Here is a 57,671-nt window from a genome sequence, read left to right as displayed (position 1 = left end):
CTGGTAAAAAACGCCGTGATGGCGGCCTCTTCGACCTCTTCATCGATTTCCCGCTTGGACACGAAGATCCGCTTCAGTGGCAGCACGCGCTGCACCACCTGGTGGAACACGATGAAAACGACACAAAAAACACCCATGAAAACCCACATGTTGCTGGACCCCGCCCACAGCATGCCGCCCAGCAGATAAGTCAGGAGAATCGACACCGGCAGCGCCAGAAACACGCCCCCCAGGATGTCTGCCAGGGGGTAGTGGTAGCTCGCCGGAACCACCATGGGAACGATCTCTCCGGCGGTCTTCTTTTCAGCCTCCCCCACCGCTTCCTCGATGCGTCCACGCTCCTCGGCCGACAAAAATTTTTCAGCTACACTTTTCATGACATACGTTTAGTACCTATTTGTCCAAATCCCATCATGGTTGCGAAAGGTTTTGGTTTCGGGTCATTTAAAATTGTCTAGCGTTTAGATATTCGATAGTGGAGTTTCCAGTTTATCCGGGTTGGGTCTTACCATCCTCCGGAAGCGCCGCCGCCGCCGAATCCGCCGCCGCCACCACTGAAACCGCCGAACCCGCCCGAGGAAAAGCCACCGCCCGACCCGCCGAGCCAGAATCCGCCGCCCCGCCGCCGATGGCCGACGGCACCCGCTGTCCCCATGGCCGAACCAAACAGGGAGAGCACGAAGCCCGCCAGGAGTCCGGCAGGCACGAGCAGCAGGGTGATCAAGCCAAAAGGAAGGATCATGCTCCCGAATACCGGCAACAGCAAGCCGCCGGCAAGCACCCCCAGCCCCCGTCGGACCCTGCCCAGTTGCATAATCAGAAAGATAAACACGATCAGGGGGATGAAGTTTGCCGAGGAGCCGCTCCCCTTGGGAAGCCTTTTTTGAGGCTGCGCCTGGTACTCACCCTTGACGGCCGCCATCATGGCCGCCACCCCGTTGGCAACCCCCTGATCGAAATTGCCGGCCTTGAAAGACGGCACGATGACGTCGCGGATAATCCGGCCGCTCAGCATGTCCGTCAGGCGCCCTTCCAGTCCGTACCCCACTTCAATGCGGACTTTTCTCTCCTTTTTGGCAATCAGCAGAATGGCGCCGTTGTCCAGATCCTTCTGCCCCACTTTCCAGGCCTCGGCCACCTGCATGGAAAACCCTTCCAGGGACTCCCCCTGCAGCGAGTTTACCGTGAGAACCACGATCTGGGTTGACTGTGACTTCTCAAACTCCATAAGGGCCTGCTCGAGCCTGCTCACGGTGGAAGGTGCCAAAAGATGCGCATAATCGTTCACCCGCGCCTTCAGTGCCGGTACGTCAGCGGCTGCCGCCAGGTACGGTCGGGTGAATAGTACGGCCAGAACCATGCCGGCGGCCAGAAGCGTCCCCAACAACACACGTCGCATAGGTAACCAATTCATTTGGTAATTAAAACTCCACCTTGGGCGCTTGTTCGGCACCGGCTTCGGCCTTGAAATACGCCTTGCGTTCGAGCTTCAGCAGCAGGCTGTTGGTCAGGCTGTAAGGAAATTTGCGAATGGCGGCATTGAAGGTTTCCACGGCCCGGTTATAGCGCTGCCGGGCGACGTTGATCCGATTCTCGGTTCCTTCCAGCTGGTTCTGGAGATCCAGGAAAGCCTGATTGGCTTTCAGGTCGGGATAGCGTTCCACCACCACCATGAGCCGCGAAAGAGCGCCGGACAATGCCCCCTGGGCGTCTGCCATCTGCTGCATGGCCTGGGCATTGGCGAGGTCGCCGGTGCTCAGGGTGATGCTGGTCGCCTTCGAGCGGGCTTCCACCACCGCCTGGAGCGTTTCCTTCTCATGCGCGGCATAGCCTTTCACCGTCTGTACCAAGTTGGGAATCAGGTCCGCGCGACGCTGGAGATTGGACTCCACATCGCTCCAGGCCCTGAATACGCCCTCTTCCATCTGCTGCAGTGAGTTGTACCCGCAGCCGGTCAGCATTGCCACCGCCGCCGCCATTATCAACACACGATAAAATTTCTTCATATGCTGCAACACATTCATACATCCTCCCGGACCCGGATAAACCGGAACTAAAATTCTGCGCAAACACGATATAATTTCGATATGTGAAGCCTAATTATCCGAAGCGTCGGGGTGTTTTAGCATAAAACCCTCGTTATTCCCGCGCAGGCGGGGCACGCAGTGAAGGTTTCGCGCTATCCAGAAAGCAATTAGCTATATGCCCTGGACTCCCGACTGCGCGGGGATGACGGAAAGAACACCCCGACGGCTCAATTATCCCTCACCGGACAGTCAACCAGATTCCGGCCACAAGCACCCCCATGCCCATCATTCTGGACAGATCAAGCGGCCGCGGTGCGGCCCCCAAAAGCCCGAAATGATCCAGGACGGCCCCCGTCAGCAATTGGACCGTGACCAGGGTGGTCATGCTGACCACCAAGCCGAGCCTGGGAACGCTGAACCCGATGGCGCCGACGATGATCAGGCCGAAAATTCCTGAAGTAAAGACATACCAGGGAACGTTGCGAAAGGCCACAAGGTTTCCACCGCGCATCAGGAACATGAGGCCGGCAATCAAAACACCGCCTCCGCAGTAGGTGATGAACACCGACTCCACACTGCCGATACCGCGGTCCATCAACCCCATGAGCTGCGCCTGAACCGCCACGGCCAGGCCACCCGCCGCCGCAATAAATATAGCCCCAGTAGAACTGTTCATGGCCTCATTTCTCCGCTGTCTGGAAATTTGATCCGGCCGTGGGATAATGCCCCCGGCTGTTGAATTGTTTAATTTTTTTCAAGTCCGTTATGCCGGACCGCTTTGAACCGCAATAGGGCTTCCTTCCAGTCGAGGCAACGTGTTATAGTAGCTCATCGGCAGATTGAAGCTCAACGCTGCCCGGTCCTGAGGGCGGGTTCTTCGTTGCGCCCCGACAGGCAGACGGGAATGCAAACGCCAATGCGGTTCATACCACCAACCGTGTTGTGGGTAAATCACTAAATTCCGAGTATCCGCTTTGCAGGAGGATATTTTGCATAGCCGCGACAACAAAAATACGATCCTGGTGATCGGGCGAAACTGCCTGGATTACATCGCCGTCGTTGAAAAGCTGCCGGCCGAAGACGAAAAGGCGCCCTTAGACTTCCGCATCGTGGAGGGCGGGGGGCAGGGCGGCACCTCCGCCTGTTGCATTGCCAGGCTGGGAGGCGATGTCGCCCTCATCGGCCGGATCGGCGGAGACGACGAAGGCGTTTTTTGCAAAGAGCGACTCCACGCCTTTGGTGTCGACACCGGTTTTGTCGACAGCGTCGCAGGTGGTGCAACGCCCGTGGCCTATCTGTTCATCACCCGCAAAACCGGTCGGAGGACCATTGTATACGAACCCAGTCGACTGCCTGAAATCGTGTTGAACAGCCAACACTTTCGCCTGCTGTCGACGGCCCGAGTCATCCTGCTGGACCCGGAAACCACTTACCTCGCCGGGGTCGCCAAAACACATGCCGGCCCGCAAACACGCATTGTCTACGACGGTGAAAGATGGAAGGCGGGAATTGAAAAAATGATGGCCGTGGCCGATTATTTCATCCCTTCGTCCTCCTTTCTGGATTCGATACCTTGGTTGGAAAACCAGCTTGAATTCAATAAAAAAATATTTCGGCTGCAGGCATCGCTCGCCGGACAGCTGATCGTTACGCGTGGCGAAGACGGCGCTTTTTACCCCGTCGACGGAAAACTCTACCGCGTTCCCGCGCCAAAAGTCCGTGCCGTGGACACCATCGGCGCCGGAGACAATTTTCACGGGGCTTTCGCTCTGGCCCTGGACCGTAATTTCGACCTGCACGGGGCCGTACGCTTTGCCGTGGCGGTGGCATCCCTTTCGTGCGAACACTACGGCGGCAGGCAAGGGGTGCCGACACTCGAAACGGCACTGGCAACCTCCGAAAAAATTCACGAGGAGATCGTGTGATGACCCGAATCGACATACTGTCAGAAAGCGACCTGCAGCGCATCCACGAAAAATCCCTCCATCTGCTGGCCAAAACCGGCCTGCGGGTGGATACGCGAAAAGGCCGGCAGATTCTGGAGCAGGCCGGTGCCGTTATCCGAAAGGGCGCCAACGTCGTTCGCTTTCCGGAGGACCTTGTCGAACGATCCATAAAGGCGGCGCCCCGCCGCTTTACCCTGGGGGGGCGCCGGAGCGCATGGTCCTTTGCCGTCAATTCCGGTAACAACACCCTCTGCCTGAACGGCGAGGGCACCCTGGTCATCGATCGGGACAGCGCCGAAGCGAGGCCCGCCACCCGCAGGGATTGGCTCGAGGCGACCCGCCTGGCGGACTTCACGGACGAGGTCGGCATATACTGGCGCATGGTCACCCCCCATGACTTGGGCGAGAGCATGGCGGACTTCGTGGATGGGGCGACCGATGTTTTCCGAAACTTTTCCAAGCATGTCATGGATCCCTTCATGTCGCCGGACCAGGCCCCCTGGCTTTTGGAAATCCTGCAGACGATTTTTGGAGACCGTGAAACCATAAAAAAAACGCACCCCTATTCGACGCTTCTCTGCCCGCAATCCCCGTTAATGATCACGGCGGAATATACGGATGCCTACCTGGCGCTGAAGGGTTGGAATATTCCCGTGGCGGTCATGCCCATGGCGCTTATGGGGGCCACCGCCCCCGCCAGCATGCTGGGCACCCTGATCCAATGCAATTGCGAAGTGCTGGCCAGCTTGTGCCTCGTCCAGGCCCACGAGCCGGGGGCCCCCTTTCTGTATGCCCCGGCGCTGACCTTGATGGACCCCAGAACCGGCCGCTATTTCAGCGGCGGGGTTGAAAACGCCGTTATGAACGGTGCTGTTGTCGAACTCGCCGCTTACTACGGCTTCCCGGTCATGGCCTCGGGTTTCGGCACCGACGCCTTCATTCCTTCGCGCCAGGGTGGTTACGAAAGAGCCCTGAATGCCGCCTTGCCGCTTTTAAAATGGCCGGATATCCTGGTCGGCCCAGGCCTTTACGGCGGCGATATGATGTTGAGCTTCGACCAGCTCCTGGTAGACCTGGAGGTGGTCCGCATGATCAGGCAAATGCACAGGGGAATAGATACGGGGGATGACAGATGGCTGGAGGACGTTATCGAGCGGGTCGGTCCGGGAGGCAATTATCTCATGGAGAAATCGACCCTCGAATCCCTACGCAGCGGCGAGTGGTACCTGCCGCAGCTCGGCGTTCATGACAGTTACGAAAACTGGTCGGATAACGGGCGGCCCACTCTGGCTTTGGAAGCCAGGGAAAGGGTTGCCCGCATTCTTTCTTCACACCGGCCCGAAACCCTGGACGAAAATGTGGAACGCGAGTTGGGCCGTATACACGCCGCCGCCAAAAGGGTCCGGGGGCGGTACCCGCTGGTATGAGACCCGAAACCGGGATCGGGATCTATTGGCACGGAAATAGATTTTCTGCACAATAAGTCTTGTGTGTTTTTTTCGTTGACATACCACATATAGTGTGCAAAGGAACATTCTCGTTAGTCTGTGTCTCCCCGCAAATGACCGCTGTGCACTTTCTGGGACATCGCTGGTTGTTTTCTCGTGCTCTGATTCTTTCTCCCATTTGCGGGGGGCGCAGCTTTCGTCATCCTGACCGTCTGGTTGTCGGACAGGCCCAGGCGACAGATTCCGCTTTTCAACCATAACCATCAGGAATAGTTGCCGCCTCCTTATTCCGTCTTATCTTTCAACATAGGGCATCGATACTGGCTTGGATGGTCCGGCACCTGTTTCCGATGATTTCCATACGACAATTAAGCCTTCGCACTGGAGTGATACATGGGTCAAAAACGCAAGTTTCTGGTTACGGAAGATGCCCGCATCGATTTGAGCACATATAGTTGGGACGACAACCTGTTTTCCAACCTGCTGGTGAAGGAAAGCAGCATTGAAAAAGACAAGGCGCTGGGTATCAGCAAATTTATCCGGGAGGCGATCACCAACACCAAACTCGAAACCATAACCATTCCGGCCATCGACAAAATGGTCGGAGCGCGGCTGCAGGAAGTCGGACTGAAAAACATGGCTTCACTCAAATTGAATTCGTCTATATTCGTTAAGAACGATCTGGATCTTTCGGACAATGCCAGAAGCGTACTGAAAAGGCGCTACCTGAAAAAGGATACCAATGGCCGGCTGATAGAGTCGCCTAAACAGATGTTCAAGCGGGTATCCCGTCACATCGCCAGGGCTGAAAAGAAGTATGGCGATGATGCCGACCGCAGGAAGATGGAAGAAACGTTTTACCAAATGATGACGGAGCTCAAGTTTCTGCCCAACTCGCCTACCCTAATGAATGCCGGTCGAAGGCTCGGTCAGCTGGCAGCCTGCTTTGTCCTGCCCGTGGAAGACAGTATGGACGGAATATTCGAATCTCTGAAAAACGCGGCTTTGATCCACAAGTCAGGTGGAGGCACCGGGTTCTCTTTTTCCCGTCTGCGCCCCAAAGACAGCCGGGTAGGGACCACCGGCGGCGTAGCCTCGGGGCCTGTTTCCTTCATGAAAATATTCAACACGGCCACGGAACAGGTCAAGCAGGGCGGCACCCGCAGGGGTGCCAACATGGCCATTTTAAGAATCGATCATCCGGATATCATGGAGTTCATCAGCTGTAAAAAAAATGACGGCGAACTGAACAACTTCAATATATCCGTGGGCCTGACCGAAGAATTCATGCAGGCGGTCCAGGAGGACGACACCTATGACCTTGTCGATCCGTGCGAGAAGGCCAAAACCGGCGAGCTCAGAGCGTTAGAGGTTTATCGCACGCTGGTTGAACATGCGTGGGAAACCGGCGATCCCGGTATTATTTTTCTGGACAGGATGAATCGTGACAATCCAACGCCGAGCCTGGGCGAAATCGAAAGCACCAATCCCTGCGGTGAACAGCCCCTGCTGCCCCTGGAAGCGTGCAACCTGGGTTCCATCAACCTGGCAAAATTCGTCGATACCTCGGGAAGCAAGGCCTCTGTCGACTACGAGGGACTCGGGGAAACCGTCTGCAGTGCCGTCCGCTTTCTGGACAACACCATCGACATGTCCAATTACCCCATCGCGGAAATTGACGAAATGGTGAAGGGCAATCGCAAAATCGGCCTCGGCGTCATGGGATTTGCCGACCTGCTATTCCGCCTGGGCATCCCCTATAATTCAGAAGAGGCCCTGGCCGTGGCCGATGAGGTGATGGGCTTCATTCAGCACACCTCCCACGATGCCTCCCGGGAGCTGGCCAAGGAAAGGGGGCCGTTTAAAAATTATGAAAAAAGTATTTACTACGGGAAAAAAGGGGGAGCCCGACGCAATGCCACCACCACGACCATCGCTCCCACCGGCACCCTGAGCATCATTTCCGACTGCTCCAGCGGCATCGAGCCGATCTTCGCTCTGAGCTTCGTCAGAAATGTGATGGACAACGACAGGCTGATGGAGGTCAATCCTTATTTCGAGACGGTCGCCAAGGAGAGGGGGTTTTATTCCGCCGACCTGATGGATGCTATCGCTAAAAAGGGAAGTATCCGGGATTTCGAAGAGATACCCGCGGATATCCGCGAGGTGTTTGTTACCGCCCACGATGTGACCCCGGAATGGCATCTGCGCATGCAGGCCGCGTTCCAAAAGCACACGGACAACGCGGTTTCGAAAACCGTCAATCTACCCAACGACGCCACGGTCGAGGACGTTCGTCGCATCTATGACCTGGCGTTCGAGCTGGGATGCAAGGGCGTCACCATTTACAGGGACGGCAGCAAGAAGAACCAGGTGCTCTCACTCTCTAAAAAAATCAGCAAGCAAACGGAGCCTTCCACAACCGTTCGGGAACGCCCCGAAACACTCGAGGGATTTACTTCCCAGATTAAAACCGGCATGGGGAACCTCTACCTCACCGTGACCGAACTCGACGGTCAGCCTTTTGAAGTGTTCGCCACCATCGGAAAATCGGGCCGTTCCACCACTGCCAAAACAGAGGCCATCGGCCGGCTGGTCTCCCTGGCGTTGCGTTCCGGGGTGGAAGTGCAGGAAATCGTCGACCAGCTGAAGGGTATCGGTGGGGAGCATCCCGTGTTTCAGGAAGGCGGGCTGGTGCTCTCCATTCCGGATGCCGTCGCGCGCGTGCTTGAAAAAAGGTATCTGAAAAACGGCCGCAGAAAGAACAACGGTTATGCCCACTCACTGTTGGGGGAAACGTGCCCGGAGTGCGGGCAGACCATCAGCTTTGAAGAAGGCTGCATGACCTGCCATTTCTGTGGGTACACCAAATGCGGCTAAATTGAATGATTCATGAAAATATGTGAAAATTTTTATTTGGATTGATTGAGAAGCATTTTATTTTCACATCGTTTCACCCTGCGGGCTTTGCCGAACAGCTCTCAGGCGGCGTTATTCAGACTTCGCGGTAAAGATCATCACTACACCTTCTGTCTGAAATGCCTTGCCTGAGGGCTGTTCGGCTTTGCGAATCATCCAATTGAAAAGAAATTCTCCAGCGAATTATTCGCGGGAAGGTTTGCCTTTTCAACCGACGGCTGCGGCAATGGCCTCGAAGGTGTCTATCAGCAGCAGGTCCAGGTCGTCGTTTTCGGGGTCCGGCTGGGCGGCAACCTTGGCAATGACGACCTCCCGCGTGGGGTCGATCCAAAGCCACTGACCGTGAATGCCGATGGCGCAATAGGCGCCCGACGCATGGCCGGTCTGGTACCATTTGCTGCGATAGCGCCCCTTGGGAAACAGCTTTGCAAAATCGCCCTTTTGCCAGGCATTGCGGTCGCCGTTGCTGCGGATATCCTCGATCCACCGCGCGGGCAGGATGCCCCGCCCTCCGAGACGCATCATTTCACCGAAACGGGCCAAGTCCCGGGGCAAAACGCATATCCCGCCGGCCGTACGCGGCGACCCTTCCGCATCGACGGTTACATAGGCATCGGCCTCGGCTCCCATCGGCTTCCAGACCAGCCCTGAAAAAAGAGAGGCAAAATCCTGTCCGCTGGCACGCTCCACCAGCCACCCAAGCATATCCGAATTGGGCGACATGTATCTGAACACCTGTCCATGCGGTGACGGTGACGGCGCAAGGTTGGCCAGCATACCGTGCAGGGTCTCGGGCGTTTCCCCGGGAAGAGGCGGTTCCCAGAGAGTGGCGCGCCGGTAGCGCCCGTAGTCGCCCGAGAGGTCCACGTACTCTTCCACGAAGGAAGAACTGACCGTCATATCGAGCACGTGGCGCACCGTGCAGTCGCCGTATGCCGAGCCTTCTGCTTCCGGAATGTAAGCCACCACGGGACGGTTCGGATCCAGTTTTCCCTCCTCGACCAGAATTCCGGTCATGGCCCCGGTCAGAGATTTACTAACCGAAAAGATAATGTGCGGGCTGTTCCCGTCATACCCCCCCCCATACCATTCCGTGGCCAGCCGCCCCTTGTGAAGAACCACCAGTCCACGCGTGTCGGTCGCTGTGAGCACGTCAAGAAGCGGGCGGGCCCTGCCAAAACGATCGACGACCTCGAGCGCATCCAGCGACGTCAGCCGGGTGTCCAGCATCCAAGGCTTTTCCGGCGCTTCGATACGAGCGGCGGGAACGAGTTTGCCCACGTTGTGAAAGGATTGGGAGCTGTAGGGGCTTGTGCGCCAGTTGGCGAGTGTAACCGAAGTGTCCATTTTACTCCTTTAAAAAAGGAGGGCCTGTCACGCAGGCCCTCCTTCGGTGTGATATAATCCGGTTAACGATAACCGTCTTCCGGCAGGCTATTTGGTCAGCTCCGTCCAGATGGCCGTGTTGTAGTCAGTGGCCTCTTTGGAGCAGGCCGGTATAAACACACCGGCACTTTTAAACTCGTCGGGAACGACGATTTCCACGGCGCTGCTCATGTCTTCCGGCATGAACTTCTCCGAACCGGCTATGCCGTTGGCATAGCGTGCAAAACTCGAAATCATGGCCGCGTTTTCGGGCTCCATGATGAAGTTCATGAACAACTTGGCGTTTTCGACGTTTTTGGCACTTTTCAGAATAGCTACACTGTCCATCCATACCGGATACCCTTCTTTCGGATAGCCGAAGTGGATCGACGGTTTTGCCAGACGGGCACGAAACACCGCGCCGTTCCAGTAAGCGGCCGCAAGGTAATCTCCACGCGGCATTTTTTCGGACAGGCCGTAATCGAACGACACCCAGTACTGTTTTGCGTTCATCAGGACGTCCCGCGCCTTTTTCAGGGCGACCTTGTCCGTGGTGCAGGGCTGGCTACCGACATACATAAGGGCCAGCGCCATAACATCCCCCATTTCGGGCGGCATGTTGATCTTGCCCTGCAGTTCCTTGGGCGGATCGAAAACGATGGCGGAGGTGTTGATGTCGCCTTTATAATATTCGGTGTCCACTGCGATGCCCACCGTGCCCCACTGCCAGGGCACACTGTAGTGACGTCCCGGGTCCCAACTGGGGTTGCGCCATTCCTGGGCCACATTTTTGAAGTTCTCCATTTGGTCCGGGCGCGCTTCCAAAAGCAGCCCCTCATCGGCCATGATTTTCACGTAATTGGCGGAGGGGCAGACCATGTCGAAACCGTGTCCGCCGGCCTTGACCTTGGCCAGCATGGTGGAATTGGAATCATAGTCCGTGATGATTACCTTGACGTCATACTTGGTCTCGAATTTCTTGACCAGGTCGGGATTGGTGTAGTCCCCCCAGTTGTAAAAGTTCAGTTCTCCAGCGGCCATGGCCGTACCCGCAACCGCCAAAAACGCCGCAGCGACGACAATGAGTAGCATCTTCTTTTTCATCTATGAAACTCCTTTGCTTAAAGTTTATGGCTGCCGTTCCATATCTCCGCTGACATTGCGATCGGCAGACCTGTCGTTAAAATAGATGTACCTGTGTACCGCGTGCCTCCTTTCTTTATAATGGTTTAGACTGCAAACCGGGCACCTCGGCCGGTCGTTGATGCAGTGCCTTTACTTGCCGAATTTTTTGTCAACAATAAAAAACACCCCCAACACGGTGATGGAGATGCAAACCAGAACCGTCGAAATGGCGTTGATTTCCGGCGTGACGATGCGGCGCAGCTGCCCCAGCATGTAGGTGGGCAGCGTCTCCTGGCCGGACGATTTGATAAACTCGGTGATCACCACGTCATCCAGCGAAATGACGAAAGCCAGCATGGCGCCGGCAATGATGCCCGGCCAGAGCAGCGGCAGGGTCACCCGCTTGAAGGTTTTCCACGGCGTGGCATAAAGGTCGGAGGCGGCCGTTTCCAGCATCAGGTCCATGCTTTCCAGCCGGGCCCGGATGGGCAGATAGGCAAACGGAATGCAGAAAGCGGTATGGGCCGCCACCAGATACACCATTCCCTGAATACCGGTAACTATCTTGATGATGGCAAAAAGCGTCAGCAACGCCACGGCGGTGACGATCTCGGGCACCATCAAGGGCTGGTTGATCATCACGTAGATAAAGGTCAATCCCTTGAAAGGCCGTATGCGGGTAGTGCCCAGTGCGGCCATGGTGGCCAGCACGGTCCCATAGATGGAAGCCTGCAGCGCGAGGATGAGAGATCGAATGGAGGCGTCCTGTACCGCCTCGTTGTGCCAGGCCGACACATACCACTTCAGTGAAAAGCCCTCCCACAGGGCAATGTTTTCTCCGAGGTTGAAGGAATACACGATCAGCACGAAAATAGGCGCGTAGAGCATCACGAAGCAGGCGATGGCAATGAAGCTGAACCCGGGTTGTTTTTTCAGCGAAAATGGTTTCCGTTGTTTGGCAGCGGTCGTCATCGCGGACCATCCGTATCGCTTTGCATGTTACGCACGTAGAAAAGCAGGGCGATCATCACGATGGCCAGCAGGGTGATGGAAAGCGCCGCACCCAAGGGCCAGTTACGCCCGGCGCCAAACTGCAGCTCAATCAGGTTGCCGAGCATCATCTTCTTGCCTCCGCCGAGCACCCGGGGAGTGACGAAGGCTCCCAGCGAAGGGATGAACACCAGAATGGACCCGGCGATAATCCCGGGCTTTACCAGCGGAATGATCACCCGGCGGAGCACCCTGCCCCGCGAGGCATACAGGTCGTAGGCCGCCTCCACCAGGTTGAAGTCCAACCGCTCCATGGAAGCATAGAGGGGCAGCACCATCAGCGGCAGGTACACGTAAGCCATCCCCACCATGATGGCAAAATCGGTGAACATCATCTGGATGGGGCTGTCGATGATCCCTGACTTCATGAGTATCGTGTTGACAAGGCCCCGATTGCGAATCACCTCCAGAATCGCGAAAGTGCGAATCAACAGGTTGGTCCAGAAGGGAATCGTGACCAGAAACAGCCAGATATTGCGGGATGTCCGCGGTCGTGTGGCAATGAAATAAGCCGTGGGAAACCCGATCGCCAAAGTGATCGCCGTCGTCAGCGTAGAGAGCTTGACCGACCGCCACAAGATACGCAGGTGGGCATCCGCCAGCCCGAGCGTGCCGTCGAATATGTCTCTCACAAAAACCACATTGAACCAGGCATCCGGAGAAAATTTCCAGACGATGCCGCCGTATTCGCCACCGGCGAGAAACGAATAAACGACTACGATTAAAAGCGGACCTGATGCCGCAAAAAAAAGAACGATAAGGGCGGGCATGCTGAGCAGCCAACTCCTGCGGGTGCTCCTTCTTTGCGCTTCCGCCTCCAAATTGGAAACCATGTCGTCGTTTGCTGCCATCAGTCCCTCAACACCTGCACGGCGTTCGATTTGAATACAATACCCACCGGCTGACCGACCTGAAAACTCTCCGTATCTTCCCGCTGGTTCTGGTGGCGGGTCACAAACACACTTTCGTCCGGTAGGCGGACGTGATAGTGCGTATCCGTACCGACATACACGATGTTTTCAAGTATTCCGTTCAAGTCCCCCGCCGTTTCGCTTTCCATGTGGATGCGTGCATATTCCGGTCGGACCACGGCCGTCACCGTGTCTTCCGGCAGCATGCCTTCGGGCAACGAAATGGAGACCTCCTTCCCCGAAGCGAGCTTCAGCAGGGCTTCTCCTCCATTGGCGGAAACCACCCGGGCGGACAGAAAATTGGTGCTGCCGATGAAGTCGGCCACGAAACGCTCCACGGGATGATTGTAAATCTGACGCGGTGTGCCCACCTGCAAAATACGACCGGCCTCCATCACCGCGATGCGGTCGGACATGGTCAGCGCTTCTTCCTGGTCGTGGGTGACGAAAATGAAGGTGATGCCGGTTTCGCTCTGCAGGCGCTTCAGTTCGATCTGCATCTCCTTGCGCAGCTTGTAGTCAAGCGCCGCCAAGGGCTCGTCCAGCAGCAGCACCTCCGGTTTGGGGGCCAGGGCCCTGGCCAGGGCCACACGCTGCTGCTGTCCGCCGGATATCTGGTCGGTGCGGCGATGGCGCAGATCCTCCATTTTTACCATGGCCAGCATTTCATGAACCGTTTTCTTGATGTGCCCTTTCGGTTTTCCCAGCATCTCCAGCCCGAAAGAGATGTTCTGGGAGACGGTCATGTGTGGAAACAGGGCATAGCTTTGAAATACGGTATTAATGGAGCGATGATAAGGCGGCAGGTGTGAAATGTCTTTTCCGTGAAGCTTGATGATGCCTGCCGTCGGATGGTCGAAGCCGGCAATCAGGCGCAGCAAGGTTGTTTTGCCGCAGCCGGAGGGCCCCAGCAGGGTAAAAAACTCATTTTCCTCTATAGCCACGGTAACATCGTTCAAGGCCAGGATTTTGTCTTTGCCGCTTCCGAACGCTTTGGTGACCCCCTCGGCAGTAATCGCCTTTTCCAAAGATTCAGCAGGGGGCGGGGTCTTTTTTCCAGTATCCTTAATCAAGATCGCTCCTTATCATCTGCTATGAAGTTCCCCCATATCGTGTATCGCAGTCTTAATTTGATGTCAATAAAATCAGTACAATAGATGGCGTGCTCGCAACGGAAACATCCCTGATGGTAGATCTGGTAAAAGAAAAAAATGATTATGGCACCGCTTGGGATTGATTCGTCGGCCAGTATTTTTTAGCGGAAAGTACCATCGCATGATATCCCCTTCAACCAGTTCCCTTTTTTCCGCGGACCGCTAGGCGCTTCGGTTTTCTGCAAACAGCGCCAATTCGGGCACAAAGCCGCCGGTCATCTTCTCAGCTTCAAATACCGGGCCTGTTCCCAGAGCTGTCTTGCCAGGCGGATGGTGGCGTTATCCACCATGCGGCCGTCTACAGCCACCGCCCCCCGGCCGGCCCGAACGGCTTCTTCATGGGCCTTGATCACCCTTTCGGCCCTGGACAGATCCTCGGCGGACGGGGAGAAAACCGCGTTCACCGCGTCGATCTGCCCGGGATGGATGACCCATTTGCCGTTGAATCCCAGGGCGGCCGCCATGGCCGCAGACTTCTTAAGGCCCTCGATGTCCTTGAAATTGCCATAGGGCGCATCGATGGCCATGAGACCGTGCGCCTTGGACGCCATAACAACCCGGCTCAGTGGGAAATGCCAGCGGTGGCCCGGATAGATCTCGTCCTCCTTTTCTCCGTGACCGGAAATGGAAACCAGCCTTGCACCGATGGAGGCCGAATAGTCGGCAATCCCGAAAATCAGGGTTTTGAGCCGCCTGGAAGCACAGGCGGTCCGGGACACCTGCTCCAGGCCCGCGGCGCTCTCGATGGAAGCTTCGATGCCGATAGGCGCTTCGATGCCTCGATTCATCTCGATGCCGTCCAGCAGCCGGCTCACGCAATGGATATCCCGGGGATGGTCCACCTTGGGGACCACGATGGTGTCGACCACGCCCCCAGCCGCCTCGGCGACCGCCAGAATGTCCTGGTACCCGTAGCCCGTATCGAGCCCGTTTATTCTGACGGCCACGGTTTTATCCCCCCATGCCATGGAAAGCAGCGAGTCCACTACCTGCGCCCGTGCCGCTTCCTTGGCATCCAGCGGCACGCTGTCCTCCATATCCAGCATGACGACATCCGCGCTGCTGTCAAGCGCCTTGGCGTGCATTTTCTGAACATGGCCGGGAACCGAAAGTATGGACCTTCTCGGTTTCATATACCTTTCTCCTTTCAGATGTAGATAAATGTTTCATTTTGTTATATAGGGTACGCTTATATCGGTTGTCACCAATCTCTTCGGGCCCGGATTGACGTTCCACGCAAGCTCTCTTTCTAAGAGAAAACCATTTTTCTCGTAGCGTGGCAACCGCTATTGTGTAGATTTTACCCCAACGTTAAACACGGTTTCAAGGAGCGTTTGCCCGGGAGGATTCCGCACATGTCTCATGACCTGATAAATGATCTCATTTCGACTTTAAACCAGAAGGTTGTCGTGAACAAAGCCAGGCTGGTCGAAATCCTGATCTTGAGCGGAATGCCGGAAAGAACCGAAAACCTGCGCTACCTGGGGTTCAATCGCCAGGTTATCAAGACGGAAAACCGCACCGCCGAGTTTTCCGCCATAGCGGTGATCAACAATCACAGGGCCGATAAGTGGCGACTGGAAGGCTACCGGCGCAAATTGAGCCGGCTCGTCTTCGACAAGCGCTGGACGCGCAATCCTCTGGACATTTTCATCAACAATCTCAGGTGTTCACCGGATATGATGAACCTGCTGGCGGCCTCCGACGGCACCTACACCCTGTTGGGCATGCTCAGCGTTCAGGTCGTACAGGTGGCGGGAGAGCGTCGGCGCACGGTTCACCATGTGCGGCCGGTCATCGCGGTTTCCGGAATCGACGACGTCTTGGAAAAAATCGTCGCGGCATTCGAAGAGGAAAACGAAATTCGGAGAACCAGGATCAAAGGCCTCCCATTCCATCGCGAAATCACCAGGCCGGCCTCCGGTGATTCCTGACCCTACACATTAGAAACATGTATCAGCACGGATGGTGTTTTATATCACAAGTTCTGGGACCCGAATACTGTTCTTAAATGCAGCAGACGGTTTCTAATGAAAGAAGCGGTAACACCCAACCCATGCAGACCGGCATCATCTTCGACATCAAACGCTACGCCATCCACGACGGTCCCGGCATCCGGACGACCGTCTTCTTCAAGGGTTGTCCGTTGAGATGCCCCTGGTGCCACAACCCCGAGGGCCTCGACAGGGTACCGCAAGTGGCCTACCGGCAAGACCGCTGCATCGGGTGCGGGGAATGCATCGACGCCTGTCCGGAAAAGGCGCTTGCCCTCACCCCGGAGGGCGTCCGCACGGACGAGACGCGCTGTCGGCATTGCGGCGCTTGTTCCAAAGCCTGCCCGGCGGATGCCCGCGAACTCGTGGGGAAAATAGCAAGCGTCCGGGAAGTGCTCGACATCATCAAAAAAGATGTCCCTTTTTTCGACACGTCCGGCGGCGGGGCCACCTTTTCCGGCGGCGAACCGTTGATGCAGCCCGAATTTCTTCTGGCGCTGCTTCAAGCCTGCGGCCGCGAGGAGATTCACCGGGCCGTTGACACCACGGGATATGCGGACACGGACACCCTGATGCAGATCGCACGGCACACCGACCTTTTTCTGTACGATCTGAAATGCATGGACCCGGCCAAGCACCGGCGTTACACCGGCGTATCCAATGCATTGATCCTGAAAAATCTCGATGCCCTCTCCCGGTACGGCATCCGGATCGGCGTCCGCATCCCTCTGATTCCCGGCATCAATGACCGCGACGATGACATCGACGCATTCATTGCCCATCTGAGCCACTTGCCACGGGTGCCAATGGTGCATATTTTACCGTATCACGACTTTCAAAAACGCAAGTATACAACATTCTCGATGATCTATGACCTCGATGACGTCAGGCCGCCCTCAACCGAAAGCGTCCGGGTTATCGAGCAGCGGTTCAGGGCCGCGGGACTGACGGTCGAAGTGGGAGGTTGACCATAATGAATGCACGTATCCAGCGACTCCGCAAGGAAAGCTTCGAAGCCGTGCCCAGCATCTCCATCGAAAGGGCGCTGATAGAAACCGAATTTTACAAAGACAACCTGGGCAAACACTCGACGCCCGTGATGCGCGCCCTGGTCTTCAGGGAGCTCTGCGCCAAAAAAACCATCTACATCGGCAAAGACGAACTGATCGTGGGCGAACGGGGCCCCTTTCCCAAGGCCGTTTCAACCTTTCCGGAACTGACCTGCCACTCGGCTGAAGATTTGCGCATACTCAACGAACGGCCCATGACCCGTTTTCGCATTTCCGACGAGGAGACCGATCGTTATGACAGGGAGGTCGTTCCCTTCTGGAAGGGAAGAAGCATGCGGGACAGGGTCTTCGGCCACGTACCCGCCATCTGGGAAAAAGCCTACCGGGCGGGGCTTTTCACCGAGTTCATGGAACAACGTGCGGCCGGCCACACCACCCTGGACGGAACCATTTACAGAAAGGGCATGCTCGATTTTAAAAAGGAGATCGCCCTGGCCGTCGAAGCGCTGGATTACCTTGCCGACAGAACGGCCACCCAAAAGGCGGAAAACCTGAAGGCCATGGAGATCGCCTGCGATGCGGCCATTCTGTTCGCCGAGCGGCATGCCGACCTGGCGCTGTCCATGGCAGCACGGGAAGAGGACCCTGAGCGCAAAAAGGAACTCGAGGCCATCGCCGCCGTCTGCCGCCGTGTGCCGGCCCATGCGCCGGAGAACCTTTGGGAAGCCATCCAGATGTACTGGTTCGTCCACCTGGGCACCATCACGGAACTCAACGGCTGGGACGCCATGAATCCCGGGCGCCTGGACCAGCACCTCATGCCGTTCTATCAAAAGGACCGCGACGACGGCACGCTCGACAGGGAGCGCGCCAAGGAACTGATCAGCTGCCTGTGGATCAAGGTCAACAACCACCCGGCACCGCCCAAGGTCGGGGTAACGGCCAAGGAAAGCGGTACCTACAACGATTTCACCAACATAAACCTGGGGGGACTTAAGCCCGATGGCACGGACGCGGTCAACAAGCTGTCCTACATCATCCTGGAGGTGATCGACGAACTCCACCTGCTCCAGCCCCAGAGCAATGTGCAGATCAGCGACAAAACACCAAACCGTTTCCTCAAGGCCGCCTGCCGGGTCATCCGCAAAGGCTACGGGTACCCTTCCGTGTTCAATGCCGATGAAGTGATCATGGAACAGCTCCGGGTGGGAAAAAGTATCGAGGACGCAAGGGAGGGAGGATGCAGCGGTTGCATAGAAACCGGCGCCTTCGGCAAGGAAGCTTACATCCTGACGGGCTACCTGAACGTGCCGAAAGTTCTCGAGCTGGCGCTGAACAACGGCATCGACCCCCTGTCGGGTGAACGCCTGGGGCCAGCAACCGGGAATCCGCTGACCTTTGACAGCTTCGATACGCTTTATCAGGCCTTCGTCACGCAGCTTAACCACGTCGTCGATCTGAAAATACGCGTCAACAACTACATAGAGCGGATGTTCGCCGAACATGCCCCGGCGCCCTTTCTGTCCGTGGTCATCCAGGACTGCATCAAAAAGGGACGGGACTATTACGACGGTGGGCCGCGCTACAACACCAATTACATCCAGTGCTGCGGCATCGGCACCATCACCGACAGCCTGTCGGCCTTGAAAAAGCACGTTTTCGAGGAACAGACCATCAGCATGGCAACGCTGCTCGAAGGTTTGAAAGCCGACTTTAAAAACGAAGAGGCCCTGCGTCTCAAGCTCTGGAACAAGACCCCCTTTTTCGGTAATGACGATGACTACGCCGACAACCTGATGCAGCGGGTTTACGCCTCCCTTTTCGACGCCATCGACGGAAAACCCAACACCAAGGGAAGTGGGTATCACCTGAACATGCTCTCCACCACCTGTCACATCTACTTCGGCAGGATGCTGGGGGCCACGCCCAACGGACGCCTTGCAGGGATGCCCATCTCCGACGGTACGTCGCCGTCCCACGGCGCCGACCGCAACGGGCCTACGGCCGTGGTAAAATCCCTGGGAAAAATGGACCAGATCAAATCCGGCGGCACCCTTTTAAACCAGCGTTTCCTGCCGGACGTTCTCAAAACCGAAACGGATCTGGACAAGCTGGTGCATCTCATCCGCACCTACTTCAGGCTTAACGGTCACCACATCCAGTTCAACATCGTGGACACGGAAACCCTGAAAAAGGCCCAGGCCGTTCCCGAAGACTACACCGACCTCCTGGTGCGCGTGGCCGGCTACAGCGACTACTTCGTGGACCTGGACAAGTACCACCAGCAGGAGATCATCGAACGCACGGCCCAAAAAGAATTCTAAATAAAATCGTGTTCCACGATTTTATGAAACGCGACTACGTCGCTCCTATTCGAAAGATTTATCCGCCGTTAGTTTGGCGGGCCAAAATTCCTATCCCTGCAGCAAGCTGCAGGGTATTACGGAATTTTGCCGAAATCCTTCGGATTCCGGTATCGCTCTTCCGCAAATAAATGGATCCTTATCTATAAATTTGAATTCATCCCGCGCGGCAAGCAGCGGGGAATTCAAATTTAAACGGCGTCAATTTCAGCTTGGGAAATAATTTGCGGCACCACATCCGTCCATCCCAGGGGCATGATGTGCACGCCTTGGAACTTGTGTTTGTGCTTTTTGATAAAACGACCCATCATTTCGGCGGCCTTTTTCTTTCTGTCGGCCCTGTCGACCGACCCGATCTCTTCGATCCAATTCTCTGGAACGGTAATACCGGAAACGTTCTTATTCATGAAATTTCCCATTTGAGGGGACTTTAACACGACGACGCCCATTTGAACGGGACAGTTGAGCTTCTCGGCCTGTTCAACGAAGCGATCGACCACGGCATCGTCATAAACAGCCTGCGTTTGAAAAAATTCAGCGCCTGCATCCACTTTCTTTTTCATCTTCATCAACTGGAGCTCCAAAGGCTCGAAATTGGGGTTGACGACGGCGCCGTAGGCCAAATCGGGCGGATTTTCGATGGGATTCCCCGTAATGTCGCGCCCCTCGCTCAAACCGATGGCCATTTTTATCAGTTGGACCGAATCGAGATCAAATACCGGTTTGGCTTCCTTATGGTCCCCCAGTTGGATGTGGTCGCCGGTTAGCAGCAGCACATTGTCGATTCCCAGCGAGTAGGCCGTCAGAATGTCGCTCTGCAGGGCGATGCGGTTGCGGTCGCGGCAGGTCAACTGGTAGATCGGCTCGATGCCCCTCTCTTTGAGGCGTACGCTGGCGGCCAGGGAACCGAGCCGCATAACGGCCGATTGGTTGTCGGTGACATTGATGGCGTGAACGTGGTCCTGAAGCTGGTAGGCCTCTTTTGCGCAGGTCGGATCGATTCTTTTGTTTCTGGACACCGCGCCCTTGATCGGGCCCACCTCGCCGGTAACGACAAATTCGCCTTTTTCAAATAGATCGGTTATCTTCATTGATGCATTCTCCTGTGTGGTATGCGCTTCTATACCCCGGGCGATTATGGGAATAGTTAATCCTGATTGCTGACAGTCACCTCACCCGCCTGGCTGCAGAAGGTCGCTTCGGTCGGGCTGACCTTGAGCGTCCGCGGCCGACTCCATTTGGCGTTGTTTTTGGGCGGCTGATAGGGGTCGAGCATCTCCAGGCGGTCCAGTTTCTTGAGGCGTTCATAGATGAGCACCCAGCCGCAGGGCCGCTCCTTGTCCACCTCGCAGTAGCCGTTTTCAGCGCCACCGCAGGGGCCGTTGAGCAGTTGCTTCGAGCAAAGCGTCATGGGGCACAGCCCGCCGGTAAACTCGATCACGCATTCACCGCAAAGGGAGCAGTATTCGCTGATGGTGTCCTCGGACACGGTTTCACCACCAAAAATGGTATCGCATCCCGGGTGGATCATACCGCCGTCCGTAGCATCGATAACCGTGTGAACGCCCTGCCCGCAGCCCAGCACCAGAAAAGAATCGGCCTTTTTTGTCTCGTCGACATAATCTTCCTGCAGGACCTTGCGCGTATGGTCCAGCTTGCAAAGGCTCATTCCCTGGGGGCCGGGCACCGTGTACCCGACGACATCGACACCTCGTCTTTCCAGCCTCGCGGCCATGGCCTTGGTTTCGTCCTCGCCCCCGGAGTGGCATTTCCAGGCGCAGTTGTTGCACCCTACGACGAACACCTTTTCACCGGGTTTGATAAAGCTGACAATCTCGTCGATCGGTTTCTGTATGGTTGCATGCATACACTTTCTCCTTATTGATTGAAAAACAGTCTGGTGTGTTGAATCGCAGCCTGGTCGAGCTCCTCGTAAAGCAGCTGCAGGCGGGCGTTGGCCACGTGAATGGCGTGCGCTTTTTCCTCGCTTTCACTGTCGGTTGGGTAGCAGCTGAAACAGCGTTGGTAGCTGCCGGTGCCACCGAGGGCGCTTATCTTGAAATTCCCGTTCAGAAAGGTCTGGGCATTGTCCTCATGGGCAAAATGCTCCACCGCGGAGACCTGTTCCAAAACAACCTCTACCGACACCGGGTTGCCTTCCCTGGCAAGGTTGATGTAATCGTGAATGGTCATGATCGGGCCGCCCCCGTCCTGCAGCTCGTCGTACTTGACAACCATGCTTTCCAAAGTGAACAGGTGGTCGCCTACCGCTATGCCGGCCGCTTTGAGGCGATGATAATCCCTTTGCAAGTACCGGTTGGCGATCATCACTGCCTGCGACACGTGCATGCATAAATTGTGCGGGCAACCTTTGGCATAGCACTTTCGAAACGTAAAGGCCTCTCCATCCACCGAACCTACGTAACGGGCCAAAAAGATGTAGGCCATGAATTGGTTGTCCCGATGATGGAAATCGACCGGCAGAATCTCAAATACGGGACGGCACTCGACCCTTGCCCCTTTATGGGCGAGTTCGGTCAGGTCGGTTATACGTCTTGGCTGGCTTGATGAAATCGAATCGTTCATCACGTGCTCCTCCCCGGGCGAGCCGGTTGAAAATTCCCCTGCAGCGGGGCACCACAAAGCGAATTCTCTTTTTTTATCTCTCTTTGCAGCGTTCGGGTGTTATCATTCATCATCAATCCGATGGGCACAAAAAAGGTATCCTTTCGATATGCCGCCTTGAAAATATCAGGGACAGCCATGGGCCCTATGCGGAACGTTTTCCTGGCAACCACTATAGGTGATTAGTAGACGAATACGGCATCGGCTTCCATGGCTTCCAGGTTCAGTTTACCGGCGGCCGTCGTCTGGGAGCCTTCTACGAGTTCGGCCTCATCGATGTTGCGCTCTTTTATGCACGGCACGCACACCAGAAGCCTGCCTCCCAGTTCTTTGAACGACGCCATAAGCTCATCGACGGGCGGGAATCCACCCGGTTTGGGAAGATGACGGGCATATCCTTTCTGGCCCAGAAAGACGCCGTTGCCCTGGAGACAGACGGTCGCTTCAATATCCATGGCCAGGGCCGCATTGGCCATGGCGAAGGGCATGGCCGCCTTCTCGGGGTTCTCGCCTGCGTGGGTGCAAATGTACATGATCTTTTCTTGTTTTTCGGTCATTTTGATTTCCTTTTTTCTTTGTCCTTAAAAATTGAGCGGCATGCCAGCTTCATCTGCTAAGCTTGCATGGCGCGTTGTTTCACCCGCATGAGAAAGAGCGCCAGCGGGCGATAAAGCTGATGGGTCCATTTGGCGAAAGGCACCTCGATGACCAGCATCGGCACGGCGATCATCAGGTGGAGCACATACATGCAATAGGTCGCCAGGGGCATCTCCAGCAGTCTGGTGGCGTGGATGACAATACCGGTGAAGGTTGTCAGCCAGAGCAGAATCAGAAAAGCCCAGTCTGACGAGTGGGAATTTTCGTAAACGGTCTTGCTCTTCTTGATGCGGCCGATGATGGCGTAGGTGACCCCGTATAAAATAGCGAAGGTGGAGTAGTACCCAAGCAGCCGTATGGGGTGCCAGATGGCATAGATCTCATCCCGCTGAAACCAGCGGATGCCCACCACCACCAGCAAAAATACGATGGAATATCCGGTCATGATCAGAAGGTGAACGATCCACTGCATACGCTGCGATGGCGTGCCGCAGGAAGCAAACTTCCTCTGGGTCATAAATTGGACAACGAACTCTTTGAACTCCCTGATGTAGATGGGAATGGGAACGCCCCGGAGCAAGCGGTTCGAGAACTGCTGCTTTTCCGAAAAACTCAGTTCGGGATACTGGGCCGGATCGCCCATCACTCCCTTGAACAAACGGTAGGCGTTGCTGAGCAGGAAAAAGGAAAGCACGACCAGCATGATGATGTCGAGGATTTCAATGGTGGTGTTGGGGGCAAACACATTCAAGGCGACCCGGTCGGTCAGCATGGGGCCGTGAAAAAAATAAAACCCCAGTCCGACCATGGCTGCCACCACCAGGATGGACATGACTTCAAAGACCTTGGATGTATAAAAAAGACGTGAGATGCCGGTCCAGTCGTACCGGGAGGTCAGATAGCGCCGCAACCCCATCATGACCTCTCCCGGGTTGGCCTGGCGTGGACAGGTCTGGGTGCAGTCACCGCAGTAATAGCACAGCCAGGGTTCCGGGCTCTGGGCCAGTTTGTCGGTCAGGCCCAATTGCAGATAACGGATAACCTTGCGGGGGAACGGGGTCGATTCGGTGGAAAGCTCGCAGACCGCCGTGCAGTTCCCGCAGTTGAAACAGGCCGAAGCGTCTTCAACGCCAAATTTTTTTAAATTAATCAACAAATCCGGATTGACTATCGAACCCATGGATCCTCTCCTCTTTTTCTGTCAATCGGCGATCCGATACTTGAAATAGTCGCCGTCCTTGGCATCCTCCACGACTTCGCCGTATTTTTTCAGCGTGGAGACGAAAACAAGCACCTGTGACGTCGAAGCGTTTATGGCCTCGGCAATCTCGGGAACGGTTCGTCCTTCGTCTTTTATCTGTTCCTTTATTTTCTTGATCAGCTTATTTTGCGTTTTAATGCGCTCTTTGGCTCCGGCGACGGAGACCGATCTTTCCTGCCGGAGCTTTTTAAGTGCTTCTTTGTTTCCCATGATACGCTCCCCTAAGCGGCCACGATGGCATCCACCATCGCCTCGTATTGTTGCAGGGTCCAGCCCTTGACATTGATGGCGTTTTCCGGGCAAGCGGCTACACAGATACCGCATCCAGTGCACAAGGCCGCGTTGACCCGGGCTCTCTTTGCTTCACCGTCGGGCCCTCCCGCTTCCAGAACAATCGTCCCTTCAACGGGGCACACCTCCCGGCATTCACCATGCCCCTGGCACCGCCCCTCATCCACACTGGCTACAAACGGATCCAGCTCCGCATATCCCCTATCCAGCAGCGTGGCTGCCTTTGCAGCCGCTGCCTGCGCGGCCGCGCAGGCCTCGCCGATATCCATGGGCGCCTGGCAGGTGCCGGCCAGCAGGATTCCGGTGTTGGCCAGTTCCACGGGCCGCAGCTTGGGATGGACTTCCTGCAGGAACCGATCGGCACCCACCGGAAGCTTCATCATCTCCACCAGTTGTTTAATGTTGCCGGCCTCCATCCCCACGGAAAGCACAACCAGATCGACCGGTGCGATGACCTCCTCCCCGAACGTCAATGTGTCCTTGACTCTGATCTGCAGCGGATGCGAACGGTGATTAGCCCTTTCGACCACCGGCGGGTCCTCGGGCTCGTAACGAAAGAACAAAACATTGCGGTTGGAAGCCTCCTCATAAATCTCTTCCTGACCGCGCCCATAGGTACGAATGTCCCGGTAAAACTCGAACACCTGCGTTGCCGGATGGTGCTTTTTGATCTCAGCGGCCGCCTGGAGCGTGGCCGTACAGCACGTCCGCGAGCAGTATTCGTTCAGGTTACCGTCTGCATCCGGCTCGTGAATGCCGGGTATCTGCCGACTGCCCACGCAGTGAATCAGGGCGACGCTACGAACCGTGTTGCCGTCGATCTGCAGGTACTTGCCCTCTGCCTCGCTCTTGGCCATCTCCTCTATCAACTCGGGAAGCGTCATCACCTGCCGGTGTTTGAGATAACCGAACTCGCCGTCGCCGGGCGTATAGGTATGGAAGCCGGTGGCGAATACGACCGCCCCGGTCTCCACGGCAGTGGTCCTGGCGTCCGTGGGGACAGGCTCCGGGAAATACCCCGCGAAGGGAACGTAGTCACCGGGTCCGGCACTGGCCGCCGCCGTGATAATCTTGGCCGCGCCTTCATCTTCCACGACCGGTGGCGCCTGCTTGACGGTCAAGTTGAAGTTGCCCACATACCCCTGGAATTCAACGATTTGCGCGCAGGTGTGCACGCTAATAGCGGCCGATGCTTCGATTTTATCTGCAAAGGCCCGAACCAGGTCGGCCGCCTTTTCCCCCGTGGGAAAAAGGGTGTCGAGTTTGGCCGTCCGGCCGCCTAAAAAGGGTGATTTTTCGATGAGGGCTACCTTGAGCCCTTTCTCGGCCAGGTCAATGGCCGCGCGCATACCGGCTATTCCGCCACCGATGACCGTTGCGTGGCGCCGGGCATCCACCCTGATGGGTTCCAGGGGTGTCAATTGTTTTGTTTTGGCCACGGCCGCCGCCACCAGAGAGGCGGCCTTTTCCGTGGCCTTTTCTCCGTGATGAACCCAGCTGACCTGTTCCCTTATATTGGCATGTTCGTAGAGGTAGGGGTTAAAATTCGCCCGTTTTATGGCTCCTCGAAAGGTGAGCTCGTGAAGGCTGGGGGCACACGATGCCACGACCACCCGGTCGATGGAGCCCTCCTTGATGTCTTTCTGGATAAGCTCCTGCCCCGGATCCGAGCACATGAAGGTATTGGTATGGACCTTGGCGACACCTGGGAGCTTTTTCACCTTCTCGGCCACTGCCTCTACATCCACATGGTCTGAAATATTCCCGCCACAGTGGCAAATGTACACGCCGACTTTTTTGTCCTGGCTCTCTTTTTCTTTATCCGTCTCTTTGTCCGTCATGGCTTTACATCCAATGGTTTTTCCCGATTGTTGGCCGACACAACTGCCTTGCAGCCGACAACCGCCCGTACGAGGCTGATTTATGTTTCTAGGCTACCTTTTCGAATGAGCTGCTTTGAGCCCGCATGTATTTCGATGCCTCCATGGCAGCGGCGCCGGCCTCGGCAATGGTGTCCACGATGTCTTTGGGACCCGAGGCCACCCCCGCCGTGAACACCCCCTCCAGATCCGTAAGCGCAGGTGCCATCCTGGGCATGATGTTTTTGATGAATCCGTCACCACCCACTGAAACCGGACACACACGCCCCGGATGCCACTGGGGAACCATGCCCAGTGAGAGAACCACCAGGTCGTGTTCGCGGGTAACCACCCCGCCGCCGTCCTCCTGGGCCTCATAGCGCAGGTTGACATTCTGATTCTCACCCTGGGTGATCTTGGCCACCTTGCCTTTCACGAACTCGATGCCCATGGCCTTGGCATTCTGGAAAAACTGTTCATAGCCTTTGCCGAAGGCACGAATATCCATGTAGTAAATGGTAATATCCGCCAGCGGGAGCGCCCCGGAAAGCAGCATGCCCTGTTTGATGGCATACATGCAGCAAACCCTGGAGCAATAGGGAATCCCGATGCTCTTGTCGCGTGATCCCGCACACTGAATGTAGGCAATGGAGTCCGGTTCCTTGCCGTCGGATGGCCGCAGGACCCGCATGTAGGGACCGTGGGGCGCCAGCAACCGTTCCATCTGCATGGAAGTGATCACATTTTGAATCTGGCCGCCGCCATACTCTTTCTTTTGTTCCGCCGGGGTCAAATCGAAACCGGTGGTAAGAACGGCGCTCTGGGACTTGATAACGAAATCAACAGGCTGATCGAGGTAGTTGACCGCGTCCGTTGGGCAGACCCGATCGCACTTGCCGCAGAGGGAACAGTTGTCCATATCCAAAAGAGCGACCTGGGGGATGGCGTTGGAGAAGGGAATCCGGATGGCCTTGCGCATGTTGAACCCCCCCTGTTCGTCATCCGCGACATAGACCGGACAGCCATATTCACATTGGCGACAACCGATGCACTTGTCAGGGTCGACATAGCGGGGCATCTGGGTTACCCGGACAAGAAGCTTCTCCCCTTCGCGATCGAGGCTTTTCAACTCACAACAGGTAAAAATGGTTATATTTTCATGATGTGCGGCTGCTGCCATCTTGGGGGTCGTGATGCAACTGGCACAATCCAAGGTTGGGAATACCTTGGAAAGGCGAATCATCTTGCCCCCGATGGTGGCATCTTTCTCGATTACCGCCACTTTGTAGCCCTGATCGGCCAGGTCCAGGGCGGATTGAAGTCCTGCAATACCGCCCCCTATCGTTATGGCGTCAAATTCCATTTCTTGGTTGGGTTGCATGCATCTCTCCTGATCCGACAACACGCTTTTTAAAATTAGGCGGCTTTCTCAAATTCAGGCAGCCCGATCTCCTGGATAAGCGCGTTCATCTCGTTGACTTCCTTTAGAAAAGCCCGGTTGCACACCGTGCAGATTGCCGTCAGGCGCAGGCGCCGGATATCCAGCCCCTGCTCCTTCATCATGGCATAGACGCGGTCGATTCTTTTCGCGAGGGCATGATAGGCGCCTTCATAGGGGCATTCTTCGCCACAGGACATGATGATGATGGCGGCAATGCCCTTTTTAAAACAGTCCAGATAAAACCGTTCCGGAAACAACACCGGCGCTCGAACGCGCATGATATAGGTGTTGGCGGGATAACTCGAGTGTGCCTGGCCCACCGAGTTGGCTCCGGGGTAGGCACAGTTCTCGGTCGCCAGGATGAGGATTTTTCCCTCTTTTTTGCTGCTTGCTTGCGTTGCCATTATTCTCCTGCCCTGTTGCTGATGGATAATTGCCTGCGGGCACCTTGTTCAGCGGATTTCCTGAACAAGGCCTCCTCTTCAGGACGTGGTAGACCACAAAGACACCCGGGGGAAAAAACCGCATCCGTCCTATGTGTCTTTGTGGTCACCATGCGGCCGGGTGAAAGTACCGGCCTGAACATCACCGTACGGGTTATTTGTTGCGTTTGACATAGTGCTTGTCATAGCCGTCGGCTTCGAGCACACCGAGGTAAGCGTGGCCGACCTTGTTCGACCAGGCGGGGATGTCTTTGCGGGTGCCTGAATCGTTGGAAAAAATTTCCAGAATTTCACCGACTTTGACCTTGCCAATCCCTTTCTTGGCCTCCAGCAGGGGGCCGGGGCAGGCGCTGCCCCTGGCATCGACGGTGCTCGCAATTTCAATCGTGCTTAAATCTACATCGCTCATGATATTCTCCTTTCCCTTATTTAATTATGCATTTTGCGCATGCGAACGCTTATGCCCGGGTTGTCCGGCGATAAGTCTCTCACCGAAACGATCTCGCATTGATCGGATGGAATGATCTTTAACAGGTCGTTCAGATTCTGCGTGTCGCTCCACAGTAGTTCGAGTGTTTCATCCGCCTTAAGCGACCTGAAAGCGTTGCTGCCTTTTAAAAGCGAAAACGGCATTATCCAGTTTCTTAAATCAATCTGCATGGTCTCAGCTTCTCTTTTTCAATGTATAAAGCAATGCGGATGCCATGTTTTTCCAACTGGACACAGTCTAAAGACAACTGATTGAAATATATCTAAATAAAAAACAGTGCGGCAACAAAAATGCCTGCGAAGCGCCCAATTTGTTGCTTTGAACTTGTTCATCGGTTGTTCGTGTGTTAACTTATTGAACAATTCGCATGTTCACTTTTCTAACATATGGAGGATGCCATGTTTGAAAAAGAACTCGATTCATACTGGAAAACCGTTGTCGACACGATTCAGGATGGCGTGATGATTGTAAACACCGATGGCGTGATTGTCTCGGTCAACCGCGCCTTCGAAAATATTACCGGCTATATCCGCAATGAGATCATCGGGGCATCCTGCTCTATCCTGAACTGCAACACCTGTAAAATCGCCCGCAATAACAAAGGCCACCACTGGTGCCTGTTGTTCCAAAAAGAAAAACTGCGCAAGCAGACCTGCGTAATAAAGCGCAAAGACGACCGGTATGTTCATGTCGTGAAAAATGCGTCGGTGCTGCTTGACGCGGAAGGCAACGTGGCCGGCGCCGTCGAAACCATGACCGATATAACCGATCTCATGGACAAGGAGGTCCAGATCGAAAAATTCAGACGCGAGCTGAAGGCAGAAGACCGCTTTCACGGCATGGTCGGGTCGTCGGCCGCCATGCAGCGGGTCTTCGATCTGATTACCAATGCTGCCCGCTCGGATGCACCGGTGATTATTTTCGGCGAAAGCGGCACGGGAAAAGAACTGGTGGCCAAAGCCATCCATAACAGTGGAAATCGCAAGGATGCAGCCTATATCAAGGTCAATTGCGCCGCCCTGAACGAGTCCCTTTTGGAGAGTGAATTGTTCGGCCACGTCAAAGGGGCTTTTACCGGCGCGCATAAAACCCGTAAGGGTCGTTTTGAAGCGGCCCAGGGGGGCGACCTTTTTCTTGATGAAATCGGGGACCTGCCGCTGTCCACCCAGATCAAGCTGCTGCGGGTGCTGGAGGAAAAGGTGGTGGAGCGTGTCGGCGACAACCGGCCCATTCACATCGACACCCGTATCATTTCAGCCACCAGTCGCAATTTGAGTCAGTTGGTGGAACAAGGCGCCTACCGTGAGGACTTTTATTACCGCATCAATGTCATTCCCATCCACGTCCCCCCGCTACGGGAACGGTTCGGCGACATTCCCATCCTGGCGGACACTTTTTTTAGAAGAATGCAGATGAAAAGCGGTAAAAAAATCGAAAAAATATCCAAGACGGCCCTCGAGTCCCTGATGCAGTATAGATGGCCGGGAAACGTGCGCGAGCTTAAGAGCGCCTTCGAGTACGCTTTTGTATCCTGCAACGGTCCAACCCTCCTGCCCGAACACTTTCCATTCGACGGCAGCCGGGATGTCAACCCGGTCGAACTGGCAGCCGAGCCGGCACAAAGCCTGGACGACATCAAGAAACAGCGCCTGGTCGATGCGCTGAACCGTGCAAAGGGGAACCAATCTGAGGCAGCCAGGATTCTGGGGATCTCCAGGACGAGTGTGTGGAGCCAAATGAAGCGCTTCAATCTCAACGGCAAGTAAAGAAGGGGCATGTTAGTACTGAACCGACCGTCATTCCATTTCTGGCACCAATCTTGCTTTTACCTTGATCTAAAACAGCGCTGAGCTGAACGACCGGAACCCATTAAAAGGAGGCATCCATGAACATGGAAAAGATCTCTTTTGCCAATGTCGCCATCGTGTCCTGCGGGACGATGAGCCTGGAGCTGAATCATCTGAAAAAAGAAGGGTTCCTGGACACGAACCACCTCTATTACACCACGCCGGGGCTGCACCAGGACATTCCGGAACTGGAACGCCAGCTGGTCAACATGATCGACAAAGCCAAGCAGAAGGCTGAAAAAGTCCTGGTGGTTTACGGCGGAAAATTCTGTTACGTCAATGTCAACGAACCGACCCGGCTCATGCAGACCATTATCAAGGAACAGGGTCCCAGGGTGGGTCGCATTCAGGCCACGCAATGCATGGACATGATCGCCACGGAAGAGGAGCGCCGGCGTATCGCCCAGGAAATGGCCGGAGGCGAACCGGTGTGGTGGATGACGCCGGGCTGGGTAAAATTTCGCAAGCAGGTGTTCAAAGGCTGGGACAAGGGTATCGCCAATGAAAATTTTCCGAGGCATAGCGGTGGTGCCATCGTTCTGGACGGCATCGGTTACCTGGATCAATACATGGCGGAAGATCCCGAAGGCTTCCTGGAATACTGTGACTGGATGGGCATCCCCATGCAGGCCTACCCAGTCACGCTCGACCGGTTCAAGCGGCTTCTCGGCGAAGCAGTTGAGAACTTGGCACCCTAATTGCATCAACAGACGTTGGGAATTATACTTGGCATTACCTCCATTTGATGCATAATTACCCACCTGAGTAGCAAATCGGCCCCTTGGGAATAGGCCCACCGGGTCGATTTGCATTTCCGGACATCGGCCCCGTATGAGCATCTGCTGCCTATGTTACAAGGCAGACATGGTCGATGAGCGTTCCGGTTTAAACCCACGCCATCCCGCTGCCAGGCTTTCCGCCAAGCCCCCTTTTCAATGCTGCCGTTCATTACCCTGAGCCGAAACGGTGTCCGCCCATGCAGCCGTTCCCATCGTCAAGTTAACGTTACTTTTGCGTTAGGTAACGTTAACATATGGGTGACAACCGCGATCTTTTTCGTGATCCGCTTCGCGCCACAAGCAGCGTGTTTGCGACAACGGCACCTTGGGGGAAAAATACACCATGATCACCGCACTGGCCGCCATCATCACTCAAGACAGCCGCTATGTTGACCTGTGTGCCTCCCTGGCATCGTTTGTGCAACCATCTATTATCAGGTCAGAGAAGATTCTTTCTGGGTTTATCAACGCAACACAAAGGAGGGCGATTATGTTTGCATTAATTTATGACGAGCTTACCCCCGGAGAACGCGAGAAGAAAGTCCTGTCCCTGCACACTGACAGAAAATCCGCTGAAAGGGCCCTTGTCATTCGCCGTGACGAACTCGGGAAAAAGATCCTGGAGTGTCATACCCGCATCGTCTGGTTGCGCACCGATGCCACTCCCGGTGAAACCATAACGCCCAATCTGTTCGACACCTGGGCGCCCAACGAGGAAATACCGGAAAGTGAAAAAGTGCCCGATAGCGACTAAAGATCAATCCTATTTTTAAGGGGCACCTTGATTCCTATTCTTTTGGCCTTATTATAGCTTCATTGTCTGAACGGTATCAGATCAATTGATGATGGTTCCAAGGTTTTGTTTTACTTCAACAGCCTTGCACTCGAATCGGAATATGTTTCCGACAACTACGCCAGCCAAAAGGACTTGTCATGGAATCTATGGAAGTATATTTTCCCGGAGGTAAGAAGGTCAATGCCATTTACAAAGGCTTTACCATTGAAACCGACCAATCCAAGGATGAGGGAGGTGATGGAAGCGCATCCGAGCCCTACAGTCTCTTTCTCGCTTCTATCGGCACATGCGCAGGGGTTTATGTGGTCTACTTCTGCCAGGAACGCGGCATTGACACATCAAATATCAAAATGAAGCTTGACTTCGAGAGAAACGAAGAGAAACACTTGACCACGGCGGTTCACATCCATTTCGACCTGCCGGCGGACTTTCCGCCGAAATACAAAGCGGCGGTGGTTAAAGCGGCCCAATTGTGCACGGTAAAAAGAAACATCCTCGATCCGCCGCAGTTTACCGTTTCCGCGACCATCCGAGATAACTCCTAAACCGATAGGAACGCATAGCTGACAGGCCATAGCAAATGGATTGCCATGGGCTATTACCTGTCAGCCTGCGCTATTCTGGTCCCCTGCCCCCAGCGTTGCATTACTACACTGATGAAAACATGATTTTTCACGGCTCTCGTGTTTTCGTGATCTTTGCAGAAGAGGGTCCTATTTACTGACCAGCCAGCCTTTTTTGATGATGATGAAAACAATGCCGGCAACCATCAGAAACATCATGAAGGCCAAATGGGAGATGTCGATCACCATGGTAAATTTGGGTAAAAAAACCACATCCGGCAAATTTTTAAGGACACGGAAAATACCGGTAACCGCAATCAACGCCAGCAATGCAATCCTGACATAGGCCGCCCAGGTCAGCCGAAAGCGCTTACGCATCAATCCGAAATAAACGACCACGGCATAAACAAAAAATCCAAAGAGACTGGCGGCGCCTATATAATGGATATAGTGGGTGGTATAGAAATTCGCCAACCACGCCAACCCGGGAATATCGGCAATGTAGTAGCGTTTGAATATCGGCATCTGGCCGAAACCGGTCAAGCCCATGACAAACAGCAGCAGGAAATAAAACGGCTTGAAAAATCTTTGTTCGGCAAACGCTTTAGGCGTTGTCGCTAATGTCATGATATGTCTCCCGTTTTGTCATCAAGTTTTTTTGAGGCTTTGTAAACGCGCCCAACGGCTGCCGTCAGCCCGGCAAAAGGTGCTATCAGCATGGCCTTGGCCAGGTTGTCGGCATGCGCCATTTTGTTCTCGACCTTGTTGAAATGGGGGCGACCCGGACCTTTGCCAATGGCCTGGTTGAGGGTTTCGAAGGGAACCGGTGACACATACAGGGTGTTGGTGCCACCGTTTTCGGTCTCACCGTAAATGTAGACACCCTCTTCTTTTTTCAGTCGGTGGGCCTCTGCCACGATTTCATCCCTTGGCCCGATAATCTGCACTTCTTCTGGACACGCTTCGATACAGGCCGGCATCTCTCCTTCGGCAATGCGGTTGTAGCAGCGGTCGCATTTGTACATCACACCGTTGCCCGCCAGGCTGGGCAGGATATCAAGATAAAGTCCGACACCGGTTTGGCGCTGGGGAATGTCCCATGGGCAGGCCACCTGACATTTTTTCCCGCCCAGACAGATATCCGAATGAATCAGGGTGATCCCGTTTTCCAGTTTGCTTGCGGCGCCCCAGGGGCACAGGTCGGCACAGGGCGGATTCTGGCAATGCATGCATCTCCGTGGAAAGGAAAGCTCCGTTTCTTCGCCGTCCACTTCGACCGTGGCCCACTGGATGGTCAGCCAGTTGTAGGGTGTCAGCCGGTCCCGAACTTCCCGCCCCTCTTCGTCGGACCAGTCCGCCACCTTGACCCGGTTGGGATACATCTTGGGAAAAGGCTTTTCAGGTTCAGGGTATTTAAAGTCGTTGACCTCGCGACAGGCCTCCACACAGGCCTCGCACCCGATACATTTGCGGATGTCGATGAGAGTGGCCAACTCCTGTCCGCTTTTCATTCTAGCCGATGCCGGCAGCGGGACCTGCGATGCGCAGGTAGCGCAGGCCGCCACCAAAGACCCTTTTAGAAACGATCTTCTCGATATTTCTTTCGGCATGATAGCTCCTCGTTCAAATCGCTGATCAACGGGGCTTACGCTATTAGCCCCCTAAAATTGAATCCGATCCGTTGATCAAGTTGATTCCTGACAATTTTGGCCTGCTCGAAATAATACAGACCTTGATATTTTTTCCGGCAGCCCGCCGGCCTTTATCAGCCCGCTCACGAGAAGCCCGATGACGATCCGGAAACGCAGGCCCCCAAACCGGAACCGCTCATGAAACTGGTGGCGCTCAGCACGCGGGTTGTTTTTGTTTCACCGCATTCAGGGCATCGAATCCTTTCCTCGTCACCTTGAAACATCAACTTTTCAAATTCATGCTGGCAATTTTCACAACGATATTCATAAATGGGCATGTTACCATTCCTTTCTCGTTTTCATAAAAAAGCAATACAAAACTACTGCAAATGATTTTCGATGGCGCTTGCGAGCGTTTGGGCGCTTTGAAGGCCGACAAAGCGTTTAACTTCGACCCCGTCCTTAAAAAGCGCTATCGTGGGAATACTTTGGATTCCGAGCCTTACGGCTGTTTCCTGGTTTTCATCGATGTTCATTTCAGCCACGGTCGCTTTGCCCGCAAAGTCTTCCACCAGCTGGTTGATGATGGGCTCCTGGGCACGACAGGGCCCGCACCAGGGTGCATTGAAATCGATGAGAGTCACCCCTTTTTTAATTGAATTTTCAAATTCTTCTGCATTCGTCAGCTGTTTGGTTTCCACTTTTAAACTGCCCTCCTCGTTATCGGAATGCTAAAAAACAATTCAATTTTCATACCAACGAGGAGTTTAGCTGTCTTTTTTTTGGTTCCAAGAAGCGATTTTTCACATAATTACTTAATATTATAGATTTTTTATAATACAAGAGCCATCCGGCGACACCCACAAAAGGTGCGTTCTCTGTTAAAGGGGGAGTAACGGGTAACGTTAACCATGTGTTAACCATCGTCAGGTTTGCGGTCACCAGGCAGAATACGTTTAAAGAAAACGGCTCTATAACCAATAACAAGGTAAAAACCTGACAGCCGGGGGGTGATGCCGTCCCGGCCGTGAAACTGTTTGAGGTTTTTTAGCGTCCGTAGTGCCGAACGGCCTGAACTTATCCCAACATACCTATGCCGGGCTGAATACCGACGATATTATTTCCAAAGTTTAGCCCTGTTCGGCACTACGGACGCTTTGAGCCGAGTCTTTCACGGCCGGGAAGGCATTGTTCCTCGGCAATCGTTGTGCCCTATTTTGGGCTATAGATTCGAAAGAAAATGAGTTTCCTCCTCTTTTCGGAGAGGGATTTCCCATTTTTTCATATACTGCCAAATGGATGTACGGCTCAATCCCACACGGCGGGCGACTTCGGCCTTGTTCCACTCACATTGATCGAGGAGTTCCAGCAGAATCTGCCTGGAAAGTTTTTTTCGTCTTACGGGTGCCCCCGGTGGTTTGGGAACCGGTTGAGAACAGGCGTCGGAATAATCAGGCCGCCTGATTTCTATTGGCAAGTCCAACGATCCGATCTGGCCGTCGTTGCAAAGCACAAAGGCGTGTTCAATGGCGTTTTCCAATTCACGGACATTACCGGGCCAGGCGTAATCCATGAACAAACGCATGGACGCTTGGGACAGGCCTTTTATGGATTTATTTGTTTTGCCGTTCAGCTTGTCTATAAAATGATTCGCAAGTGCCGGTATATCTTCCTTCCTCTCCCTGAGCGGCGGCATAAAGACAGGAAAGACCTTGAGCCGGTAATATAAATCCTCCCTGAAGGTCCCCTTGCGCACACACTCCATCAGGTCCTGATGTGTCGCCGTAATCACACGAATGTCAACCTTGCGCTCCCTTGATTCACCGACGCGCTCAATTTTCCGTTCCTGCAAAACCCTCAGGAGCTTGACTTGGATCAGCGGGCTCAATTCACCGATCTCATCGAGAAAAACCGTCCCACCATCGGCCTGTTCGAACCGGCCGGCCCGGTCACGAATGGCGCCGGTGTAAGCGCCCTTGACATGCCCGAACAACTCACTTTCCAGAAGCGATTCCGACAGGGCGCTGCAGTTCACCGTTATAAACGGCCCCTCGCTGCGTTCACTGTTGTAATGGATGGCGTTGGCCGCCAGCTCTTTGCCGGTGCCGCTTTCACCGGTGACGAGAATGGTGGCATCGCTCGCCGCCGCCGCCTTGATGGAATCAAAAACCCTGCGCAGGGCGCTGCTTTTGCCGATGATGTTGCCCAGGCGATAAACATCCTTCAGCCGCAGTTCAGCCTCAAGTGCCTTTTCACGCGCTTTGTTGAGCTCACTCAAATCGGTTACCGTTTCGACCACACCGATGATGGCGTTGTTTTCGTCTCTTACCGCACTGGCATTTTTAATCACCGGAACATCATGCCCATCCTTGTGCCGTAATAGGCACTCCTTGGCCTCTGATTTTCCGTGCTCGACAATTTTACACTTCTCGATGTCGGACGGACAGCTTTTCCCAAAACAGCGGCTGCATTGCAGCAATCTGCAGGGTCGGCCCAACGCCTCTCCCGCCGTATATCCGCTGATACGCTCCATGGACCTGTTCCAAGATGAAATCCGGCCTTGGGTATCCATCGTAAAAACACCATCCGCCATGGAATTGATGATCTGGTTGAGAATCTGAAGATTCCAGACCTGATGCGTTTGTTCCTGCATGACGATGCACCTCCCTAATCGAAACGGCTTAACCGCATGCTGTTAATTGACAACAGTTGTATCATGAACACACTACCAGCAAATGTATATTAACGTTATATAACGTTGTCAATCCAAAATGGGTGTCAACTTAACACTCTCCGGTACCCCCATCTTCATCCGAATTCCGATAAGCGCAAATTTTGAATATCTTATTTCCCTTTGAATTAAAATAGTTACCACATTGGTTGAACGGCAAAACCTATTCTTGAAAAGTTTGGCACAGATGTTGATTTACCGCTTACTGAGTTCAATGAAATGGTTAATGTTGTTAACCCCACAACACCAACAAAAGGAGAAAATCATGAAAGCAAGAAACTGCTGCAGGACAATGGAAATGGAGTTAACCGGATGGAAAGCCATCGTCTATGACATTGCCCGTAAAATGGAAAGGCTGCCGGGTGGAGAAAAGGAAAAAATTTTACCCAACATCGAAGACCTGCACATGCTGGTTGAAGAAATGGACAGCCGTATCGATCAAATCAGGGAAAATTGCACGCCCGATACCGGGATGGATGACATCGTGGCGGAGCGCAAGGCTTTCGATGCCGCTATCTCTACGCTGCGGGTGAATGCCGAAGAGGCCATGAAGGGCCTTGGCGGTGGAGACTTCGGCGGATAACCCATTTTCATTCGGGAAAAAATAGACGAATGCGGCACCCGAAACCGGTGCCGCATTTTTTCACTAACGCATCCGGTAAGAGGTAACGGCCATGGCGACCCTTAAATTATCATCCCTTGAAAAATTTAAAACCCTGGTCGGACATGGCATCACCCTGGTTGATTTCAATGCGCCATGGTGTGCGCCTTGCCATGCCCAGGAACCGGTTCTCGATAAAATTGAAAAAATTTTTAAAGGCAAAGCAACCTTTACCAAGATAAACATCGACAAAAACCAGAAAGTGGCTGTCCAACTCGGGATTCAAAGCATCCCCACCCTTGTTGTTTACAGGGAAGGTGAAGAAATCGCCCGTCTGATTGGACTTCAAGATGCCCCTACCCTGCAACGCATATTAGCGGACATTGTCACCTAAACCGAGCGTTTCAAATTTTAGGAGTTGGTTATTTTCATTCACTCAGATTAGGTGTCAATTAACAACACATGATCTTAAAAAGTCACGGGAGATTTCGTTACGATGAACCTACTGACACTACTACAAAAAAATCTGGTGTGGGCCATTCCGATTTCCATGGCATTTGGCCTCGCCTTTGGCTATTTCTTCAACGCCGCGCCCCTTAAACAGGGTATCATTCCCGTGACCTTTATCATGGTCTACCCCATGATGGTCACCCTGAATGTCAAAAGCGTTTTCAAGGGAGAGGACTATAAACTTCAGCTAACCACCCAATTTATCAACTTCGTGCTCATTCCCGCCATTGCCTATTTCATCGGCAGACTTTTCTTCTCCGGAGGGCCGGAAAAATATGCACTTTGGGCCGTGGGGCTTTTCCTGATCGGTGTCCTGCCCACCTCGGGCATGACCATCTCGTGGACAGGGTTTGCCAGGGGCAACAAGGAAGCCGCCATCAAAATGGTGGTTTTCGGTCTGATTATCGGCGCCCTGGCCGCACCCATTTACACAAAGGTTTTCATGGGTGCTACGATCGAGGTAAACATGCTGCACATGTTCAAACAGATCGCGCTTTTTGTGTTCGTACCTCTCGTAGCCGGTCTTGCCACCCAAGCGATTTTCAGGAAAAAATTTGGTGAAATGACCTGGAATCAGCGCATCAAACCCAAATTCCCTCCTTTCTCGGCATTGGGCGTTGTCCTGATTGCCTTCGTAGCCATGTCTTTGAAGGCCAAAAGCATTATCGCCAACCCCGGCGACATTTTGAGCATTCTGGCACCGCTGGCTGTATTTTATCTAGTTTCATACAGCCTGCTATCCATAGTGGGCCGACTTTTCTTTCGGCGCGGAGACGCCATTGCCATGGTTTACGGTGTGGTGATGCGGGATCTCTCCATTGCCCTGGCCATTGCCATGACAGCCTTCGGTAAACAGGGTGTCACCATTGCCCTGCTGATCGCTCTGGCCTATGTCATCCAGATTCAGTCGGCCGCATGGTATGTCAAGTCGGTCGACTGGATTTTTGGCCGAAGCACGCAAAGGGCAAAGGGCGCCCGACCTGCTGAAATTGTCCAACCCGATACATTCGATACGGAAATGCCCGAGCCGTTGCCCCTGGAAGACAACGTCATGGTGCCTGCTATCAAACGCATTCTTTACGCCACGGATCTGTCCGACACAGCTCGCCACGCTGTCCGCTACGCCTGCAGCCTCGGCCACCAGTATAAAGCCGAGGTCACCCTGCTGCACATCATTCCGGACATCGTGGAAGAGATATCCATGGGAACGGGCATAAATCTGGCCGAACACATGGGAAAAAAAGAGTGGGAGTCTTTCAACATCAAAGGCATTGAAGCCGCCAAGAAAACCGTGCACGAACGGATCAGCGAAACCTCGCGCAAAGTGGCTCGTGAAATCCCCCACTGCCCGTTGAACGAAAAAAACGTGGAGATCCGTGTGGGCAATCCAGTGGAGCAAATCTTGACGACGGCGCGTCAGGGGAACTATGACCTGATCATCATGGGGACCCATGGCCACGGAAAGCTCGGCCAGGCCGTCATCGGCAGTGTTGCCGCAGACGTTATCCGCAGGTGTTCCCGGCCGGTCATGGTGGTGCGGTTGCCCGAAAACGAAAACACCGCCAACGTCATATCGCCGGCTGAGGAAGAACGTCCGACCAATAACAATAAAAAAGCAGCTTGATTTTAAAAGCCGGAGGCACAAGTGTCCATTATTGACAATTAATGCAATCGTATTACTATCTTGAAATGTGAAACGCTCGGTTTATCTCAACGCGGAAGGTTAAACTAAGTTGAGGTTAAACTTGATTTGACAGCCGAAACCACTTGCCAAGGATAAGAAATGGGAAAATGCATCAATCATCCGGATCGTGAAACCAATTACATGTGCTCCAAACACGGCACCTATCTTTGCGAAGAGTGTCTCGAATGCCGCGATCCCAATATTTACTGTAAATTCCGCAGCGCCTGCCCCATTTGGTATGAGCACAAACGCAAGCTGAGAGAGGCCCGTCAACAAGCGGCATTGGAGAAGGCAGCTGCCCGTCGGGTGACCTTTCAGCCTCAAGATACAACCGTTGAGGTCGAACCGGGATCGACGCTGCTGGACGCCGCCCAAAAAGCGGATGTCCACATCAACGCCTCCTGCAACGGCAAAGGCGCCTGCGGCAAATGCAAGCTGGTTTTGGAATCCGGGACTGTGGAATCGGAAGACACCCCCCTTCTCACGGCCCGGGAAAAGGAAAGAGGATATGTACTGGCTTGTCAGGCAAAACCGGGCGAAGAGGTCGTCGTCAGTATTCCGCCCGAAGCGGTGGAGCGAAAACTGAAAGTTGCCGGTCTCGGGAATGAATTGTCCGCCAAATTCAAAGGGCTGGTCACGGAAATCGACCCCATGATCAAAGAGATCAACTTGACGCTCCAGCCGCCGACCCTGGAAGACTCGGTCAGTGATCTGGACAGGCTCAACCGGGGCCTGAAAAAGGCCGGCTGCGATATCAGCCGTATGAATGTCGGGCTGAACGTCATGCGCGAGCTTTCCAATGCCATGCGCCACGAAAATTGGAAGGTCAAGGCAACGGTCATTCGAAAAAAATGCTCCAACGAAATCCTGAAGGTCGCTCCCGGCAACGGCAATGAAAAATCGCTGGGCCTTGCCGTCGACGTCGGCACCACCTCAATCGTCGTCTACCTGGTAGACATGGGAGACGGCTCCATTCTGGCCGCCACCTCAGGCCATAACAAGCAGGCCGCCTGCGGGGACGACGTGATCAACCGCATTATCTGTGCAGAAAAAAACGGGGTCAACAAGCTCAGCGGCATGGTCTTGTCCACCATCAACAACCTGATCGGCGAAGCGCTGGAAAGCGCCGAAAGCGACTACCGGCAGATTAAAAATGTCGTCCTGTCCGGCAACACCACCATGACGCATCTGCTGCTCAAGATCGAACCGCGCTACATCCGCCGGGAACCTTACATCCCCACTGCCTCGGAATTCCCCTTCTTCAAAGCCGGGGAGATCGGCATCAAAGCCGATCCAATTGCCGCGGTTTTCATCATGCCCGGTCCCGCCAGCTACGTCGGCGGAGACATCGTTTCAGGAATGCTATATTCCGGCCTTCACCGTGAAGAGCCGCTGACGTTGTTCATCGATGTCGGAACCAACGGCGAAATTGTGCTGGGAAACAGGGACTGGCTGATGACGGCGGCCTGCTCGGCAGGCCCGGCCTTCGAGGGGGGCGGCATCCGTTGGGGCATGCGGGCCGAGGAAGGCGCCATCGAAAAAATCACCATCGACCCCGACACCCGTGCGCCATCCTATGAAACCGTCGAAAATGCCCCCGCCAGGGGAATTTGCGGATCGGGGATGATCGACCTGATTTCGGAAATGCTGCTCAAAGGCATCATCGATCCCAATGGTAAATTCAAACTGGACGAGAGCCACCCGAGAATGAAGCGCGAAAACGATCAGAAAGCCTATATCATTGCCCCTATGCAAGATACGCAGATGGACGAGGACATCATCTTCACGGAAACCGACATCAACAGCCTCATGATGAGCAAGGCGGCTGTATATGCCGGCTTTACGGTACTGCTCAATCAGGCCGGCCTCGATTTTGCCATGGTCGACCGCATCTGGATCTCCGGCGGATTCGGGCAGTACCTCGATATCGACAAAGCCGTTACCATCGGACTGCTGCCGGACATCGACCGCAGCAAATTCAAATATCTGGGCAACAGTTCCATCGGCGGCGCATATTTGGCGCTGTTGAGCGACGAATACCGGCATGAAGCGCGTGATATCTCAAACAGCATGACCTATATCGATTTTTCCAGCAACAGCGGATTCATGGATGAATACACGTCGGCGCTTTTTTTGCCGCACACCAATATCGATGCCTTTCCCAGCGTGAAAACAGCAGCCTGAATTGGGGGTATGTGGACATCTAAAAGGATTGGGCGGCAGCAGCCTTTTCATGCTGTCTTCCTGCTAATACGGGTTGCCAAAAATGCGTTCCGATTGACATGGATGAAACGCAACAGAATTGTGACAATCGGTCTATGCGCCTATGTGTTCACCCTCGAGTTTTTCGAGGGCCGCTTGACGCAGCCGATCGAGGGTGCTGCGCACATCTTCGGGCAGCTTTTGCGGACGGTGGTTTTTAAGGAGCTGTTTGGCTTTTTCTACGGCTTTGGCACCCCACGTTTTCCTTCCCCGGGCTATCCAGGGTTCCAGGGTTTCACGGTTGAAAAGCTGCGGCTGCCAGTGCTCTTGTTTGAAATACTGCCTGGTCTGCGGCGTGGCGATATAGGCCCCCTGGGGTCCGACCTCCCGGATCACGTCCATACCGATGTGTTCCGCATCGATGTCAAAGCCCTCGATGACGCGGCGCACGTAGCTGATGATCTCGGCATTCATCACCAGAGCCGCCGGCGAGCCCACCAGCCCCTGTCCCATGTAGCCGACGTCGTGAACGAGGTTGGCCCCGTCCAGGCCCGCCGCGAGCAGGGAGATGGACCACTCCACGCCCGCCTGTTCATCCGGGGCGTGCGCATCGCTGACCCCGGCCGTGCCCCACATGGGAACGCCGTAGTAGTGATAGAGATCCGCACAGGCCGACAGGGCCAGGCGATATTCCGGGCAGCCGTAGACACACGCCGACGTCTTCATGTCCAGGGTGGACATGCCGAATCCTGAAATAATGGGAGCGCCCTTTTTCCGCAGTTGATGCATGACGATCCCGCTCAAAGCTTCGGCATTGCCCACCGTAATAGCGCCGGCCAGGGTCACCGGTGCGCTGGCCCCGGACATCATACCGGGCGTGTAACATACCGGCACGGCCTTGTCGGCACAAAAAAAGAGCTTCTGAATGGCACCGGAGGAATGCGTCAGCGGCGTCAGCGGCTCGGCGTAATGGATGTGGATCGGCTTGGCTTTCAACGCATCCTCTCCGCCCATTACTGCCGCCGCCATGGCGTTGATCACGGCAATGTCGGCCACTCCGGCCGCCGTGTAAAAGATCGGTTTGATGGAATTCTCCAGTTGGGTTTTAAAGGAGTCGATGTACATCAGGTTGGTGGGGGAATCGAAAGGCAGGGCGTAGGAACCGAGAAAGTCGATCTCCTCCAAAGCATCGGCCACGCGGGCGGCATTGGCCACATCGATAAGCTGCGATGCGCGCAATTCGCCGGTTTCCAGGTCGTACGTCTTGATCAGGTCCGTGCCCGGACCGAAATAGCTCTTGCGGCCCCCCAGATGCATGGCTTCCTTCCCCAGACGGTTGTAGATGGTAATCCACGAAGGCGCGCTGGCAATCGACGCCTCCACCAGCCGATTGGGTATCTTGACAATATTCCCTGACGTTACCTCGCAGCCGGCGCCGGCCAGCATGGCGACGGCCTCCGGAGCCATCACCTTGACGCCCACGGTTTTCAGCAGTTCCAGGGTGGCCGTGTGAATATGCTCGATCTGATCCGGGGTGAGCATCCTGTAGGTGGGCAGGCACTGCGACGTGACGTCTGTTGGCGTTACCATGGTATCATCCTCGATGTATTGATTACTTCTCCTGAAACAGGTCCTTGAACTCGACCTTCTCTAGTCGTTCCATCGCTTCAGGGGTTCCGATGAAAACCAACCGGTTCATGATGGCGGCCATGCCTGTCCTTGCGGCGACCCTTTCAAACCGGCTCTTGCCCATCACGCAGTTAAACAGATACACGCCGTCGCCGGCCTGAACAATCCCTTTGGCCCTCAGAATTCCGGCGGGCATTTTATCAACCATTTCGGCAAGGGACTGGCGGCTTCCGCCGGCCCAGGCGACCGTCTTTGACACCAATTGATCGGCCGGCATCATGGAGAGCCCGGGCGCTGCCATGAGGCCGTCAATGAAACGGTCAAGTTCCGCCGGGGAAATATCCGGCAGACGATCACCGCTCAAAAGGTCCCGGGTGGAAAGATAATTTTCCAGGGGGATGTCCGCATATCGGGTTTCGATGATTGCCGGCTCCGGATGGTGCCGTCTGACAATTTCCCGAACTCTGGCGACGGCAGCGGCGTCGGCTTCGTCGATTTTATTGATGATAAAAAGTGTGGCGCTTTCCAGCTGTTTTTCAACCGATGTGAAGGTATCGTAGACATCCTCGAAGTTGGCGGCATCGATAAGGCAGAACTGCTCCTTGAGCTGAAACCGGTTTTTAAAAATCGACAGCTCGAGGTCCTTTTTCACGTCCGTGGGGTTGGCCACGCCGGTTGCTTCGATCAGCAGGACGTCGGGACGCTTGTTTTTGGCGATATCCGCCAGCCCCCTGATGAAATCGGTTTTGACGCAGACACAGAAGATCGATCCCCTGCTGATCTCCAGCATGTCCAGATCCTCCCCTTCCACCAGAGCCCCGTCCACGCCCAGGTCGCCGAATTCGTTCATCAGGATCATGAGGCTACGATCCCTTGGGAACGCCTTGATGATCCGGTTCAGGAAAGTGGTCTTGCCGCTTCCCAGAAAACCGGTGATCAGAAACACATCGGTTGTCGCCCCCATGTTAATACCGCTCCTTCTGCTTTTCTTACCTTCTATAGCGGTTGGCTGCAGCCTCTCCGTCATCGCAGCCTTCAAGTCATCCCGCTTTGAAATGGCGTCGAAATATATCTCTCAGCGACCCGTACGCAAATTCCGCCCGGAACCGGCCTTGTCCAGGTTTGACTTGATGTTGTCGAAGTCAAAACCCTCGTCCCGCAGGGACAGGATGCGCTCACGCTGTTCACCTGAATGCGCTCTTTCGGCCAGGGCATCGATCAACTCCTCGTACTGGGGAATCATGCTCTGAAAAACCAGATCCTCCTCGATGCAGATGGTGGGAAGCACCTTGCCCTTGAGCCTGGTGAACATGGCGATGCCGTCCCTGGTCTTGATCGACCACTCTCTGTACGCAATCATCGCCTGCACGTCGGTCGGCAGCGCCGCGATGGACTCCATCATGTAGCCGCAGGCCGCACACTGCACACTGTCCAGGGTCAATACATCGATTTTGATTTTGTCATTCATCAGTCATTCCACTCCAATTTCCGAATCCATGGTGTTGACCTCATTTTATATACGTATGAGGATCCTATCTAAATTAATGGCTCTACCAAGATTATCGGTTAGATGAGCCATCAGGGTGTTTTTTCCGTCATCCCCGCAAAGGCGGGGATCCAGAAAGCGATTAGCTATTTGCCCTGGATCCCCGCTTTCGCGGGAATGACAAGGCTTTTAAGCTAAAACTCCCCCCACGCTTGAGCTAGATTTCTGTACTGTTTCATCCAACATCCGGATACTTCGGATAATGCTCATCAAACCACTCCCGGGCTTCGTAGGCCTGAATCAGATGTTCCGCCGGAACATCGAAAGGAAGGTCTCAGCCGGGAGCAAAGGTGTAGCCCCTGGTACCGCCGGCGGCCAGGCTTGCCAGCGCATCTTCCCTGGGGGACAGCAGCCCCAGACTGAGGGCCAGGGTCAGTTTCAAATTACCGCCAAAGCCCTTGTTGTATTTCATGGCGATGTCGCGGATGAAGTTCATGTTCATCTGCTCGTCGACGGCAAAGCCATGGGTGCCCGTCTGACAGACCTCTTCGATGACCTTGGTGCAGTCGCCGCAGATAAAAAAGGTCGACGTCTTGCCGGCCGCGTGAATGGCCGCTATCGCTTCTTGGCAGTTGGGTGTCACGAATTCCCGAAAGGTTTCCGGTCGAATCTGGGAGGCTACCGGGTCCACGATGGCGATGATGTCGCACCCCATTTCCGCATAGTACCTGACTGACTCGGCGCACAGTCTGCCGGCATAGGCGGTAACCGCATGGGCAAATGCCTTGTTTTTCTTTACAGCCGTGAAGATGCGCACGCCGGCCAGATGCGAGGCCAGGGTCAGGGGGCCCGCTGCCAGGCCGAGCATGGCGCAGTCCATTTCGTCCAGCTGCGGCTTGGTCTTGGCCGCTGCCTCGAAAATGACCGGCCAGCGTCCACTCTCCCGGGTAAAGAGCCCCATGCCCAGTTCCTCGGGCGTTTCTTTTTCACAGGGATGGGTTCTGACCGAAGGAACATTGTCCTCCCAGAACTCCAGCTCACAGCCCACAGCTTCGGCTTCGACCGAAAGATCGAACAACAGGGGAATGCCGTCTGCATGATAGGTGGCGGCGGCCGTCACGACTCCCTTTGCCAACAGGTCGGCATCCTTGAAAAACCGGTCCGCCTTTTCCTGGATCAAATAGGCGCAGTTGCATCCGGCATAGGGCAACCAGGGCGCCTTTTCGGTTTTTTTTCCGCGGGTGGCGTCGATCAACATTTGCTTAGCCATCTTTGTGTCCTTTGTGCCTTTGTGGTTCAGTGTTTTTCTTAAGCCTTCATCACGAACGCACGAAATATAAAGTTCATTTTGGTAATGCTTCTTTCGGTTAAAATGGAAATTCGATCCCCATGCCGGCAATTTCGTCCTTCACCCGGCGGAACATGTCGTAGTGCTCCTGGGTCGGCACCGCCTTGGCCACATCGTAGCATTCCTGATATTCCGATCCCATGGGCGCATCCGCTGCACTGTCTTCGTAGGTGGCCAGGAGCCGGTTGGCGATCTCGTTCACTTCGGCCCTGGAAAGTCCCTGCCGGGCCACGGCGTGCCCCACTTCCATACCGATGCGCGCTTCCAGGGGCGTGGCCCGGTTTCTGTATTTATTGCGTGCAGAAGCCATCTCCCACAAATGCCAACCGGTTACCGTGGACACCATGGCGTGCACGGCCGTTTCCCTGAACAGCATCTCCGTCATGGGGCCCGCATTGGCGAACCCGTTGGAGGTCTGCAAAAGCCGGCTGTTTCTGGCCAGAGCCTGGCCGGCCATGGCAACGGGCCACAACAGCTCGCGGGTGGTATTGGAGCCGTAGTTCAGATGAAAGGGAAAGTGCTGGTTGAAAACGGCCCCGTGGATTACCAGACCGATGAGGCTGTACGCCACCGTGGTGACGGCCGTGCCTTCGGACCCGCCGCACCATCCGCCGTAAATCGCCCCGGTCAGGTTGCCGGTAAAGCATCCGTACTGCGCGTAGTGCAGGGAACGGTTCAACAAGGTGTCCGCTGTCTTGAATTCGGTCAGGGATCCCACCAGGCGGGCGTCTGTTTTCTGAACCCCCCACTCATCGTTGGAGACCGCGATCTGTCCGCTGTCATGCTCGGCGGTGCCCACGGCCACCATGAAGGTTCCGGGACGACCCAGCAGCCTTGCCGCCATTTTTTGGTTGTAGATATGTTGAATGCATCCGCTGATTTCCGTAGGACCCGAAGAGGAAATCAGGTGACCAAACGTCTCCTCCAGAATCGGCCCGCAGATACCGTCGAGGAGCGGTTCTTTGAGATAGGCCATGCAGATGGACTGGTGGTACTGCTCGTCGCAGGTGATGTCCGGGCTCATGATGCAAAAGGGTGGATCCGTGTCCTCAACCTGGCGGTGTTTCCACAACACGGCATCCTTGCCCGCACCCACCCAGTACTGATCATGGGCCATGTACAGCGCTTCGCGGATTTCCTCGTCGCTGACCTGGATGATGCGGTGGGTATCGGTGTTGTAGTAGCCCACCTCCCGGAACAGATCCCAGGCCGCCTGCCAGATCCGGTCGGCCATGTCGTCATCCGTCGGGCAGGGGTTCGCGGGATCGTACTTGATTTCGTACTTCTTGATGAGCTTTTTCAGCGTGGGCGTAAAAAGCCGCGGCAGGAAATCATCCTCGTCCATAAAGGGGCCGGTCTGGGAACGCTCCAGAATTTCCCAGTGCCTGTAGGCTGTGGTCATGTTACATCTCCTTGTAATAATTCTCGGTCAATGTCACGAGATCTGATATTATCCTTTTTCATACTTTGACAAAAAAAGGACCCAAGGGATCAAGGGGCCGAGGGAAAAAAGGTCATAGCTTATAGCTGATAGCATACTATGAGCTATGATCTGTCAGCTAAAAGCTAATTTCTATTTCACTCGAATCCTTGAATCCTTAGTGAAGTAGATTCACCAGCAATTCCGGTATATCCTTTGCCTCGCGGCAATAGAGATCCGCGCCGATCTGATCGGCCCACATTTGGGAGGTGGGTGCGCCGCCGATAACGACCTTGAATCGGTCCCTGATTCCTTTGGCTTCCATGATCTCGATGATCTCCTTTTGACGCGGCATGGTGGTGGTCATCAGGGAAGACGCGCCGATGACATCGGCACCCATGGCTTCTGCTTCCTTGATGAAGGTAAGCGGATCGACATTGTAGCCCAGGTCCTTGACCTCGAAGCCGCTGGTTTCCAGAATCAGCTTGGCAATGTTTTTGCCGATCTCATGCAGGTCACCCTTGACCACACCGATCACGATCTTGCCCTTGACTTCCTGGCCGCCCACCGCTTCAAGATAGGGGGACAGGACTTCGACCACACCGGTCAGCGCCTCTCCGGCCAGCATGATTTCGGGTAAAAAAATCTCCAGTTTGGAAAAAAGGTCCCCCACATGGGCCATGGTCCGGGTCATTTCGGCAATCATTTCAAGCGGATCCGTACCATCCGCCAGCAGTTTCCCTGCCAGTTCCTGTGCTGTCTCGGTTTCACCGTCTTCCACCAGCTTGCTCAATTCCTCCAACGACATTGGCTGCCTCCTTTAGATTATCCCAAGTTGAGCGATCGGTGCAACGTAAGCATGACAACCACTATTAACCCAAATTTTTTCAGGTACGTCTGATTGTCGATGGCATTTGAATCCGACCATAAACTTGTATATACAAGTTGACGCTTTTGCCTGTCAAGCCGTAACTTTTGCATTACAAAGCAGCGGCCACCCGCCGATCGCTGCTAATCACAGGTGCCTGCCTATTCGGCGGTGCGCCTTTCGAGAAAATGTCGCGGTTCTAGAAAAAATCCGCTGGGTCGAACTGAGGTGAAAAGGTGTCCCTGAAGGCCATTTCACCCCGCATGGTGTATTCCACATAGGTAACCGGATCGTCGCCAGAGTAGGTCGTGCGCTTGATGTGGAATGCCGGATAGCCGGCATCCACTTGAAAAAGGGCGGCGGTCTCTCTGGAAAGGACAATCGCCTCCATGCTCTGGCTGATCCGGGTCAGGGGCAGCTTGTACTTGTTGATGAGAATGCTGTGGATCGATGCATTTTCCAAATCTTCGAAAAGAATCCCGGCACAAATATCCGGAAGCAGATAGCGGATTTCATAACGAACCGGTTTTTTATCAAAATACCACAACCGGCGCATGATGATCACCTGACCGTCCGACTGCAGTTTTTCGGCCACATGCGCCGGCGGTTCGACCACCCCGGCCTCCAGGACGTCGGTGGTAAGTTCCACATTGAGATCGTCGGCCCACCTTTGAAACGGCCGCACCTTGAAAAAACCGGTGGTGTAATGCTGCCTTTTTTTTACGAAAGTGCCCTTGCCCGGACTGCGCTCCACAAAGCCTTCGCGTTCGAGGGCGTCAATGGCCTTGCGCGCTGTCATGCGGCTGACGCCGAACCGCCGGGCCAGCTGATTTTCGGAAGGAACGGCTTCGGTAAAATGGCGCGCCTTGATGCCCTTGACCACATAGTCCTTGATCTGTTCATATTTGGGATATCGTTTTGCCATCGCCACCCGCTTCCATCTGCAGCCAATCAATATGAGCGTTCCACATTTTAAGAATGATCTAAATAAACATGTTTTCCAACTTTCTTTCCCACCCTCAACATTGTAACGATGAGAATAAATTCGTGTTGACAACCCCGGGGGATTGATGAAACATACAGCTTGTATATACAAGTCTCGGCGTTCCAAGATCAAGATCATTTTTATGGCTGCAGGAATAACGCCATAAAATGAAGCCGGAAGGCCGGCTGTAATTGAATTTTTAAAAGGATCATACTATAGCCTAAATTGAGTAGGTATAGGACACATCAACCCCACAGTTGCAACCCTGGGGTCAGCGTTCTCCGAACGATTATCGAAGACAGACCGGTTCTTGATGGAGGTGTTCCCATGACCATGCCAGCCGACGACGATAACGTGACCCGGTTCCAACTCGCTCCTGTCCTGCCCGAGCACCCCGAATTTGCCCCGGGCATCCGCCGGGCGCCGGATCGCGGATTCCGCCTGAGCCAGGCCCAAACGGAGACGGCGCTCAAGAACGCCCTGCGGTACATCCCCCCCCACCTGCACGAAAAATTAGCCCCTGAATTTATGAAGGAACTGACCACCCGGGGAAGGGTCTACGGTTACCGCTTCCGGCCCGCCGGCCCGGTCAAGGCCAAACCCATCGACCAGTACCGGGGCCGGTGTCTGGCCGCCAAGGCCTTCCAGGTAATGATCGACAACAATCTGGATTTCGACGTGGCCCTCTACCCCTACGAGTTGGTCACCTACGGCGAAACCGGCAGCGTTTGTCAGAACTGGATGCAGTATCGCCTGATAAAGATGTACCTGGAAGCAATGACCGAAGACCAGACCCTGGTGATGGCTTCCGGGCATCCCTTGGGCCTCTTCGAATCGCGCCCGTCCAACCCGCGGGTGATCATTACCAACGGCCTCATGGTGGGCATTTATGACAACCTCGACGACTGGGAAGTCGCCGCCCAGATGGGCGTGGCCAGCTATGGGCAGATGACCGCCGGCGGATGGATGTACATCGGCCCCCAGGGAATCGTCCACGGTACCTACAACACCCTGTTGAATGCCGGTAGAATCAGGTTCGGCCTGGGCAGAGAAGCCAGCCTCAAGGGGCGACTGTTCGTTTCTTCCGGCTTGGGGGGGATGAGCGGGGCACAGCCCAAGGCTGCGGAAATTGCCGGCGCCGTTTCCATCATCGCCGAAGTGGATGCGTCCAGAATTCAGACACGTCATTCCCAGGGTTGGGTCGGCCACGTTACCACAGACCTTGCCGAAGCGTTTGCCACGGCCCGCAAGGCATTGCGGTCAGACCGTCCCGCATCCATCGCCTTTCACGGCAACATCGTCGACCTTTTAGCCTACGCCGTGGACAACAACGAAAAGATCGACCTTCTATCGGACCAGACCTCCTGCCATGTCGCCCACCATGGGGGATACTGCCCCCAGGGCATCTCTTTCGAAGAAAGAACGCGGCTGTTGGCTGAAGACCGTGACACCTTCTGCAAGCTGGTGGATAAAAGCCTGTGCCGCCATATCGACCTGATCGAAACCCTGACAGAACGGGGCGCCTTCTTTTTCGATTACGGCAATGCCTTCCTCAAAGCCGTCTTCGATGCCGGCGTCACCCGCATCTCCAAAAACGGTGTGGATGAAAAAGACGGCTTCATCTTCCCGTCTTACTTCGAGGACATCATGGGGCCCCGCATCTTTGACTTCGGCTACGGCCCTTTTCGCTGGGTATGCCTGAGCGGCAGACACGACGATCTCGTCAAGACCGACAAGGCCGCCCTGGCGTGCATCGATCCCGACCGCAGATTTCAGGACCGCGACAACTGGGTCTGGATCCGGGATGCCGAGAAGAACCGCCTGGTTGTGGGAACCCAGGCGCGCATCCTCTACCAGGATGCCGAAGGGAGAATCAACATCGCCCTGAAATTCAACGCAATGGTGAGAAGGGGCGACGTGGGGCCCATCATGATCGGAAGAGACCACCATGATCCGGGCGGGACGGACGCCCCTTTCCGTGAAACTGCCAACATCAGGGACGGCAGCAATGTCATGGCCGACATGGCCACCCACTGTTTTGCCGGCAACTGCGCGAGGGGGATGTCCATGGTGGCGCTGCACAACGGCGGCGGTACGGGAATCGGCAACGCCATCAACGGCGGTTTCGGTCTGGTGCTGGACGGCAGCCAGCGGGTGGACGACACCATCCGATCCGCCATCTCCTGGGATGTTATGGGCGGCGTGGCCCGGCGTAGCTGGGCCAGGAACGCCAATGCCATGGAAGTCAGCAAGGCTTTCAACCGGTCGAACCGGGGGGTGGGCCACATCACCGTCCCTTTTGTTGCACGGGACGATCTGGTCGAACGCCTGGTGGATGAAAGCTTTAACAGGAAATGAGCGCAGAACATTGAAAAAAGACAGAGGTCGGTTATAGTGTTTGTCCGAATAAGGCTCCGTATGCCCTAAGCGGGTGGCGGGTTCATTTTTCAAAACACCATATCAAACCGAGGCATGGCCTGTGCCCGCCGGATTCTGGTCAAAGAAAATTTGGGGTGTCATATGAAACCCGTCATCATCGACAAGCAAAAGCTGACCCTCGACGACGTCGTCGCCATTGCCCGCTTCGGATGCCCGGTGAAAGCCTCTTCCAAAGGGGGGCAGCGCGTTGAGCGTACCCGCCGGCTGATCGACGGGTGGATCAGGGAAAAGAAGGCGATCTACGGCATCACCACCGGATTCGGCGCCTTGTGCAATGTCCCTATTTCCGCATCCGACACGCGCCGGCTGCAGCACAAGGTCATTATGAGCCACGCCGCCGGCATCGGAGCACCCCTGCCGCAGGATGTGGTGAGGGCCGTCATGGCCGTGCGCCTCCACGACCTGTTCATGGGGTATTCGGGCTGCTCCTTGAAAACCCTGCAATACCTGATGGCTTTCTTAAATGATGACGTGACGCCCGTGGTCCCGGAAAAGGGATCCGTGGGAGCCAGCGGCGACCTGGCGCCCATGGCCCACCTGGGGCTGGTCCTCCTCGGCAAAGGGGAAGCCTTTCATGGTGATGAGCGCATGGACGGCGCAAAGGCATTGGCAAGCATCGGCCTGGAACCGCTGGATCTGGCTGCCGGTGAAGGCCTGGCCCTGATCAACGGCACCCAGGTGATGACCGGGATTGCCAGCCTGGTGGTGCATGATGCCATCCGCCTGGCCAAACTGGCCGATATCGCCTGTGCCATGAGCCTGGAAGTGCTCATGGGCAGCAACTCGGAGTTCGATCCGCGCATCCATGAGATCCGCCCGCACCCCGGCCAGGTGGCCTCGGCCGACAACCTGCTGCGACTGACCGCTGAAAGCGAAATTATCCTCTCCCACGCGGGGTGTGCCCGTGTGCAGGACGCCTATACCCTGCGATGCTCTCCCCAGATCCACGGCGCCAGCAAGGATGCGGTCGTGCATGCCCGCCATGTTGTGGACATCGAAATCAATGCCACCACCACCAACCCCCTGGTTTTTGCCGACACACGGGAAATCCGCCTGGGAGGCAACTTTCACGGACAGCCCATCGCCATGGCGGCCGACTACCTCTCCATGGGCATCGCCGAACTCGGCAATGTGTCCGAACGGCGCACCGAGCGCATGGTCAATCCGCAACTGAGCGAACTGCCGGCCTTCCTCGTCAAAAACGGCGGTCTCAACTCCGGATTTATGATCGCCCAGTACACCGCTGCAGCGCTGGTTTCGGAAAACAAAGTGCTGGCCCATCCCGCCTGCGTGGACTCCATCCCCACCTCCGCCAACAAAGAGGACCACGTCAGCATGGGCACCATCGCCATCAGGCAGTGCCGGGAAATCCTGGACAATGTCGAGCATGTCATTGCCGTAGAAATGCTCTGCGCGGCCCAGGCCTACGACCTCCTGACGGAAAAGAAAAAACTCGTCTGGGGCAGAGGAACCCGGGAAGCCTACCGGATCATCCGGGAACACGTGTCTTATCTTGACAAAGACCGCGAACTGGGGCAGGACATCGATAAAATGGTTGCCCTGATCCGCACCGGGGAAATCATCGAGACGGTGGAAAAAGCCGTGGGCAACCTCGAGCTTGTATCGTTTTTCAATAGGTAGATCCAAACCGGATGATTTCGGATAGAAGCGCTATATGAAAATTGTAACCGTAGACCTCGACAGGTGCATTGCCTGCTTGAACTGTGAGCAGGCCTGTCGGTTTCATCGAAGCGAACGGCACGCCGGCGAAACGGCCAATATCTTTGTCAGTGTGGATATGCAGCAACGACGCATCTTCGCCGGCACCTGTCTGCAGTGTGCCAACGCCCTTTGCCTGGCCGTGTGCCCGGTGGATGCGCTGTCCCGCGATCCGCTGACGTCGGCCGTCCTCGTCGACCGCAGCGTGTGTATTGCCTGTGGCATGTGCACCGTCGCCTGTCCCTTCGGATATATGGATCTGGATACCGTTTCCCGCCGGGCCACCAAGTGCGACCTCTGCGGGGGCGATCCCAGGTGTGTTCAGGTGTGCATGGCCGGGGCCCTCCATTTTGACAGTCTGCAATCAATTGCGGAACGCAGGAAGAACCATCCCGAGGTGCACCTGGGGCTTCGCGCGATTCCCGACGATGGGGATGCCCTGCCGTGACCCACAGCGCCGTGATCGAAAAAGGGACCCTTCCGACCCTCTGCAGAATGTGCAGCAACCGCTGCAGCATCGTCCTTCATGTCGAAAAAGGGGAACTGGTGGACGTGCGTCCCATGGAAGGCAACCCTGTCAACAAGGGCAAAATGTGCCCCCGCGGAAAGGCGGCCCTGGACATGTTTTATCATCCCAAGCGCCTCCTGAAGCCCTTGAAGCGGCAGCCCGACGGATCATTTGCCCCCATCGACCGGGAACGGGCCCTGGATGAAATCGCCGCAAAAACCCTGCAGATCAAGAATCGTTTCGGCGCCCGCAGCATGGGGGTATGGAAAGGCGAGGCCGTCGGTTTTCTGCAGCAGGAAGAATACGTCCGAAGATTTGCCCACGCCTTCGGCACACCCAACTACTTTTCCAATGACTCGGCCTGTTACAACGGCCGTTTTCTCGGGCATCACCTGGTCGTCGGCTTCTGGAATCCCTTCCCATATTATGCCGAGGCGGACCTGATTCTGCTGTTCGGCACCAATCCGCCGGTGTGCCACACACCATTTATGGGTGAGTTTACCGATGCCAGGGCCAGGGGCGCCAAACTGGTGATGATCGACCCGCGGCTCAACCCCATCGCCTGCTATGCCGATGTTTTTGCCCAGCCTATTCCCGGCACCGACGGCGCCCTGGCCTGGGGACTGATCCGAATCCTCATCAATGCCGGAGCCTACGACCACGAGTTGGTCGAGACATACAGCACCGGGTTTGAAGCCATTGCCCGATACGCCCAGAAATTCACACCCGACCTGGTGGAGCGTGAAACCGGCGTCTATGCCGATGTGGTCGAACGCATCGGTAACCTGGTCATCGACACCCGCCCCAAAATCAGCCTTTACATGGGGGCCGGCTTGGAACACCACGACAACGGCGTGAACAACGCCCGCGCCCTGGCCATTCTGGCCTGTCTCACCGGAGCTTTGGACATCCCCTGCGGTCTCATCTGGCCCGAGGAGATGCCCAGAAACCGGCTCACCCTGTACGATGAAAAGCCCCTTGACCATGAAATGCCTATCGGGAAGGACCGCTTTCCCATCCTCTATGAACTGCGCAGGGAGTGCCACACCATGACGGCCATGGATGCCATGCTCGGGCACGGAAAATATCCGCTGAAAGGCCTCATTCTGACCGGCGCCAATCCGGCAGTGACCAACCCCAACACCACCAAGGTGGAAAGCGCCCTGAAACGTCTGGACCTGCTGGTGGTCAACGACCTTTTCATGACCAAAACCGCCCAGCTGGCCCACTACATCCTGCCGGCAGCGACGTTCCTGGAACGGTCGGAAGTGCACATCGATCCCAAATACCAACGCGTCTATCTGACCAGAAAGGTCGCCCAAATACCGGGCATCGAGGATGAATACACTCTCTGGAGGGACCTGGCCTTCCGTCTGGGCTTCGGGGAGCGGTATTTTCCCTGGGAGGATGAAACCCGGGTGAACGCCCATATCCTGGAACCTTCGGGCATCTCCCTGGAAGAGCTCCAGAACCATCCGGAAGGCATTCAGTACCGCCCCCTGACCTTTAAAAAGCACCTGTCCCGCCCCCTGCCCACACCGTCCGGTAAAATAGAATTTGTCTCCGCCTACCTTCAGGAAAAAGGCCATGCCGGTATTCCCGAATATGTGCGGCCCTATCACCTGCGCCACCCCTCCAAAAACTACCCGCTCCTGCTGACCACAGGCGCCCGCAAAACCCTGCTTTACCATTCGCGGCATCAGAACCTTAAACACTTTCGCAGGGTCCACCCGCTCGCCGAAGTGGAGATCCACCCCGAAGACGCGTCCGATTTGGGCATCGAAAACGGCGATCAGGTGCGCATTGTCTCTAAAATAGGCGCGCTGTTGGTTCCGGCCAAAATCGTTCAGGCGGGGGAGCTTCGAAAAGGCGTCGTCGAAATGTATCATGGCTGGGAAGAATGGCGGATCAATTTTACGACCATGGACATGGTCAATGACCCCATCAGCGGCTTCCCTCTGTTGAAAGCGGTGCCGGTGAGAATCGAGAAAGCAGGAAGTTAAAAATGGAACCGACCCTGAAAACGACTTTTCAACAACAGCTCATGGAGGCCGTTTACCGGCCGCACATGACCGGCGCACACGACCGGCGCGTTCGACCACATCGAGGAAGGAACCCCCTTTGTCCGTTATCGATCTACTTAATCATCGCTGGAAACGGTCCCAGGGCTATCGCCAGGTCCTGGCGATCAGCCTGCCACTGATCGCCTCCATGGGCACCATCACCCTGATGCAGTTTACCGATCGGATTTTTCTGGCCAACTACAGGGTGGAGGCCATCAGCGCCGCCCTGCCGGCCGGCATTCTTTCGTTTACCCTGATCTCTTTCTTCATGGGGGTGGCCAGCTACACCAATGCCTTTGTCGCCCAGTACACCGGAGCAAAAAGGCTGGAACGCGTTGGTGCGGCCATATGGCAGGGGGGGTATTTCGCACTCATATCGGCATGCATCCTGGCCTCGTTTTACTTTCTTTCAAGGCCGCTATTCGCTTTAATCGGGCACTCGCCCCCTGTTCGGGAACTGGAGATCGCCTATTTCAACATATTGACTCTGGGTGCCGGACTGGTCGTGTTAAGCTCTGCCTTGTCCTGCTTTTACACCGGTCGGGGCCTGACCTGGGCGGTCATGTGGGTTCATCTGGCCGGGGCCGCGCTGAATATCCCGTTAGACTACTGCCTGATCTACGGCGTGGGGCCCTTTCCCGTCCTCGGCATCGTCGGGGCGGCCATCGCCACGGTCTCGGCATCCGCCCTCATCAACATTATCTTTATCCTGCTGATCTTCAACCGTCATAACCGCAGCCAGTTTGGAACGTGGAGAAACAGACGCTGGGACGGGGACCTTTTCGCCAGGTTGATGCGCTACGGACTGCCCAGCGGCGGACAATTCTTCCTGGAGATATTCGGTTTCGCCTTTTTCATTCAGATGCTGGGGCGCTTGGGCGACCTCGAGCTTGCCGCCAGCAACATCGTGCTTTCCATCGAATCGCTGGCCTTTCTGCCCATGTTCGGCGTTCATATCGCCACGACGACGCTGGTCGGGCAGGCCATCGGCAGCGGACAGCCGGATGACGCCGTGATCGCCACCACCAGCTCGCTGCACATTGCCATAACCTACATGGTCCTCATGGTGGCCATTTTTACGCTTGTCCCCGAGCCGTTGCTCGCCCTATTCGAAAACAACCATGTCGATCCGGCCCTTTCCGGCCGGATCTCGAAACTGGGCATCGTCCTGCTCCGATTTGTGGCCCTGTTCTGCCTGTTCGATGCCATGAACCTGGTTTTCTCGGGAGCCTTGAAGGGGGCCGGCGACACGCAGTTTATCCTGGGGACCATTGCGGCATTGTCTTGCGGCGTGATGATTCTACCCATCTACCTGGCGATAGAAATTTTCGAGGCAGGCATCTATACTGCCTGGGTGTTGATTACGCTCTATATCGCCGCCCTGGGCGTGGCATTCTATTTGCGCTACCGTCACGGGAAGTGGAAAAAAATGCGTGTCATCGAGGCGGTAGCGGCAGCATGAAGCCGTCCCTCCCTCTGAACACCCAGATTTCACAGAGATTCCCGATAAGCCGGAAATTCCACTATCGAATATCTAAATCCT

52 protein-coding genes and 1 pseudogene (1 of these 53 running past the window's edge) are annotated in these 57,671 nt (G+C 55.2%); 20 read left to right on the top strand and 33 right to left on the bottom strand.

Annotated elements, in window-relative coordinates; genetic code table 11:
• From LJE94_00610 to LJE94_00595, 4 genes are all read right to left on the bottom strand, one after another.
• Nucleotides 1–377, bottom strand: the 5' portion of a protein-coding gene (locus tag LJE94_00610; GenBank protein MCG6908605.1) for a TPM domain-containing protein. 274 nt of this gene lie to the left of the window's left edge; the window shows 377 of its 651 coding nt (coding positions 1–377); the start codon lies at nt 375–377; its stop codon lies beyond the left edge, outside the window.
• Between the two features lie 128 nt (nt 378–505).
• Entirely contained in the window at nt 506–1,399 is an 894-nt protein-coding gene (locus tag LJE94_00605) for a TPM domain-containing protein (protein MCG6908604.1), read from the bottom strand.
• 22 nt (nt 1,400–1,421) lie between these two features.
• Nucleotides 1,422–2,006: a LemA family protein gene (locus LJE94_00600; GenBank protein MCG6908603.1), complete on the bottom strand. Its 585-nt coding sequence runs from the start codon at nt 2,004–2,006 to the stop codon at nt 1,422–1,424.
• Between the two features lie 259 nt (nt 2,007–2,265).
• On the bottom strand, nt 2,266–2,703 hold the full coding sequence (locus tag LJE94_00595; GenBank protein MCG6908602.1) for a DMT family transporter: 438 nt from the start codon (nt 2,701–2,703) through the stop codon (nt 2,266–2,268).
• A 313-nt stretch (nt 2,704–3,016) separates the two neighbouring features.
• On the opposite strand from LJE94_00595, the gene LJE94_00590 reads away from it, so the two are divergent.
• The 3 genes from LJE94_00590 (at nt 3,017) to LJE94_00580 (ending at nt 8,301) form a co-directional block, all read left to right on the top strand.
• Nucleotides 3,017–3,952: a PfkB family carbohydrate kinase gene (locus LJE94_00590; GenBank protein ID MCG6908601.1), complete on the top strand. Its 936-nt coding sequence runs from the start codon at nt 3,017–3,019 to the stop codon at nt 3,950–3,952.
• Nucleotides 3,865–5,400: a trimethylamine methyltransferase family protein gene (locus tag LJE94_00585; GenBank protein ID MCG6908600.1), complete on the top strand. Its 1,536-nt coding sequence runs from the start codon at nt 3,865–3,867 to the stop codon at nt 5,398–5,400. Before LJE94_00590 ends, LJE94_00585 begins: the two co-directional genes overlap by 88 nt.
• Nucleotides 5,401–6,057: 657 nt before the next feature.
• Nucleotides 6,058–8,301 (top strand): vitamin B12-dependent ribonucleotide reductase, encoded by a 2,244-nt coding sequence (locus LJE94_00580; GenBank protein ID MCG6908599.1) that lies wholly within the window; start codon nt 6,058–6,060, stop codon nt 8,299–8,301.
• Nucleotides 8,302–8,547: 246 nt separating this feature from the next.
• Here LJE94_00580 and LJE94_00575 read toward each other — a convergent pair whose 3' ends face one another.
• The 6 genes from LJE94_00575 to LJE94_00550 form a co-directional block, all read right to left on the bottom strand.
• Entirely contained in the window at nt 8,548–9,687 is a 1,140-nt protein-coding gene (locus LJE94_00575; protein MCG6908598.1) for a beta-lactamase family protein, read from the bottom strand.
• Between the two features lie 87 nt (nt 9,688–9,774).
• Nucleotides 9,775–10,809: an extracellular solute-binding protein gene (locus LJE94_00570; GenBank protein MCG6908597.1), complete on the bottom strand. Its 1,035-nt coding sequence runs from the start codon at nt 10,807–10,809 to the stop codon at nt 9,775–9,777.
• Nucleotides 10,810–10,980: 171 nt separating this feature from the next.
• A complete protein-coding gene (locus LJE94_00565) occupies nt 10,981–11,802 on the bottom strand; it encodes an ABC transporter permease (GenBank protein MCG6908596.1) in 822 nt (273 codons plus the stop codon).
• The gene (locus LJE94_00560) at nt 11,799–12,731 is read right to left on the bottom strand and encodes an ABC transporter permease (protein ID MCG6908595.1); all 933 of its coding nucleotides are present in this window, start codon (nt 12,729–12,731) and stop codon (nt 11,799–11,801) included. Before LJE94_00560 ends, LJE94_00565 begins: the two co-directional genes overlap by 4 nt.
• Complete coding sequence (locus LJE94_00555; protein MCG6908594.1) at nt 12,731–13,807, bottom strand: ABC transporter ATP-binding protein; 1,077 nt, start codon at nt 13,805–13,807, stop codon at nt 12,731–12,733. The genes LJE94_00560 and LJE94_00555 overlap by 1 nt, the downstream gene beginning before the upstream one ends.
• Nucleotides 13,808–14,160: 353 nt before the next feature.
• Entirely contained in the window at nt 14,161–15,078 is a 918-nt protein-coding gene (locus LJE94_00550; protein ID MCG6908593.1) for a CoA ester lyase, read from the bottom strand.
• Between the two features lie 276 nt (nt 15,079–15,354).
• Here LJE94_00550 and LJE94_00545 point away from each other — a divergent pair, with 276 nt between their 5' ends.
• From LJE94_00545 to LJE94_00535, 3 genes are all read left to right on the top strand, one after another.
• Nucleotides 15,355–15,879 (top strand): hypothetical protein, encoded by a 525-nt coding sequence (locus LJE94_00545; protein MCG6908592.1) that lies wholly within the window; start codon nt 15,355–15,357, stop codon nt 15,877–15,879.
• Nucleotides 15,880–16,001: 122 nt separating this feature from the next.
• Nucleotides 16,002–16,907, top strand: coding sequence for a glycyl-radical enzyme activating protein (locus LJE94_00540; protein MCG6908591.1), 906 nt, complete (start codon nt 16,002–16,004; stop codon nt 16,905–16,907).
• 5 nt (nt 16,908–16,912) lie between these two features.
• A complete protein-coding gene (locus LJE94_00535; GenBank protein MCG6908590.1) occupies nt 16,913–19,273 on the top strand; it encodes a glycyl radical protein in 2,361 nt (786 codons plus the stop codon).
• Between the two features lie 230 nt (nt 19,274–19,503).
• On the opposite strand, the gene LJE94_00530 is transcribed toward LJE94_00535, so the two are convergent.
• The 11 genes from LJE94_00530 to LJE94_00480 form a co-directional block, all read right to left on the bottom strand.
• Nucleotides 19,504–20,403, bottom strand: a complete 900-nt coding sequence (locus tag LJE94_00530; GenBank protein MCG6908589.1) for a methylenetetrahydrofolate reductase — start codon at nt 20,401–20,403, stop codon at nt 19,504–19,506.
• Nucleotides 20,404–20,459: 56 nt separating this feature from the next.
• Nucleotides 20,460–21,179 (bottom strand): methylenetetrahydrofolate reductase C-terminal domain-containing protein, encoded by a 720-nt coding sequence (locus LJE94_00525; GenBank protein ID MCG6908588.1) that lies wholly within the window; start codon nt 21,177–21,179, stop codon nt 20,460–20,462.
• 11 nt (nt 21,180–21,190) lie between these two features.
• Entirely contained in the window at nt 21,191–21,898 is a 708-nt protein-coding gene (locus tag LJE94_00520; protein MCG6908587.1) for a hypothetical protein, read from the bottom strand.
• A 221-nt stretch (nt 21,899–22,119) separates the two neighbouring features.
• Complete coding sequence (locus LJE94_00515) at nt 22,120–22,494, bottom strand: DsrE family protein (protein ID MCG6908586.1); 375 nt, start codon at nt 22,492–22,494, stop codon at nt 22,120–22,122.
• Between the two features lie 56 nt (nt 22,495–22,550).
• The gene (locus LJE94_00510) at nt 22,551–23,714 is read right to left on the bottom strand and encodes a 4Fe-4S dicluster domain-containing protein (protein MCG6908585.1); all 1,164 of its coding nucleotides are present in this window, start codon (nt 23,712–23,714) and stop codon (nt 22,551–22,553) included.
• A 21-nt stretch (nt 23,715–23,735) separates the two neighbouring features.
• Nucleotides 23,736–24,005 carry a winged helix-turn-helix domain-containing protein gene (locus LJE94_00505; GenBank protein MCG6908584.1) on the bottom strand — a complete coding sequence of 90 codons (270 nt, stop codon included), beginning with the start codon at nt 24,003–24,005 and terminating at the stop codon, nt 23,736–23,738.
• Nucleotides 24,006–24,016: 11 nt separating this feature from the next.
• Nucleotides 24,017–25,927, bottom strand: a complete 1,911-nt coding sequence (locus LJE94_00500) for a CoB--CoM heterodisulfide reductase iron-sulfur subunit A family protein (protein ID MCG6908583.1) — start codon at nt 25,925–25,927, stop codon at nt 24,017–24,019.
• A gap of 88 nt (nt 25,928–26,015) precedes the next feature.
• Nucleotides 26,016–27,326, bottom strand: a complete 1,311-nt coding sequence (locus LJE94_00495; protein MCG6908582.1) for an FAD-dependent oxidoreductase — start codon at nt 27,324–27,326, stop codon at nt 26,016–26,018.
• A gap of 35 nt (nt 27,327–27,361) precedes the next feature.
• Nucleotides 27,362–27,790 carry a hydrogenase iron-sulfur subunit gene (locus tag LJE94_00490; protein MCG6908581.1) on the bottom strand — a complete coding sequence of 143 codons (429 nt, stop codon included), beginning with the start codon at nt 27,788–27,790 and terminating at the stop codon, nt 27,362–27,364.
• Between the two features lie 193 nt (nt 27,791–27,983).
• Entirely contained in the window at nt 27,984–28,238 is a 255-nt protein-coding gene (locus LJE94_00485) for a sulfurtransferase TusA family protein (protein MCG6908580.1), read from the bottom strand.
• A 20-nt stretch (nt 28,239–28,258) separates the two neighbouring features.
• Nucleotides 28,259–28,489, bottom strand: a complete 231-nt coding sequence (locus LJE94_00480; protein MCG6908579.1) for a hypothetical protein — start codon at nt 28,487–28,489, stop codon at nt 28,259–28,261.
• 228 nt (nt 28,490–28,717) lie between these two features.
• On the opposite strand from LJE94_00480, the gene LJE94_00475 reads away from it, so the two are divergent.
• The 4 genes from LJE94_00475 (at nt 28,718) to LJE94_00460 (ending at nt 32,286) form a co-directional block, all read left to right on the top strand.
• A complete protein-coding gene (locus LJE94_00475) occupies nt 28,718–30,085 on the top strand; it encodes a sigma 54-interacting transcriptional regulator (protein MCG6908578.1) in 1,368 nt (455 codons plus the stop codon).
• A gap of 125 nt (nt 30,086–30,210) precedes the next feature.
• Entirely contained in the window at nt 30,211–30,864 is a 654-nt protein-coding gene (locus LJE94_00470; protein MCG6908577.1) for a DUF1638 domain-containing protein, read from the top strand.
• 571 nt (nt 30,865–31,435) lie between these two features.
• Complete coding sequence (locus tag LJE94_00465; protein ID MCG6908576.1) at nt 31,436–31,699, top strand: hypothetical protein; 264 nt, start codon at nt 31,436–31,438, stop codon at nt 31,697–31,699.
• A 179-nt stretch (nt 31,700–31,878) separates the two neighbouring features.
• Complete coding sequence (locus LJE94_00460; GenBank protein ID MCG6908575.1) at nt 31,879–32,286, top strand: OsmC family protein; 408 nt, start codon at nt 31,879–31,881, stop codon at nt 32,284–32,286.
• Nucleotides 32,287–32,454: 168 nt separating this feature from the next.
• Here the strand turns inward: LJE94_00460 and LJE94_00455 are convergent, their stop codons facing one another.
• The 5 genes from LJE94_00455 to LJE94_00435 form a co-directional block, all read right to left on the bottom strand.
• Nucleotides 32,455–32,931, bottom strand: coding sequence for a FeS-binding protein (locus LJE94_00455; GenBank protein MCG6908574.1), 477 nt, complete (start codon nt 32,929–32,931; stop codon nt 32,455–32,457).
• Complete coding sequence (locus LJE94_00450; GenBank protein ID MCG6908573.1) at nt 32,928–33,914, bottom strand: 4Fe-4S dicluster domain-containing protein; 987 nt, start codon at nt 33,912–33,914, stop codon at nt 32,928–32,930. Before LJE94_00450 ends, LJE94_00455 begins: the two co-directional genes overlap by 4 nt.
• Before the next feature lie 164 nt (nt 33,915–34,078).
• Complete coding sequence (locus LJE94_00445; GenBank protein ID MCG6908572.1) at nt 34,079–34,273, bottom strand: zinc ribbon domain-containing protein; 195 nt, start codon at nt 34,271–34,273, stop codon at nt 34,079–34,081.
• A gap of 42 nt (nt 34,274–34,315) precedes the next feature.
• Complete coding sequence (gene trxA, locus LJE94_00440; GenBank protein MCG6908571.1) at nt 34,316–34,636, bottom strand: thioredoxin; 321 nt, start codon at nt 34,634–34,636, stop codon at nt 34,316–34,318.
• Between the two features lie 521 nt (nt 34,637–35,157).
• A complete protein-coding gene (locus LJE94_00435; GenBank protein ID MCG6908570.1) occupies nt 35,158–36,588 on the bottom strand; it encodes a sigma 54-interacting transcriptional regulator in 1,431 nt (476 codons plus the stop codon).
• Between the two features lie 343 nt (nt 36,589–36,931).
• Between LJE94_00435 and LJE94_00430 the strand changes: the two genes are divergently transcribed.
• The 5 genes and pseudogenes from LJE94_00430 to LJE94_00410 all read left to right on the top strand — a co-directional run bounded on the left by LJE94_00430 (nt 36,932) and on the right by LJE94_00410 (nt 41,645).
• Nucleotides 36,932–37,249: a hypothetical protein gene (locus tag LJE94_00430; GenBank protein ID MCG6908569.1), complete on the top strand. Its 318-nt coding sequence runs from the start codon at nt 36,932–36,934 to the stop codon at nt 37,247–37,249.
• A gap of 91 nt (nt 37,250–37,340) precedes the next feature.
• The gene (locus LJE94_00425) at nt 37,341–37,661 is read left to right on the top strand and encodes a thioredoxin family protein (protein MCG6908568.1); all 321 of its coding nucleotides are present in this window, start codon (nt 37,341–37,343) and stop codon (nt 37,659–37,661) included.
• Between the two features lie 102 nt (nt 37,662–37,763).
• Nucleotides 37,764–38,705: pseudogene (locus tag LJE94_00420) on the top strand (bile acid:sodium symporter).
• Between the two features lie 123 nt (nt 38,706–38,828).
• The gene (locus tag LJE94_00415) at nt 38,829–39,401 is read left to right on the top strand and encodes a universal stress protein (GenBank protein ID MCG6908567.1); all 573 of its coding nucleotides are present in this window, start codon (nt 38,829–38,831) and stop codon (nt 39,399–39,401) included.
• Nucleotides 39,402–39,560: 159 nt separating this feature from the next.
• Nucleotides 39,561–41,645, top strand: coding sequence for an ASKHA domain-containing protein (locus LJE94_00410; GenBank protein ID MCG6908566.1), 2,085 nt, complete (start codon nt 39,561–39,563; stop codon nt 41,643–41,645).
• Between the two features lie 132 nt (nt 41,646–41,777).
• On the opposite strand, the gene LJE94_00405 is transcribed toward LJE94_00410, so the two are convergent.
• From LJE94_00405 to LJE94_00375, 7 genes are all read right to left on the bottom strand, one after another.
• Entirely contained in the window at nt 41,778–43,253 is a 1,476-nt protein-coding gene (locus LJE94_00405) for a trimethylamine methyltransferase family protein (GenBank protein ID MCG6908565.1), read from the bottom strand.
• Between the two features lie 22 nt (nt 43,254–43,275).
• Entirely contained in the window at nt 43,276–44,256 is a 981-nt protein-coding gene (locus tag LJE94_00400; GenBank protein ID MCG6908564.1) for a GTP-binding protein, read from the bottom strand.
• Nucleotides 44,257–44,367: 111 nt separating this feature from the next.
• A complete protein-coding gene (locus LJE94_00395; protein MCG6908563.1) occupies nt 44,368–44,760 on the bottom strand; it encodes a hypothetical protein in 393 nt (130 codons plus the stop codon).
• 352 nt (nt 44,761–45,112) lie between these two features.
• Entirely contained in the window at nt 45,113–46,048 is a 936-nt protein-coding gene (locus LJE94_00390) for a hypothetical protein (protein ID MCG6908562.1), read from the bottom strand.
• Nucleotides 46,049–46,145: 97 nt separating this feature from the next.
• A complete protein-coding gene (locus tag LJE94_00385) occupies nt 46,146–47,528 on the bottom strand; it encodes a monomethylamine:corrinoid methyltransferase (GenBank protein ID MCG6908561.1) in 1,383 nt (460 codons plus the stop codon).
• A gap of 196 nt (nt 47,529–47,724) precedes the next feature.
• Nucleotides 47,725–48,354: a cobalamin-dependent protein gene (locus LJE94_00380; protein MCG6908560.1), complete on the bottom strand. Its 630-nt coding sequence runs from the start codon at nt 48,352–48,354 to the stop codon at nt 47,725–47,727.
• Nucleotides 48,355–48,613: 259 nt separating this feature from the next.
• Entirely contained in the window at nt 48,614–49,339 is a 726-nt protein-coding gene (locus LJE94_00375) for a GntR family transcriptional regulator (protein ID MCG6908559.1), read from the bottom strand.
• A 387-nt stretch (nt 49,340–49,726) separates the two neighbouring features.
• On the opposite strand from LJE94_00375, the gene LJE94_00370 reads away from it, so the two are divergent.
• The 5 genes from LJE94_00370 (at nt 49,727) to LJE94_00350 (ending at nt 57,590) form a co-directional block, all read left to right on the top strand.
• Nucleotides 49,727–51,757: a urocanate hydratase gene (locus LJE94_00370; GenBank protein MCG6908558.1), complete on the top strand. Its 2,031-nt coding sequence runs from the start codon at nt 49,727–49,729 to the stop codon at nt 51,755–51,757.
• Between the two features lie 162 nt (nt 51,758–51,919).
• Nucleotides 51,920–53,479, top strand: a complete 1,560-nt coding sequence (gene hutH / locus LJE94_00365) for a histidine ammonia-lyase (GenBank protein ID MCG6908557.1) — start codon at nt 51,920–51,922, stop codon at nt 53,477–53,479.
• Nucleotides 53,480–53,513: 34 nt separating this feature from the next.
• On the top strand, nt 53,514–54,005 hold the full coding sequence (locus LJE94_00360) for a 4Fe-4S dicluster domain-containing protein (GenBank protein ID MCG6908556.1): 492 nt from the start codon (nt 53,514–53,516) through the stop codon (nt 54,003–54,005).
• Nucleotides 54,002–56,068, top strand: coding sequence for a molybdopterin-dependent oxidoreductase (locus tag LJE94_00355; GenBank protein ID MCG6908555.1), 2,067 nt, complete (start codon nt 54,002–54,004; stop codon nt 56,066–56,068). The genes LJE94_00360 and LJE94_00355 overlap by 4 nt, the downstream gene beginning before the upstream one ends.
• A 118-nt stretch (nt 56,069–56,186) precedes the next feature.
• Nucleotides 56,187–57,590, top strand: coding sequence for an MATE family efflux transporter (locus LJE94_00350; protein ID MCG6908554.1), 1,404 nt, complete (start codon nt 56,187–56,189; stop codon nt 57,588–57,590).
• Nucleotides 57,591–57,671 lie beyond the last annotated feature (81 nt).

The sequence above is a fragment of the Deltaproteobacteria bacterium genome, from assembly GCA_022340465.1.
Taxonomy (GTDB): domain Bacteria; phylum Desulfobacterota; class Desulfobacteria; order Desulfobacterales; family B30-G6; genus JAJDNW01.
The sequence above is the reverse complement of the archived record's forward strand: the minus strand, read 5'-3'. Positions and strand labels throughout refer to the sequence as shown.

What these genes read in the sequence shown, in the direction of transcription:
- LJE94_00605 (MCG6908604.1), bottom strand. Translation starts at nt 1,399, where the DNA reads ATGCGACGTGTGTTGTTGGGGACGCTTCTGGCCGCCGGCATGGTTCTG.
- LJE94_00600 (MCG6908603.1), bottom strand. Translation starts at nt 2,006, where the DNA reads ATGAAGAAATTTTATCGTGTGTTGATAATGGCGGCGGCGGTGGCAATG.
- LJE94_00595 (MCG6908602.1), bottom strand. Translation starts at nt 2,703, where the DNA reads ATGAACAGTTCTACTGGGGCTATATTTATTGCGGCGGCGGGTGGCCTG.
- LJE94_00580 (MCG6908599.1), top strand. Translation starts at nt 6,058, where the DNA reads ATGGCTTCACTCAAATTGAATTCGTCTATATTCGTTAAGAACGATCTG.
- LJE94_00575 (MCG6908598.1), bottom strand. Translation starts at nt 9,687, where the DNA reads ATGGACACTTCGGTTACACTCGCCAACTGGCGCACAAGCCCCTACAGC.
- LJE94_00570 (MCG6908597.1), bottom strand. Translation starts at nt 10,809, where the DNA reads ATGAAAAAGAAGATGCTACTCATTGTCGTCGCTGCGGCGTTTTTGGCG.
- LJE94_00565 (MCG6908596.1), bottom strand. Translation starts at nt 11,802, where the DNA reads ATGACGACCGCTGCCAAACAACGGAAACCATTTTCGCTGAAAAAACAA.
- LJE94_00560 (MCG6908595.1), bottom strand. Translation starts at nt 12,731, where the DNA reads ATGGCAGCAAACGACGACATGGTTTCCAATTTGGAGGCGGAAGCGCAA.
- LJE94_00550 (MCG6908593.1), bottom strand. Translation starts at nt 15,078, where the DNA reads ATGAAACCGAGAAGGTCCATACTTTCGGTTCCCGGCCATGTTCAGAAA.
- LJE94_00540 (MCG6908591.1), top strand. Translation starts at nt 16,002, where the DNA reads ATGCAGACCGGCATCATCTTCGACATCAAACGCTACGCCATCCACGAC.
- LJE94_00535 (MCG6908590.1), top strand. Translation starts at nt 16,913, where the DNA reads ATGAATGCACGTATCCAGCGACTCCGCAAGGAAAGCTTCGAAGCCGTG.
- LJE94_00530 (MCG6908589.1), bottom strand. Translation starts at nt 20,403, where the DNA reads ATGAAGATAACCGATCTATTTGAAAAAGGCGAATTTGTCGTTACCGGC.
- LJE94_00525 (MCG6908588.1), bottom strand. Translation starts at nt 21,179, where the DNA reads ATGCATGCAACCATACAGAAACCGATCGACGAGATTGTCAGCTTTATC.
- LJE94_00520 (MCG6908587.1), bottom strand. Translation starts at nt 21,898, where the DNA reads ATGAACGATTCGATTTCATCAAGCCAGCCAAGACGTATAACCGACCTG.
- LJE94_00515 (MCG6908586.1), bottom strand. Translation starts at nt 22,494, where the DNA reads ATGACCGAAAAACAAGAAAAGATCATGTACATTTGCACCCACGCAGGC.
- LJE94_00510 (MCG6908585.1), bottom strand. Translation starts at nt 23,714, where the DNA reads ATGGGTTCGATAGTCAATCCGGATTTGTTGATTAATTTAAAAAAATTT.
- LJE94_00505 (MCG6908584.1), bottom strand. Translation starts at nt 24,005, where the DNA reads ATGGGAAACAAAGAAGCACTTAAAAAGCTCCGGCAGGAAAGATCGGTC.
- LJE94_00500 (MCG6908583.1), bottom strand. Translation starts at nt 25,927, where the DNA reads ATGACGGACAAAGAGACGGATAAAGAAAAAGAGAGCCAGGACAAAAAA.
- LJE94_00495 (MCG6908582.1), bottom strand. Translation starts at nt 27,326, where the DNA reads ATGCAACCCAACCAAGAAATGGAATTTGACGCCATAACGATAGGGGGC.
- LJE94_00490 (MCG6908581.1), bottom strand. Translation starts at nt 27,790, where the DNA reads ATGGCAACGCAAGCAAGCAGCAAAAAAGAGGGAAAAATCCTCATCCTG.
- LJE94_00485 (MCG6908580.1), bottom strand. Translation starts at nt 28,238, where the DNA reads ATGAGCGATGTAGATTTAAGCACGATTGAAATTGCGAGCACCGTCGAT.
- LJE94_00480 (MCG6908579.1), bottom strand. Translation starts at nt 28,489, where the DNA reads ATGCAGATTGATTTAAGAAACTGGATAATGCCGTTTTCGCTTTTAAAA.
- LJE94_00475 (MCG6908578.1), top strand. Translation starts at nt 28,718, where the DNA reads ATGTTTGAAAAAGAACTCGATTCATACTGGAAAACCGTTGTCGACACG.
- LJE94_00470 (MCG6908577.1), top strand. Translation starts at nt 30,211, where the DNA reads ATGGAAAAGATCTCTTTTGCCAATGTCGCCATCGTGTCCTGCGGGACG.
- LJE94_00465 (MCG6908576.1), top strand. Translation starts at nt 31,436, where the DNA reads ATGTTTGCATTAATTTATGACGAGCTTACCCCCGGAGAACGCGAGAAG.
- LJE94_00460 (MCG6908575.1), top strand. Translation starts at nt 31,879, where the DNA reads ATGGAATCTATGGAAGTATATTTTCCCGGAGGTAAGAAGGTCAATGCC.
- LJE94_00455 (MCG6908574.1), bottom strand. Translation starts at nt 32,931, where the DNA reads ATGACATTAGCGACAACGCCTAAAGCGTTTGCCGAACAAAGATTTTTC.
- LJE94_00450 (MCG6908573.1), bottom strand. Translation starts at nt 33,914, where the DNA reads ATGCCGAAAGAAATATCGAGAAGATCGTTTCTAAAAGGGTCTTTGGTG.
- LJE94_00445 (MCG6908572.1), bottom strand. Translation starts at nt 34,273, where the DNA reads ATGCCCATTTATGAATATCGTTGTGAAAATTGCCAGCATGAATTTGAA.
- LJE94_00435 (MCG6908570.1), bottom strand. Translation starts at nt 36,588, where the DNA reads ATGCAGGAACAAACGCATCAGGTCTGGAATCTTCAGATTCTCAACCAG.
- LJE94_00430 (MCG6908569.1), top strand. Translation starts at nt 36,932, where the DNA reads ATGAAAGCAAGAAACTGCTGCAGGACAATGGAAATGGAGTTAACCGGA.
- LJE94_00425 (MCG6908568.1), top strand. Translation starts at nt 37,341, where the DNA reads ATGGCGACCCTTAAATTATCATCCCTTGAAAAATTTAAAACCCTGGTC.
- LJE94_00415 (MCG6908567.1), top strand. Translation starts at nt 38,829, where the DNA reads ATGGTGCCTGCTATCAAACGCATTCTTTACGCCACGGATCTGTCCGAC.
- LJE94_00410 (MCG6908566.1), top strand. Translation starts at nt 39,561, where the DNA reads ATGGGAAAATGCATCAATCATCCGGATCGTGAAACCAATTACATGTGC.
- LJE94_00405 (MCG6908565.1), bottom strand. Translation starts at nt 43,253, where the DNA reads ATGGTAACGCCAACAGACGTCACGTCGCAGTGCCTGCCCACCTACAGG.
- LJE94_00400 (MCG6908564.1), bottom strand. Translation starts at nt 44,256, where the DNA reads ATGGGGGCGACAACCGATGTGTTTCTGATCACCGGTTTTCTGGGAAGC.
- LJE94_00395 (MCG6908563.1), bottom strand. Translation starts at nt 44,760, where the DNA reads ATGAATGACAAAATCAAAATCGATGTATTGACCCTGGACAGTGTGCAG.
- LJE94_00390 (MCG6908562.1), bottom strand. Translation starts at nt 46,048, where the DNA reads ATGGCTAAGCAAATGTTGATCGACGCCACCCGCGGAAAAAAAACCGAA.
- LJE94_00385 (MCG6908561.1), bottom strand. Translation starts at nt 47,528, where the DNA reads ATGACCACAGCCTACAGGCACTGGGAAATTCTGGAGCGTTCCCAGACC.
- LJE94_00380 (MCG6908560.1), bottom strand. Translation starts at nt 48,354, where the DNA reads ATGTCGTTGGAGGAATTGAGCAAGCTGGTGGAAGACGGTGAAACCGAG.
- LJE94_00375 (MCG6908559.1), bottom strand. Translation starts at nt 49,339, where the DNA reads ATGGCAAAACGATATCCCAAATATGAACAGATCAAGGACTATGTGGTC.
- LJE94_00370 (MCG6908558.1), top strand. Translation starts at nt 49,727, where the DNA reads ATGACCATGCCAGCCGACGACGATAACGTGACCCGGTTCCAACTCGCT.
- hutH (MCG6908557.1), top strand. Translation starts at nt 51,920, where the DNA reads ATGAAACCCGTCATCATCGACAAGCAAAAGCTGACCCTCGACGACGTC.
- LJE94_00360 (MCG6908556.1), top strand. Translation starts at nt 53,514, where the DNA reads ATGAAAATTGTAACCGTAGACCTCGACAGGTGCATTGCCTGCTTGAAC.